At 61.4% G+C, this 56,244-nt stretch carries 56 protein-coding genes (1 of these 56 only partly in view); 36 read left to right on the top strand and 20 right to left on the bottom strand.

Annotated elements, in window-relative coordinates:
* The first annotated feature begins 81 nt into the window (after positions 1-81).
* The 3 genes from BLL36_RS05445 (at position 82) to BLL36_RS05455 (ending at position 1,692) form a co-directional block, all read left to right on the top strand.
* Positions 82-318 (top strand): glutaredoxin family protein, encoded by a 237-nt coding sequence (locus tag BLL36_RS05445; RefSeq protein WP_076950441.1) that lies wholly within the window; start codon positions 82-84, stop codon positions 316-318.
* Between the two features lie 74 nt (positions 319-392).
* Positions 393-728 carry a transcriptional regulator gene (locus BLL36_RS05450; RefSeq protein WP_076950442.1) on the top strand — a complete coding sequence of 112 codons (336 nt, stop codon included), beginning with the start codon at positions 393-395 and terminating at the stop codon, positions 726-728.
* Between the two features lie 73 nt (positions 729-801).
* The gene (locus BLL36_RS05455; RefSeq protein WP_076950443.1) at positions 802-1,692 is read left to right on the top strand and encodes a pseudouridine synthase; all 891 of its coding nucleotides are present in this window, start codon (positions 802-804) and stop codon (positions 1,690-1,692) included.
* A gap of 125 nt (positions 1,693-1,817) precedes the next feature.
* Here BLL36_RS05455 and BLL36_RS05460 read toward each other — a convergent pair whose 3' ends face one another.
* Both BLL36_RS05460 and mobA read right to left on the bottom strand, forming a co-directional pair.
* A complete protein-coding gene (locus BLL36_RS05460) occupies positions 1,818-2,039 on the bottom strand; it encodes a YgdI/YgdR family lipoprotein (protein ID WP_010211805.1) in 222 nt (73 codons plus the stop codon).
* Between the two features lie 79 nt (positions 2,040-2,118).
* Positions 2,119-2,721 carry a molybdenum cofactor guanylyltransferase MobA gene (gene mobA / locus BLL36_RS05465; RefSeq protein WP_076950444.1) on the bottom strand — a complete coding sequence of 201 codons (603 nt, stop codon included), beginning with the start codon at positions 2,719-2,721 and terminating at the stop codon, positions 2,119-2,121.
* A 76-nt stretch (positions 2,722-2,797) separates the two neighbouring features.
* Here mobA and moaB point away from each other — a divergent pair, with 76 nt between their 5' ends.
* Both moaB and BLL36_RS05475 read left to right on the top strand, forming a co-directional pair.
* Positions 2,798-3,337: a molybdenum cofactor biosynthesis protein B gene (moaB, locus tag BLL36_RS05470; protein ID WP_076950445.1), complete on the top strand. Its 540-nt coding sequence runs from the start codon at positions 2,798-2,800 to the stop codon at positions 3,335-3,337.
* Positions 3,321-4,547 carry a molybdopterin molybdotransferase MoeA gene (locus BLL36_RS05475; RefSeq protein WP_076950446.1) on the top strand — a complete coding sequence of 409 codons (1,227 nt, stop codon included), beginning with the start codon at positions 3,321-3,323 and terminating at the stop codon, positions 4,545-4,547. Before moaB ends, BLL36_RS05475 begins: the two co-directional genes overlap by 17 nt.
* A 290-nt stretch (positions 4,548-4,837) precedes the next feature.
* On the opposite strand, the gene BLL36_RS05480 is transcribed toward BLL36_RS05475, so the two are convergent.
* Entirely contained in the window at positions 4,838-5,167 is a 330-nt protein-coding gene (locus BLL36_RS05480; protein ID WP_076950447.1) for an EscU/YscU/HrcU family type III secretion system export apparatus switch protein, read from the bottom strand.
* Complete coding sequence (gene fliK / locus BLL36_RS05485) at positions 5,164-6,741, bottom strand: flagellar hook-length control protein FliK (RefSeq protein ID WP_076950517.1); 1,578 nt, start codon at positions 6,739-6,741, stop codon at positions 5,164-5,166. The genes BLL36_RS05480 and fliK overlap by 4 nt, the downstream gene beginning before the upstream one ends.
* A gap of 200 nt (positions 6,742-6,941) precedes the next feature.
* Between fliK and ccmA the strand changes: the two genes are divergently transcribed.
* From ccmA to phnN, 11 genes are all read left to right on the top strand, one after another.
* A complete protein-coding gene (gene ccmA, locus BLL36_RS05490) occupies positions 6,942-7,577 on the top strand; it encodes a cytochrome c biogenesis heme-transporting ATPase CcmA (protein WP_076950448.1) in 636 nt (211 codons plus the stop codon).
* On the top strand, positions 7,574-8,242 hold the full coding sequence (gene ccmB / locus BLL36_RS05495) for a heme exporter protein CcmB (protein WP_076950518.1): 669 nt from the start codon (positions 7,574-7,576) through the stop codon (positions 8,240-8,242). Before ccmA ends, ccmB begins: the two co-directional genes overlap by 4 nt.
* 84 nt (positions 8,243-8,326) lie before the next feature.
* Positions 8,327-9,082 carry a heme ABC transporter permease gene (locus tag BLL36_RS05500; RefSeq protein WP_076950449.1) on the top strand — a complete coding sequence of 252 codons (756 nt, stop codon included), beginning with the start codon at positions 8,327-8,329 and terminating at the stop codon, positions 9,080-9,082.
* A complete protein-coding gene (gene ccmD, locus BLL36_RS05505) occupies positions 9,079-9,255 on the top strand; it encodes a heme exporter protein CcmD (protein WP_049709263.1) in 177 nt (58 codons plus the stop codon). The genes BLL36_RS05500 and ccmD overlap by 4 nt, the downstream gene beginning before the upstream one ends.
* A complete protein-coding gene (ccmE, locus tag BLL36_RS05510) occupies positions 9,252-9,719 on the top strand; it encodes a cytochrome c maturation protein CcmE (RefSeq protein ID WP_076950450.1) in 468 nt (155 codons plus the stop codon). Before ccmD ends, ccmE begins: the two co-directional genes overlap by 4 nt.
* Positions 9,720-9,722: 3 nt before the next feature.
* Positions 9,723-11,711, top strand: a complete 1,989-nt coding sequence (locus BLL36_RS05515) for a heme lyase CcmF/NrfE family subunit (protein WP_076950451.1) — start codon at positions 9,723-9,725, stop codon at positions 11,709-11,711.
* On the top strand, positions 11,708-12,244 hold the full coding sequence (locus BLL36_RS05520; RefSeq protein WP_076950452.1) for a DsbE family thiol:disulfide interchange protein: 537 nt from the start codon (positions 11,708-11,710) through the stop codon (positions 12,242-12,244). Before BLL36_RS05515 ends, BLL36_RS05520 begins: the two co-directional genes overlap by 4 nt.
* Positions 12,241-12,714, top strand: coding sequence for a cytochrome c-type biogenesis protein (locus BLL36_RS05525; RefSeq protein WP_076950453.1), 474 nt, complete (start codon positions 12,241-12,243; stop codon positions 12,712-12,714). Before BLL36_RS05520 ends, BLL36_RS05525 begins: the two co-directional genes overlap by 4 nt.
* The gene (gene ccmI / locus BLL36_RS05530; protein WP_076950454.1) at positions 12,707-13,891 is read left to right on the top strand and encodes a c-type cytochrome biogenesis protein CcmI; all 1,185 of its coding nucleotides are present in this window, start codon (positions 12,707-12,709) and stop codon (positions 13,889-13,891) included. The genes BLL36_RS05525 and ccmI overlap by 8 nt, the downstream gene beginning before the upstream one ends.
* Positions 13,892-13,907: 16 nt before the next feature.
* Positions 13,908-14,303 (top strand): hypothetical protein, encoded by a 396-nt coding sequence (locus tag BLL36_RS05535; RefSeq protein WP_076950455.1) that lies wholly within the window; start codon positions 13,908-13,910, stop codon positions 14,301-14,303.
* A 341-nt stretch (positions 14,304-14,644) separates the two neighbouring features.
* Positions 14,645-15,238: a phosphonate metabolism protein/1,5-bisphosphokinase (PRPP-forming) PhnN gene (phnN, locus tag BLL36_RS05540; protein ID WP_076950456.1), complete on the top strand. Its 594-nt coding sequence runs from the start codon at positions 14,645-14,647 to the stop codon at positions 15,236-15,238.
* Positions 15,239-15,384: 146 nt separating this feature from the next.
* Here the strand turns inward: phnN and BLL36_RS05545 are convergent, their stop codons facing one another.
* Positions 15,385-16,281 (bottom strand): LysR family transcriptional regulator, encoded by an 897-nt coding sequence (locus BLL36_RS05545; protein ID WP_076950457.1) that lies wholly within the window; start codon positions 16,279-16,281, stop codon positions 15,385-15,387.
* 191 nt (positions 16,282-16,472) lie between these two features.
* Between BLL36_RS05545 and BLL36_RS05550 the strand changes: the two genes are divergently transcribed.
* The 3 genes from BLL36_RS05550 to BLL36_RS05560 all read left to right on the top strand — a co-directional run bounded on the left by BLL36_RS05550 (position 16,473) and on the right by BLL36_RS05560 (position 18,920).
* Positions 16,473-16,661, top strand: coding sequence for a type II toxin-antitoxin system HicA family toxin (locus BLL36_RS05550; RefSeq protein ID WP_076950458.1), 189 nt, complete (start codon positions 16,473-16,475; stop codon positions 16,659-16,661).
* An 11-nt stretch (positions 16,662-16,672) separates the two neighbouring features.
* A complete protein-coding gene (locus BLL36_RS05555; protein WP_076950459.1) occupies positions 16,673-17,077 on the top strand; it encodes a type II toxin-antitoxin system HicB family antitoxin in 405 nt (134 codons plus the stop codon).
* A 346-nt stretch (positions 17,078-17,423) separates the two neighbouring features.
* Positions 17,424-18,920 (top strand): M10 family metallopeptidase C-terminal domain-containing protein, encoded by a 1,497-nt coding sequence (locus BLL36_RS05560; RefSeq protein WP_076950460.1) that lies wholly within the window; start codon positions 17,424-17,426, stop codon positions 18,918-18,920.
* 9 nt (positions 18,921-18,929) lie between these two features.
* On the opposite strand, the gene BLL36_RS05565 is transcribed toward BLL36_RS05560, so the two are convergent.
* From BLL36_RS05565 to gcl, 9 genes are all read right to left on the bottom strand, one after another.
* Positions 18,930-20,126: an MFS transporter gene (locus tag BLL36_RS05565; RefSeq protein WP_076950461.1), complete on the bottom strand. Its 1,197-nt coding sequence runs from the start codon at positions 20,124-20,126 to the stop codon at positions 18,930-18,932.
* A gap of 264 nt (positions 20,127-20,390) precedes the next feature.
* Positions 20,391-21,395: a sulfate ABC transporter substrate-binding protein gene (locus tag BLL36_RS05570; RefSeq protein ID WP_076950462.1), complete on the bottom strand. Its 1,005-nt coding sequence runs from the start codon at positions 21,393-21,395 to the stop codon at positions 20,391-20,393.
* A 101-nt stretch (positions 21,396-21,496) separates the two neighbouring features.
* Positions 21,497-22,321: an ion transporter gene (locus tag BLL36_RS05575; protein ID WP_076950463.1), complete on the bottom strand. Its 825-nt coding sequence runs from the start codon at positions 22,319-22,321 to the stop codon at positions 21,497-21,499.
* Between the two features lie 31 nt (positions 22,322-22,352).
* The gene (locus BLL36_RS05580) at positions 22,353-23,228 is read right to left on the bottom strand and encodes an urea transporter (protein ID WP_076950464.1); all 876 of its coding nucleotides are present in this window, start codon (positions 23,226-23,228) and stop codon (positions 22,353-22,355) included.
* A gap of 129 nt (positions 23,229-23,357) precedes the next feature.
* Entirely contained in the window at positions 23,358-24,773 is a 1,416-nt protein-coding gene (gene pyk, locus BLL36_RS05585) for a pyruvate kinase (protein ID WP_076950465.1), read from the bottom strand.
* Complete coding sequence (locus tag BLL36_RS05590; protein WP_076950466.1) at positions 24,763-26,043, bottom strand: glycerate kinase type-2 family protein; 1,281 nt, start codon at positions 26,041-26,043, stop codon at positions 24,763-24,765. The genes pyk and BLL36_RS05590 overlap by 11 nt, the downstream gene beginning before the upstream one ends.
* 180 nt (positions 26,044-26,223) lie before the next feature.
* The gene (locus BLL36_RS05595; RefSeq protein WP_076950467.1) at positions 26,224-27,114 is read right to left on the bottom strand and encodes a 2-hydroxy-3-oxopropionate reductase; all 891 of its coding nucleotides are present in this window, start codon (positions 27,112-27,114) and stop codon (positions 26,224-26,226) included.
* A 171-nt stretch (positions 27,115-27,285) separates the two neighbouring features.
* A complete protein-coding gene (gene hyi / locus BLL36_RS05600; RefSeq protein ID WP_076950468.1) occupies positions 27,286-28,068 on the bottom strand; it encodes a hydroxypyruvate isomerase in 783 nt (260 codons plus the stop codon).
* Positions 28,069-28,078: 10 nt separating this feature from the next.
* A complete protein-coding gene (gcl, locus tag BLL36_RS05605) occupies positions 28,079-29,854 on the bottom strand; it encodes a glyoxylate carboligase (RefSeq protein ID WP_076950469.1) in 1,776 nt (591 codons plus the stop codon).
* 268 nt (positions 29,855-30,122) lie between these two features.
* On the opposite strand from gcl, the gene BLL36_RS05610 reads away from it, so the two are divergent.
* The gene (locus BLL36_RS05610) at positions 30,123-30,563 is read left to right on the top strand and encodes a GlcG/HbpS family heme-binding protein (protein WP_076950470.1); all 441 of its coding nucleotides are present in this window, start codon (positions 30,123-30,125) and stop codon (positions 30,561-30,563) included.
* A 134-nt stretch (positions 30,564-30,697) separates the two neighbouring features.
* Here BLL36_RS05610 and BLL36_RS05615 read toward each other — a convergent pair whose 3' ends face one another.
* On the bottom strand, positions 30,698-31,156 hold the full coding sequence (locus tag BLL36_RS05615) for an REP-associated tyrosine transposase (protein ID WP_076950471.1): 459 nt from the start codon (positions 31,154-31,156) through the stop codon (positions 30,698-30,700).
* Between the two features lie 205 nt (positions 31,157-31,361).
* On the bottom strand, positions 31,362-31,967 hold the full coding sequence (locus tag BLL36_RS05620; RefSeq protein ID WP_076950519.1) for a TetR/AcrR family transcriptional regulator: 606 nt from the start codon (positions 31,965-31,967) through the stop codon (positions 31,362-31,364).
* A 135-nt stretch (positions 31,968-32,102) separates the two neighbouring features.
* Here BLL36_RS05620 and BLL36_RS05625 point away from each other — a divergent pair, with 135 nt between their 5' ends.
* Positions 32,103-33,017 carry a DUF808 domain-containing protein gene (locus tag BLL36_RS05625; protein ID WP_076950472.1) on the top strand — a complete coding sequence of 305 codons (915 nt, stop codon included), beginning with the start codon at positions 32,103-32,105 and terminating at the stop codon, positions 33,015-33,017.
* A gap of 54 nt (positions 33,018-33,071) precedes the next feature.
* Here the strand turns inward: BLL36_RS05625 and BLL36_RS05630 are convergent, their stop codons facing one another.
* Both BLL36_RS05630 and BLL36_RS05635 read right to left on the bottom strand, forming a co-directional pair.
* A complete protein-coding gene (locus BLL36_RS05630; RefSeq protein ID WP_076950473.1) occupies positions 33,072-33,860 on the bottom strand; it encodes an MlaA family lipoprotein in 789 nt (262 codons plus the stop codon).
* The gene (locus BLL36_RS05635) at positions 33,853-35,151 is read right to left on the bottom strand and encodes a serine/threonine protein kinase (RefSeq protein WP_076950474.1); all 1,299 of its coding nucleotides are present in this window, start codon (positions 35,149-35,151) and stop codon (positions 33,853-33,855) included. The genes BLL36_RS05630 and BLL36_RS05635 overlap by 8 nt, the downstream gene beginning before the upstream one ends.
* A gap of 236 nt (positions 35,152-35,387) precedes the next feature.
* Between BLL36_RS05635 and BLL36_RS05640 the strand changes: the two genes are divergently transcribed.
* On the top strand, positions 35,388-35,756 hold the full coding sequence (locus BLL36_RS05640; protein ID WP_076950475.1) for a hypothetical protein: 369 nt from the start codon (positions 35,388-35,390) through the stop codon (positions 35,754-35,756).
* Between the two features lie 175 nt (positions 35,757-35,931).
* Here BLL36_RS05640 and BLL36_RS05645 read toward each other — a convergent pair whose 3' ends face one another.
* Positions 35,932-37,485, bottom strand: coding sequence for a glycoside hydrolase family 17 protein (locus tag BLL36_RS05645; protein ID WP_076950476.1), 1,554 nt, complete (start codon positions 37,483-37,485; stop codon positions 35,932-35,934).
* 332 nt (positions 37,486-37,817) lie between these two features.
* Between BLL36_RS05645 and BLL36_RS05655 the strand changes: the two genes are divergently transcribed.
* From BLL36_RS05655 to BLL36_RS05665, 3 genes are all read left to right on the top strand, one after another.
* Complete coding sequence (locus BLL36_RS05655; protein ID WP_076950477.1) at positions 37,818-38,669, top strand: glycine betaine ABC transporter substrate-binding protein; 852 nt, start codon at positions 37,818-37,820, stop codon at positions 38,667-38,669.
* Positions 38,670-38,925: 256 nt separating this feature from the next.
* Positions 38,926-39,237 carry a DUF485 domain-containing protein gene (locus BLL36_RS05660; RefSeq protein ID WP_003190001.1) on the top strand — a complete coding sequence of 104 codons (312 nt, stop codon included), beginning with the start codon at positions 38,926-38,928 and terminating at the stop codon, positions 39,235-39,237.
* Positions 39,234-40,892 carry a cation acetate symporter gene (locus tag BLL36_RS05665; protein WP_076950478.1) on the top strand — a complete coding sequence of 553 codons (1,659 nt, stop codon included), beginning with the start codon at positions 39,234-39,236 and terminating at the stop codon, positions 40,890-40,892. Before BLL36_RS05660 ends, BLL36_RS05665 begins: the two co-directional genes overlap by 4 nt.
* Before the next feature lie 267 nt (positions 40,893-41,159).
* Here the strand turns inward: BLL36_RS05665 and gltA are convergent, their stop codons facing one another.
* On the bottom strand, positions 41,160-42,449 hold the full coding sequence (gltA, locus tag BLL36_RS05670; protein WP_012723087.1) for a citrate synthase: 1,290 nt from the start codon (positions 42,447-42,449) through the stop codon (positions 41,160-41,162).
* A gap of 363 nt (positions 42,450-42,812) precedes the next feature.
* On the opposite strand from gltA, the gene sdhC reads away from it, so the two are divergent.
* The 11 genes from sdhC to BLL36_RS05725 form a co-directional block, all read left to right on the top strand.
* Positions 42,813-43,187 (top strand): succinate dehydrogenase, cytochrome b556 subunit, encoded by a 375-nt coding sequence (sdhC, locus tag BLL36_RS05675; protein WP_076950479.1) that lies wholly within the window; start codon positions 42,813-42,815, stop codon positions 43,185-43,187.
* Complete coding sequence (sdhD, locus tag BLL36_RS05680; RefSeq protein ID WP_065884231.1) at positions 43,181-43,549, top strand: succinate dehydrogenase, hydrophobic membrane anchor protein; 369 nt, start codon at positions 43,181-43,183, stop codon at positions 43,547-43,549. Before sdhC ends, sdhD begins: the two co-directional genes overlap by 7 nt.
* Positions 43,550-43,552: 3 nt before the next feature.
* On the top strand, positions 43,553-45,325 hold the full coding sequence (sdhA, locus tag BLL36_RS05685) for a succinate dehydrogenase flavoprotein subunit (RefSeq protein ID WP_076950480.1): 1,773 nt from the start codon (positions 43,553-43,555) through the stop codon (positions 45,323-45,325).
* An 11-nt stretch (positions 45,326-45,336) separates the two neighbouring features.
* Positions 45,337-46,041: a succinate dehydrogenase iron-sulfur subunit gene (locus tag BLL36_RS05690; protein ID WP_003172807.1), complete on the top strand. Its 705-nt coding sequence runs from the start codon at positions 45,337-45,339 to the stop codon at positions 46,039-46,041.
* Positions 46,042-46,303: 262 nt separating this feature from the next.
* Positions 46,304-49,135, top strand: a complete 2,832-nt coding sequence (locus tag BLL36_RS05695) for a 2-oxoglutarate dehydrogenase E1 component (RefSeq protein WP_076950481.1) — start codon at positions 46,304-46,306, stop codon at positions 49,133-49,135.
* A 44-nt stretch (positions 49,136-49,179) separates the two neighbouring features.
* On the top strand, positions 49,180-50,400 hold the full coding sequence (gene odhB, locus BLL36_RS05700; RefSeq protein ID WP_076950482.1) for a 2-oxoglutarate dehydrogenase complex dihydrolipoyllysine-residue succinyltransferase: 1,221 nt from the start codon (positions 49,180-49,182) through the stop codon (positions 50,398-50,400).
* Between the two features lie 99 nt (positions 50,401-50,499).
* The gene (gene lpdA, locus BLL36_RS05705; protein WP_076950483.1) at positions 50,500-51,936 is read left to right on the top strand and encodes a dihydrolipoyl dehydrogenase; all 1,437 of its coding nucleotides are present in this window, start codon (positions 50,500-50,502) and stop codon (positions 51,934-51,936) included.
* 204 nt (positions 51,937-52,140) lie between these two features.
* The gene (gene sucC, locus BLL36_RS05710) at positions 52,141-53,307 is read left to right on the top strand and encodes an ADP-forming succinate--CoA ligase subunit beta (RefSeq protein ID WP_003210567.1); all 1,167 of its coding nucleotides are present in this window, start codon (positions 52,141-52,143) and stop codon (positions 53,305-53,307) included.
* A complete protein-coding gene (sucD, locus tag BLL36_RS05715) occupies positions 53,307-54,188 on the top strand; it encodes a succinate--CoA ligase subunit alpha (protein ID WP_057722677.1) in 882 nt (293 codons plus the stop codon). The genes sucC and sucD overlap by 1 nt, the downstream gene beginning before the upstream one ends.
* Positions 54,189-54,618: 430 nt before the next feature.
* Positions 54,619-55,932: a branched-chain amino acid transport system II carrier protein gene (gene brnQ, locus BLL36_RS05720; RefSeq protein WP_076950484.1), complete on the top strand. Its 1,314-nt coding sequence runs from the start codon at positions 54,619-54,621 to the stop codon at positions 55,930-55,932.
* A 231-nt stretch (positions 55,933-56,163) separates the two neighbouring features.
* Positions 56,164-56,244, top strand: the beginning of a protein-coding gene (locus tag BLL36_RS05725; RefSeq protein WP_076950485.1) for a DUF599 domain-containing protein. Its footprint extends 657 nt past the window's final position; 81 of the gene's 738 nt are visible here — the first part of the coding sequence; its start codon is at positions 56,164-56,166; its stop codon lies beyond the right edge, outside the window.

Consider the following 56,244-nt stretch of genomic DNA (forward strand, 5'->3'; position numbering starts at 1 on the left):
GCTTGTTGTGGCAAGCCCGCTCGCCACAGGTATTGTGGGGGCTTAGAATGTCTGCCTACTTTCTGAGCAGGTCTATTCGCCATGCTTCCTGAATGCCAGCTGTTCGGCACCCTGGGTTGCCATCTTTGTGAGATCGCCGAAGCCGAAGTCATGCCGCTCGTCGAACACGGTTTGCTGGTGGAGCTGGTGGACATCACCGACCCCGACGACCTGACCGAGGTCTACGGCCTGCGGATTCCGGTGCTTCGCCGGGTAGATACCGGGGCTGAACTGGACTGGCCCTTCGACACCGAGCAGGTGGTCGCCTTCCTGCGCTGACATTTATGCGATGGCGGGTTTCCGAATATTACGTTACTGTATGTTTGTACAGCGATTGAATAGAGGGAACGCCCGTGGTGAATGTTGAACAACTGAAAAGCAGCGTCAATCGCATGTCCGCCGATGTCGTGCGCGACGCGGTGAACGAGCTGCGCCTCGATGGCCTGGTCACGGAAGGCAAGACGCCGTTTAACAAAGTGCATTTCAATACCTGCTTCGCCGAGATCGAGGCGCTGTTCCAGCGCGCCGGCTATCACAAGCAACTGGATGTGGTGGGTTACCAGGGGTTGCTGTACGCGTTATACGATCCGGGCCGCTGGGAAGCGGTGGACGTATTGCGCTGGCTCAAGGAATTCACCGAGGCTGCGAGTGCCTCGAAGATCCTGCGGCCCGAGTTGCTCAAGGCCTGAGATAGGCCCTAGGCTCAATCCCGCTCCATGCGGGATAATGCCTGCCCGTTTTTTCCCAGGTTCGAGCAGGTTCATGTCCACATCCAGTTTTTCCGCCTCCCGGCACCAAGCCAGCACCTTGTATTTGCCGCCCGGCGCCTGGGCGACAGTGCTCGATTGCCTGTGCGAACACTTCCCGGCGATTGGCCGCGGGCACTGGCTGGACCGTATTGCCCGAGGCCGGGTGCTGGACATCCACGGCAGCCCGATCGCCCTGGACCTGGCCTACAAGGAAGGCCTGTGCATCTACTACTTCCGGGAAGTGCCAAACGAGAAGGTAATCCCGGTGCAGGAGACCATCCTGTATGCCGACGAGCATCTGGTGGTCGCGGACAAACCGCACTTCCTGCCCGTGACGCCGGCCGGTGAGTACGTCGAACAGACTCTGCTGCGCCGCCTGATTCGTCGTCTGGACAATCCGTCGCTGGTGCCCTTGCATCGCATCGACCGGCATACGGCGGGGTTGGTGCTGTTCTCGGCCAACCCGGCCAGCCGTTCCGCGTATCAACAGCTGTTTCCCACGCGCAAGATCGATAAATTCTACGAAGCCATCGCCCCGGCCCTGCCGCACCTGACTTTCCCCCTGGTGCATAAAAGCCGCCTGGTCGATGGCGAACCGTTTTTTCGCATGCAGGAAGGCGACGGTATCGCCAACACCGAAACGGCCGTGGAGGTGCGAGAAAAGAACGGCAACCTGTGGCGCTACGGCCTGTTTCCGGTGACGGGCAAGAAGCACCAGTTGCGCGTGCACATGACCGCGCTTGGCGCGAGTATCTGCAACGACCCGTTCTACCCGGACGTGATCAAGGACGCCGTGGACGACTACACCAACCCGCTGAAACTGCTGGCCCAGGGCGTGCGTTTCATCGACCCGGTCACAGGTCACGAGCGTGTCTTTCGCAGCCGGATCAGCCTCGACTGGTAAGCGCCGGAAACGACAAGGCCCGCGCGAGGCGGGCCTTGGGTTAACCGGATAGCTGGGGCTTTCTGATACTGCGCGGCGTCCCGTTTAGGGCGGCTTCGCCACCCAGCGCGGGGCAAGCCCGCTCACTACAGGTCTTTAACGGTGCGAACCTGGTCTTTATTGATGCGGGTGCGCTTGCCGTCAAGTTGTTCGAATTCGTAGAAACCCGAATCTTCGTTGTATTTCGGGGTGTCGACGGCCTGGATTTCGCGACCGTCATTCAGGGTGATCACTGTCGGCGAGGCGCAACCGGCGAGGGTAGCGAGGCCCAGTGCAAGCATGAGAGCGGCGATGGTCCGTTGAGTCATGGGTGTGTCTCCGAGAGAATACTTTTTAAATGCTGACCTTGTGACGCGTGGAGCGCCGACAAAGTTCCTTGTGCGAGGTTCATTCTGACACGCCCGAGCGCGTCTTTAACAGCGCCGGCGTGTTCAGGTTGGCCAGGCGCGGGTCGTCCGCCGGGCACTCAAGGCCCACGCCGCCCAGTTGCAGGAAGAGCTTGCGCGGGCTGCGTTCACCGGCGCGCCAGGCGCTGTCCACCGCGTCGCGCAGGGCGGTCGGGATGATGCAGATCAGCGGTTCCCAGAACTCGCCATGGCGCACCATCACCGGCAGCAGCGGGTGCTGCTGCGCCATCTCACGCAGGTCGGCGAGCAGTCGGTCGTCGAGATTCGGCACGTCGCACGGCACAATCAGCAAGTGCCCACGACGCGCGACGGCGAGTCCCGCACGGATACCGGCGAGCGGGCCGGGAAAGTCCGGGCTGTCGTCACTCACCAGCCGGTCGGCATACGCCGCGTACTGTTGCGGGTTGCGGTTGCAGGAGATGATCAGGTCATCCGTGAGCGGCCGCACCAGGCGCTGTAAATGCGCGATCAAGGGTTGGCCGCGCCATTCCAGCAGGCCTTTATCCTGGCCGCCCATGCGTTGGCCGCGGCCACCGGACAGCAGCAGGACCGAACAGGGCAGGGGGGATGAATCGATAGGCATGGCGGTTCCGCAGCGGCAGCAAAAGGGGGGCCTGTGATATAACATCGGGCTGTTCCTTCGACAACCGGACCGTGCCATGAACGCCAAGGCAGATGCGCCCTTCGTACCCCTGAATATCGCCGTATTGACCGTCAGCGACACCCGTACCCTGGAAACCGATACGTCCGGCCAGGTCTTCGTCGACCGCCTGACCGCCGCCGGCCACAGGCTGGCCGAGCGCGTGCTGCTCAAGGACGACCTCTACAAGATCCGCGCCCAGGTCGCCCACTGGATCGCCGAAGACGTGGTGCAGGTGGTGCTGATCACTGGCGGCACCGGCTTCACCGGCCGTGACAGCACGCCTGAAGCCGTGAGTTGCCTGCTGGACAAACAGGTCGATGGTTTTGGCGAACTGTTCCGCCAGATTTCCGTGGCCGATATCGGCACCTCCACCGTGCAATCCCGCGCCCTGGCCGGCCTGGCCAACGGCACCCTGGTGTGCTGCCTGCCGGGTTCCACCAATGCGGTGCGCACCGGGTGGGACGGCATCCTCGCCGAGCAACTGGACAACCGCCACCGCCCGTGCAACTTCGTGCCGCACCTCAAACAGGCCGAGCCTTGTGAATCCCGTGGGTAAGCCGGGCAAGAGCGGCGCGCTGATGCCGGTCGAAGACGCACTGGAGCAACTGCTGGCCATGGCCGCAGCCGCGCCGATCCGTGACCGGGAAACCCTGGCGCTGGCGGACTGCGATGGTCGCGTCCTGGCGCAAGACCTGATCTCCACCCTCGACCTGCCACCCTGGCCGAACAGCGCCATGGACGGTTACGCCCTGCGCCTGTCGGACTGGACCGGCGAGCCGCTGGTGGTCAGCCAGCGCATCTTCGCAGGCGCTGTACCGCTGCCATTGGCCGCAGGCACCTGCGCGCGCATCTTCACCGGCGCGCCGGTACCCGAAGGGGCCGACTGTGTGCAAATGCAAGAAAACGCCGTGGTTCACGCTGACGAGCGCGTGGGCTTTACCGAGCCGTTGCGGGCGGGCCAGAACATACGTCCCCAGGGCCAGGAAACCACCGTCGGCGAATGTGTCTTGTCGGCCGGCACGCGCCTGGGCCCGATCGAACTGGGCCTCGCCGCCTCACTTGGCCGTGACCGCCTGGAGGTAGTCCGCCGCCCACGCGTGGCGGTGCTGTCCACTGGCGACGAGCTGATCGAGCCGGGCTTGCCGCTGGGCCCCGGCCAGATCTACAACAGCAACCGGCGGCTGCTGTGTACATGGCTCACGCGCATGGGCTGCGAAGTGATCGACGCCGGCATCCTGCCCGATGACCTGGAACACACCCGCACACGCCTGGCCGAGCTGGGCAGCGTTGACCTGATCCTGTCGACCGGTGGTGTGTCGGTGGGCGAGGCGGATTTTCTCGGTATCGCCCTGCGTGAGGAGGGCGAGCTGGCCTTGTGGAAACTCGCGATCAAGCCAGGCAAGCCGCTGACCTTCGGCCACTTCCGCGGCGTGCCGGTGATTGGCCTGCCGGGTAATCCGGCGTCGACCCTGGTGACGTTCGCCCTGCTGGCACGCCCTTACCTGCTGCGTCGCCAAGGCGTGCAAGACGTCGAGCCACTGCGCTTTGAAGTGCCGGTGGGATTCACCTGGCCCAAGCCAGGCAACCGCCGCGAGTACCTGCGCGGACGCATCGAGCAAGGCAAGGCGATCATCTACCGCAACCAGAGCTCCGGCGTGCTACGCAGCGCGGCGTGGGCCGAAGGGTTTGTGGAGGTGCTGGAAGGCACGACCTTGGAGGTCGGCGACCGGGTCAACTTCATTCCCCTGAGTGAAGTACTCAACTAACCCTGCAACTCCAAGGTGGGAGCTGGGTGCCTACACATCTTCGTAGTGAGCGGGCTTGTCGAATCGTCGCACCGCCCGCGCTGGGTGGCGAAGCCGCCCCAAACCAGGCGACCTGGGCCTCTCTGACACTCGGCGGTGGCTTTGTTGGGGCGGCTTCGCCACCCAGCGCGGGCGGTGCGACGATTCGACAAGCCCGCTCACTACAGACTTTCAGCCTTTAGAGTTTTAGGGACCTAGGGCTAACGCAGGCAAGCCAGCTCCCAGTAGGAGCGATGTGAGTCCGATAAAACTCAGTAATCATCCCCACGTTCGGTCACGTCGCGCTCCACCGGCGCGGCGTGTGGGTCATAGCCCACCGGGAACTTGCCCTTCAACGTCCAGGCAAACGCGATGATCTCGGCAATCGTGCGGTACAGCTCTTCCGGAATGCTATCCCCCAGTTCCATGCGCGCCAGCAGCTTCACCAGCTCGGCGTTTTCGTAGATGGGCACTTCGTTTTCCCGCGCCAGCTTCAGGATCGCTTCGGCCAGGGCGTCATCGCCCTTGGCCGTCAGGGTCGGGGCTTGTTGTCCATCGTATTTAAGCGCAATCGCCTGGCGCGGTGGGTTGGCGTTGTTCATGCGGTTTCATCCACCCAGCGTTGCTCCAACCCGGTTTTTGGCCCGCGTGGCGGGGTGCCGAGGTGGCAGTCGAGATCGCCGACGTTGAGGCCCGACGTCACCAGGCGTTCGCGCAGGCTGCCCAAGTGGCTTTCGATCAAGCTGGCGGTGAACGGCCGAGTGGCCCACAGCTGGCTGGACAGTTTGCCCTGGCTCAGTTGCGCCTGGACCTGCAACGGCCCCAGCGGCTCCATGTCGAAGGCCAGTTCGACACGCCAGAGCATCTGCTTGGCGTCTTTCTTTTCTTTGCGTTCGGGCTGGTCCTTGTCCGGCGCGGGTTCTTCGCGCTGGAACTTGACCTGCAATGGCACGATGTCTTGCAGGGTGCGCATGGGAATCTCCAACTGCCAAGTGGTTTGCAGGCGGCCGTCGGCGGTGGTGCCGGTCTGCTCCAGGCTCGACAACTGATGGCTCTGCAACCGCGAGATCGCCCCGGCAGCCAGGCGCAGCAGGTTTTCCAGGTCGCCTTCGCCTTCCAGCTTGCCCATCAGCCGCTCGGGCAGCGGGAAGCTGGCCGGCGCCTGCCGTGCGCTGACTTGGCCAAGGGTATTGAGCGGGCTGCGGACAAAATTGGGCAACATCTGCGCCAGCGTGTTGGCGGCGAGGATGGCATTCAGGTTGGTGCTGACGGGCAGGGCGGGCACCAGATCGGCGACCAGGCGCAACAAGGCGCCCTTCATGTCCAACGGCGGTACTTGCGGATTTTGCCCGGCGAGCAATTTGGCCTCGAGGAAGGCCCCGCTGTTCTGGATCACCTGGGCCAGCACCTTGGGGTTGCTCACCTGTGCCAGGTCCGGCAACGCAGCCAGCAAGCGGTCGGCGGCGGCGCGCAGGTCGGCGGAGGTGCTGTCGCCGCGCGGCAGGTTCTGCAGTGCAGTGAACACCGCATCCAGCGAGCCTTGGCGACTTTGCTGGGTGGAGAGTTGCTGCGTGATTGCCAATTGATCCTTGAGCCCGCTCAACGGCACGAAATTCAGGGTCTGCGCGTTCTGCACCACGGCACTGAGCAAACTGCCCACGCGCAAGGGTTGCGGGCTTTCCAGCGTCAGCGTCGCCCCGGCCAGGGCGTTATTGAGTACCGTCACCAGCGACCGGTAGATCGCCGGTTGCGCGCTGCCCTGGGGCAGCATCTGGGTGGTCAGCACCTTGGCTTGCAGCAGAGTGCCTTCCGGTATCTTGGCGGTATCGATGCGCGTGAGGGCCGCCACATTCGCGCTCAACGCCTGTTGCAGGCTGAGGGTCAGGTTGCCGGCGGGCGTCTGGCTCACCGCCACGTTACTGCCCAGCGGCAAGGGTTGGGCGCTGCTGGCCTGCACCAGGGTCTGGCGGCCGCCTTCCAGGGTCAGCTTGAGCAACAGTTGAAACGCTTCACCGCCTTGCTTGAGGGCGATGACTTCGGCATTTGCGGTTTTCCCGGGGTCAATCAAGCCGATCTGCGGCTCCAGCAATTTGAGCAAGGCGCCTGCCGCGGGCGCGGGCGATTGTCCGGCGGCCGGCGTGGGAGGGAGCGTAGGAAGGTTGATCTCGCCGGTCATCGTGCGCATCGTCTCTGGGGAAATTGCCCTCTTTAGCGTAGGGCATCGCATGTATAATGCCGCCGGTCTGCAAAGAGAGCGCTAAAAACCTCACAACTATTTGATCCAGCTCTCTAAAATCGGTCGCCAAAGCCGTTATTGTGCTTCTTTCTATAACGGCCGCTGCACCGCCGACTTGAACCGTAAAGGCCCGCGATCTCTTGACCAGCCCTCTTCTTGAAGCCGTAGCGCTCTCCTGTGAACGCGACTTGCGCCTGCTGTTCGAGCATCTCGAGCTGCGGCTGGCCGGCGGCGACATGGTGCAAGTCAGCGGCCCCAACGGCAGCGGCAAAACCAGCTTGCTGCGCCTGCTGGCCGGGTTGATGCAGCCGACGGCCGGTGAGGTTCGACTCAACGGCAAGCCCCTCGACCAACAGCGCACGGAACTTGCGCGCAACCTGATCTGGATCGGCCACGCCGCCGGTATCAAGGACGTGCTGAGCGCCGAAGAGAACCTCAGTTGGCTCGGCGCCCTGCATCATCGCGCGTCCCGTGATGCCATCTGGCAGGCCCTCGCCGCCGTCGGCCTCAAGGGTTTCGAGGACGTCCCCTGCCACACCCTGTCCGCCGGCCAACAGCGCCGCGTGGCCCTGGCGCGTTTGTACTTGCCGGGACCGCCGCTGTGGATTCTCGACGAACCTTTCACGGCCCTCGACAAACACGGCGTCGCCCAGTTGGAAGAACATTTGGCCCGACACTGCGAGCAGGGCGGCCTGGTGGTGCTTACCACCCACCACACCCTGGCCCGCGTGCCCGCCGGTTACCGTGACCTGGACCTGGGGCGGTGGTTGCCGTGAGTGTGTTCGGTCTGTTGGTTGCCCGTGAGGCCCGCCTGCTGTGTCGTCGCCCGGCCGAGTTGGCCAACCCGCTGGTATTCTTTGCCATCGTGATTGCGTTGTTCCCGTTGGCGGTGGGGCCGGAGACCAAACTGTTGCAAACCTTGTCTCCTGGACTGGTGTGGGTCGCGGCGCTGTTATCGGTATTGCTCTCGCTGGACGGGCTGTTTCGCAGCGATTTCGAAGACGGTTCCCTCGAACAGTGGGTCCTTTCGCCGCACCCCCTGCCACTTCTGGTACTGGCCAAGGTACTGGCACACTGGGCTTTTTCCGGGCTGGCGCTGGTGCTGCTCTCGCCGTTGCTGGCGATGATGCTAGGGTTGCCCACCGAGTGCCTGCCGGTGTTGCTCCTGTCGTTGCTGCTCGGCACGCCCACCCTGAGCCTGCTGGGCGCGGTGGGTGCGGCATTGACCGTGGGTTTGAAGCGCGGTGGCCTGCTGCTGGCCCTGCTGATCTTGCCTTTGTATATCCCGGTGTTGATCCTGGGCAGCGGCGCTTTGCAAGCCGCGCTCATGGGCATGCCGGCGACCGGTTACCTCCTGTGGCTTGGTAGCCTGACCGCCCTGGCGGTAACCCTGACACCCTTTGCTATAGCGGCCGGCCTGAAGATCAGCGTCGGCGAATAATGAGGTCTGACCAAGCGTTATGTCTGGTCAGTAAAGACCCTAGGCTTCTTGCAACGACAAGAAGCACCCGTGATGGAAACAGCAATGAACTGGACCTGGTTTCACAAGCTCGGCTCGCCCAAATGGTTCTACGGCATCAGTGGCAGGCTGCTGCCGTGGTTGAGTGTCGCCGCGATGTTGCTGATCGGCATCGGCCTGGTCTGGGGTCTGGCCTTTGCGCCGCCGGACTACCAGCAAGGCAACAGCTTTCGCATCATCTATATCCACGTGCCCGCCGCGATGCTGGCCCAGTCCTGCTACGTGATGCTGGCGGTGTGCGGTGTCGTCGGCCTGGTGTGGAAGATGAAGCTCGCGGACGTCGCCCTGCAGTGCGCCGCGCCCATCGGTGCGTGGATGACCGCCGTGGCGCTGGTCACCGGTGCGATCTGGGGCAAGCCCACCTGGGGTTCGTGGTGGGTGTGGGATGCGCGACTAACGTCCATGCTGATCCTGCTGTTCCTGTACTTCGGTCTGATTGCCCTGGGCAACGCAATCAGCAATCGTGACAGCGCCGCCAAGGCCTGCGCGGTGCTGGCGATTGTCGGTGTGATCAACATCCCGATCATCAAGTACTCGGTGGAGTGGTGGAACACCCTGCACCAGGGCGCCACCTTCACCCTCACCGAAAAACCGGCGATGCCCGTGGAGATGTGGGCGCCGCTGCTGCTGATGGTGCTGGGGTTCTATTGCTTCTTCGGCGCCGTGCTGCTGATGCGCATGCGCCTCGAAGTGCTCAAGCGTGAAGCCCGCGCCAGCTGGGTCAAGGCCGAAGTGCAAAACAGCCTGGGGGCGCGCGCATGAGTTTTGCGTCTTTCAGCGAATTTATCGCCATGGGCCATCACGGCCTGTATGTCTGGACGGCCTACGGCATCTGCCTGGCGGTGCTGGCCCTCAACGTCGCCGCGCCGATCCTGGCCCGCAAGCGTTACCTGCAACAAGAGGCGCGTCGTCTGCGCCGGGAGACCGAAAAGTGAATCCGCTGCGTAGAAAGCGTCTGTTGATCATCCTTGCCATCCTGGCCGGCGTCGGCATCGCCGTGGCCCTGGCCTTGAGCGCCTTGCAGCAGAACATCAACCTGTTCTACACCCCGACCCAGATCGCTAACGGCGAAGCGCCCGTCGATACGCGCATCCGCGCCGGCGGCATGGTGGAGAAGGGCTCCTTGAAGCGCTCCGGCGATTCCCTGGACGTGACCTTCGTGGTCACCGACTTCAGCAAATCCGTGACCATCACCTACCGTGGCATCCTCCCGGACCTGTTCCGCGAAGGCCAGGGCATCGTCGCCCTGGGCAAGCTCAACGCCGACGGTGTGGTGGTGGCCGATGAGGTCCTGGCCAAGCACGATGAAAAATACATGCCGCCGGAAGTGACCAAGGCTTTGAAAGACAGCGGCCAATCCGCTCCTGGCTTAAATTCAAAGCCTGCGAAGGAGGGCTAAGTGATGACGTCCGCACTGTTCATTCCGGAACTGGGCCAGTTGGCGATGATCCTCGCCCTGTGCTTCGCCATGGTCCAGGCCGTGGTGCCGTTGCTCGGCGCCTGGCGCGGCGACCGCCTGTGGATGAGCCTGGCGCAGCCGGCCGCCTGGGGCCAGTTCGCCTTTTTGCTGTTCGCGTTCGGTTGCCTGACCTACGCCTTCATGACCGACGATTTTTCCGTCGCCTATGTTGCCAATAACTCCAACAGCGCCTTGCCCTGGTACTACAAGTTCAGCGCCGTGTGGGGCGCCCACGAAGGCTCGTTGCTGCTGTGGGCGCTGATCCTCGGCGGCTGGACCTTCGCCGTGTCGGTGTTCTCGCGGCAACTGCCGCAAGTCATGTTGGCCCGTGTGCTGGCGGTGATGGGCATGATCAGCATCGGCTTCCTGCTGTTCCTGATCATGACCTCCAACCCGTTCAGCCGCATCCTGCCGCAGATCCCGGTGGACGGTCACGACCTCAACCCGCTGCTTCAGGACATCGGCCTGATCGTGCACCCGCCGATGCTTTATATGGGGTACGTGGGGTTCTCGGTGGCATTCGCCTTTGCCATCGCCGCCTTGCTCGGCGGGCGCCTGGATGCGGCCTGGGCGCGCTGGTCGCGGCCATGGACCATCGTCGCCTGGGCGTTCCTCGGCATCGGTATTACCTTGGGCTCGTGGTGGGCCTACTACGAACTCGGCTGGGGCGGCTGGTGGTTCTGGGACCCGGTGGAAAACGCCTCCTTCATGCCCTGGCTGGTCGGCACCGCCTTGATTCACTCGCTGGCCGTCACCGAAAAGCGCGGCGTGTTCAAGAGCTGGACCGTGCTGCTGGCCATCGCCGCGTTTTCCCTCAGCCTGCTCGGCACTTTCCTTGTACGTTCGGGCGTGTTGACGTCGGTGCATGCGTTTGCCTCTGATCCTGCGCGCGGCGTGTTCATCCTGATCTTCCTGCTGTTTGTGGTCGGCGGCTCGCTGACGTTGTTCGCGTTGCGCGCGCCAGTGGTCAAGAGCCAGGTCGGCTTCAACCTGTGGTCGCGGGAAACCCTGCTGCTGGGTAACAACCTGGTGCTGGTGGTGGCGGCGTCGATGATCCTGCTCGGTACCCTGTATCCGCTGGTGCTGGATGCCTTGAGCGGCGCCAAATTGTCCGTCGGCCCGCCGTACTTCAACGCGCTGTTTATTCCGTTGATGGGCCTGTTGATGGTGGTGATGGCCGTCGGCATGCTGGTGCGCTGGAAAGACACCCCGGTCAAATGGCTGGCGGGCATGCTGATGCCGGTGTTGTTGGGCAGCGTGGCCCTGGCGGTGATCGCAGGTGTCGCCTATGGCGACTTCAATTGGGCGGTGCTCGCTACCTTCCTGCTCGCGGCCTGGGTGTTGCTGGCCGGCGTGCGCGATATCGCCGACAAGACCCGCCACAAAGGCCTGCTCAAAGGTCTGCCGACTTTGACCCGCAGTTATTGGGGCATGCAGATCGCGCATCTCGGCATCGCCGTGTGCGCCCTGGGCGTGGTGCTCTCCAGCCAGAACAGCGCCGAGCGCGACCTGCGCCTGGCGCCTGGCGAGTCCATGGACCTGGGCGGTTACCAATTCATCTTCGACGGCGCCAGGCACTTCGAAGGGCCCAACTTCACATCCGACAAAGGCACGGTGCGCGTCGTGCGCAACGGTAAGGAAATCGCCGTGCTGCACCCGGAAAAACGCCTGTACACCGTACAGAGCTCGATGATGACTGAAGCGGGTATCGACGCAGGCTTCACCCGTGACCTCTACGTGGCCCTGGGTGAACCCCTGGGCGAGGGGGCGTGGGCGGTGCGGGTGCATGTGAAGCCGTTCGTGCGCTGGATCTGGTTTGGCGGTTTGCTTACCGGCTTTGGTGGTTTGCTGGCCGCGCTGGATCGGCGCTACCGGGTCAAGGTCAAGAGCCGGGTGCGTGAAGCCCTCGGCCTGCAAGGAGCGGCGGTATGAAGCGTTGGTTGATGGTCGTGCCGCTGGCGCTGTTTCTGGTGGTGGCGGTCTTTCTGTATCGCGGTCTTTACCTGGACCCGGCCGAGTTGCCTTCGGCAATGATCGGCAAGCCGTTCCCGGCGTTTTCCCTGCCGACGGTGCAGGGCGACAAGACCGTGACCGAGGCCGACCTGCGTGGCAAACCGGCGCTGGTCAATGTGTGGGGCACCTGGTGCATCTCCTGTCGCGTCGAGCACCCGGTGCTGAACAAGCTGGCCGAAAAGGGCGTGGTGATCTACGGCATCAACTACAAGGATGACAACGCGGCGGCCTTGAAGTGGCTGGCCGAGTTCCACAACCCGTATCAACTGGATATCCGCGATGAAGACGGCAACCTCGGCCTGAATCTCGGCGTCTATGGCGCGCCGGAAACCTTCTTTATCGATGCCAAGGGCGTGATCCGCGACAAGTATGTCGGTGTGATCGACGAGGCCGTATGGCGCGAACAACTGGCCGCCAAGTACCAGGCGCTGGTCGATGAGGCCACGCCATGAAGCGTCTGCTCGCCGCTGCGGTGCTGGCGCTGGGATTGACCGGCGTGGCCCAGGCCGCCATCGACACCTACGAATTCGCCAACGACGCCGAGCGTCAGCGCTTTCGCGACCTGACCAAGGAACTGCGCTGCCCCAAGTGCCAGAACCAGGACATCGCCGACTCCAATGCGCCCATCGCCACCGACCTGCGCCGGGAAATCTTCCGCATGCTGGGGGAGGGCAAGGACGACCAGCAGATCATCGATTTCATGGTCGACCGCTACGGTGATTTCGTGCGCTACAAACCGGCCCTCACCGGCAAGACCGCGTTGCTCTGGTTCGGCCCCGCCGGGTTGCTGCTGGCCGGCGTGGTGGTGATGGCGGTGATTGTGCGCCGCCGCCGCGCCGCGCCTGCCGATGGCGCCGACGCGCTGTCCCCTGAAGAGCGTAAACGCCTCGACCAATTGCTGGACACCAAGACTGATGATTGATTTCTGGCTCGCAGCCGGCTTGCTGCTTCTGATTGCCCTGAGTTTCCTGCTGATCCCCGTACTGCGTGGCCGCCGTGCCCAGCGCGAAGAAGACCGCACCGCGCTGAACGTGGCGCTCTACCAGGAGCGCGTCGCCGAGCTGCAAGTGCAGCAGGACGAAGGCGTGCTGAATGCCGCGCAACTCGACAGCGGCCGCGCCGAAGCGGCCCGTGAATTGCTGGCCGATACCGAAGGCGTGGAAAAACCCCGCGAATCGCGCCTGGGCAAACCGCTGCCCCTGCTCGCTGCCGTGCTGGTCCCCGTGCTTGGCCTCGGCCTGTACCTGCACTTCGGCGCCAGCGACAAGGTCGAGCTGACCCGCGAATTCTCCCAGCCGCCGGTGTCCATGCAAGACATGACCCAGCGCCTGGAGCGCGCCGCCGTGGCCCAGCCGGATTCGGCCGAAGGCCTGTACTTCCTCGGCCGCGCTTATATGGCCCAGGATCGTCCGGCTGATGCCGCCAAAGTTTTCGAACGGACCGTGGCCTTGGCCGGCCGCCAGCCGGAACTGCTCGGCCAGTGGGCCCAGGCGCAGTACTTTGCCGACAACAAACAGTGGTCGCCCAAGGTCCAGGCGTTGACCGACGAGGCGTTGAAGCTCGATCCCAAGGAAGTCACCAGCCTCGGGCTGCTGGGGATCGCAGCCTTTGAAGGCCAGCGTTACCAGGAGGCGATCGACTACTGGAGCCGCCTGCTGGCGCAACTGCCAGCGCAGGACAACTCCCGTGCGGCACTGCAGGGCGGCATTGATCGCGCTGCGCAAAAGCTCAAGGAGAGCGGTGGCACTGTCGCGCAAAAAGCCGTGATGAAAGTGCGTGTAGATTTATCCGCCGAGGTCAAAGCCAAAGCCCTGCCCACCGACAGCGTATTCATCTTCGCCCGCGCCGTGAACGGCCCGCCGGCGCCGCTGGCGGCCAAGCGCGTCACAGTCGCCGAGCTGCCGGTCACCGTCGAACTGGGCGATGCCGACGCGATGATGCCGCAGTTGAAACTGTCCAACTTCCCCGAAGTCCAACTGGTTGCACGCATATCCCGGGCCGGTCAGCCGACCACGGGCGAGTGGATCGGCCGCAGCCAACCTGTGGCCAGCAGCACCACCGCGCTGCAGCAACTGACCATCGACACTCCGGACAAGTAATTTCGAGGAAACGCCCATGACCGCATTTGCACGCATCACCCTGCTCAGCCTGGTACTGGGCCTGAGCGCCTGTGCGGTCCACCGCCCACCTCCGGGGCCCACCGGCCCGACCATCCCGCCCTCGGGCCCTTCGACCCAGCCCAGCACCAAACCCTCCGGCCCGGTGACCCCGCCGCCGAAGCCGCTGCCGAGTAAGTCCGCGACCTTCGCCCCACCACCGGGCGCGGCCAGCCACTGGGACGGCAAGATGCAGGTGTATGTGCTCGACGACCAGCCCGATACGTTCTACCGCCAGCGCACGTACTACCGCTGGAGCAACGGCTGGAGCCGTTCGATCAGCCCCAACGGGCCGTGGGAAGAAACCGACGTGCAGGGCGTGCCACCGGGGCTGAGCAAGCAGTACGCGCAATGACAAAAGGCGACCTTCGGGTCGCCTTTTTTCTGCCTGTGAACACAGCCCTCAGTCCAACGAAGATCTTTTGTGGGAGCCGGGCTTGCCCGCGATGGCGGCGTGTCAGGCGCCGAATCATTTGCCGGTACACCGCCATCGCAGGCAAGCCAGCTCCCACAGGAGATCACCTCGCTATCAAGGCACGGGACACTCCCGATCCAGCACTTCATTCACCTGTAATCGTGCCATCTCACCGGTCTGCACTGCGGCCATTACCGGTTTGATGGGCGCACCGAACGTAGTGCGCGGCGGGTGGTACTCCGGTAATGTGGCCGCGGTCGACAAGTGAAGAGGGTGTTTTGATGGCTGGCAGGTTGATCTATCTCATCGGGCCTTCCGGCTCGGGCAAGGACAGCCTGCTGGACGCCGCACGCGCACGCTTGGCCGAGCGCGGTTGCCGCATCGTGCGCCGCGTCATCACGCGCTCGGCTGAAGCGGTGGGCGAGGCGGCGCAGGGTGTCAGCCCGCAGCAGTTTGCCGCAATGCAGGCCGAGGGCGCGTTTGCCCTCAGTTGGCAGGCGAACGGCTTGTGTTATGGCATTCCCCGGCAGATCGACGACTGGTTGGCGGCGGGTAACGACGTGCTGGTCAATGGCTCCCGCGCGCACCTGGTGCAGGCGCGCGAACGTTACCCGACGGCGCTGGTGTTGCTGTTGACGGTCGACCAGGCGGTGCTGCGCCAACGCTTGATCGTGCGCGGGCGTGAAGCGCTGGTGGATATCGAGGCGCGGCTGGCGCGCAATGCGCAATTTACCGCCGAGTTGATCGCCGGCAATGGCGCGGGGTTACGGGTGCTGGATAACTCCGGGCCCCTGGAACAGACGGTCGAACGCCTGCTGTGTTGCCTCGACCACGGGCATTCTGCACACGCCATGGGTATCGACACGAACCTGTAGTGAGCGGGCTTGCCCCGCGCTGGGGGGCGAAGCCGCCCCAACCCAGGCGACTCGGTTCTAGCTGGAGTACCGCGGTGGCTTTATTGGGGCGGCTTCGCCCCCCAGCGCGGGACAAGCCCGCTCACTACAGTATGTAGCTTCGCCATTTAGTCTGGGTACAGGGTCCCGGCCAGCAACCGCTCCACATATTCCACAAACGCCCGCGCCTTGGCACTCGCCATCCTGCCCGTGGGGAATACCGCCCATAAATCGCGGGCCGGCAATGTCCAGTCGGTCAGCACCGACTTCACCTCGCCGCTGGCCAGTTCCGGCGCAAACATCCAGGTGGACGACAAGGTCAGTCCCAGATGGCTCAACACCGCAGCGCGCACGCCTTCGGCCGCCGTCACGCGTACGCGGCCATGGGCGAGCAGTGGGTACTGCGTGTCGCCTTGGGTGAAGTTCCAATGCGCGCCTTCGCCGCGTGTGTAGATCACGGCCTCGTGCTGCAACAGATCCGCCGGCGTGGCGGGCTCGCCAAAGCGCTCGAAATAGGCCGGGGTGCCGAGGATGACGCACGGCGATTCGCCGATCTTGCGTGCCGTCAGGCTCGAGTCGACCAGATTGCCCATGCGTAGCGCCACGTCGATGCCTTCCTCGACCAGGTTGAGGCTGCGGTCGTCGAGCACCACGTCCACATTCAATTCGGGAAATTGCGCCAGGAAGGGCCCCAGGTGAGGAACGATATGCATCCGGGCGAAGGTCACCGGGGCGCTGATCCTCAGGTTGCCGCTCAGCCCCGCGCCGGCACCACGGGCGGCATCGTCGGCGGCGTTGGTTTCATCAATCGCGCGTTTGGCCTTCTCGAAAAACGCCAGGCCTGCCTCGGTTGGCGTCAGGCCCCGTGTTGAGCGCAGCACCAAACGTACCGCCAGGCGCGTCTCAAGCTGCGCAATGCTTTTGGAAACGGCGGGCTGGCCGACGCCCAGGCGCTTGGCGGCAGCGGAGAACGAGCCGGTTTCGACGACGTGGACGAAGGTTTCCATGGCGGTGAGGCGGTCCATCGATGTTCCCTGTTTGGCTTGGCGGCGCTCAAGCCTAAGGCGATGAACGATGGGTGTCATGTGTTTCCAGTGCTGAGCAGCCGGGTTTCCAATACCCAGTAAAACAGCCGCCAGTCAGGGACGAGAAATTTGTGCTTGAATAAAGGTAACTCCAGGGTTACTTTAATTCAGGCCAAGCCAAGGAGGCTAGGGTGCAAAGCAGGTTATTGATCAAGGAACTGCAAGAGGCAGGCTGGGTGTTGGATCGGGTCGCGGGCAGCCATCATATTTTCACCCACCGCTACAGCCCGTACACCATCCCCGTGCCCCACCCTAAAAAGGACCTGCCGTTGGGCACCGTCAGAAGCATCAGGAAACGCGCCGGTTTGTTTCAGTTTTAAGGAGAACATTCATGCAATACCCAATCTGTATCGAATGGGGCGACGACTTCACCGCCACCGGTATCCAGATCCCCGATATCCCGGGCGCAGTCACCGCCGGGGACAGTTTTGAGGAGGCCTATAACGCCGCAGTGGAAATTGCCCACATCCTGTTGCAGGAGATCGCTGCCGAGGGTGGGCCGATTCCGATGCCTACATCAGTGGCCAATCATCACGCCCACGAAGACTACGCCGCGATGGGCTGGGGGATGTTGGAGTTGGACATCTCGCCCTATCTGGGCAAGACCGAGAAGGTCAATGTGACATTGCCCGGTTATGTCATCCAGCGTATCGACCGTTATGTGCGTGAGCACAAGGTCAAGAGCCGCTCTTCCTTTCTGGCGGATGCCGCGCTTGAGAAACTGGTGCGGTCCTGAAGATTGCCGTCATTACGACCGCTTTGGCGTCCAGCGCAAGGTTTAACGCAGATGTCCTGCGAGGTGGGAAAACGATGTAGTTGAACGATGGATGTTCTTTAGAATTTGTTTTTCTCTTGTGAAAACAACTGGATGCCACCCAAAGCCTTTTGTGTTCGAGTGTGTGAATTGCAAATGAATTGTTAGTTGTGTCGCCCCGTATTTCGAACTGTGCAAGTGTTGCGGTCAGTACCACATTTACATTGGTGTCAGCTTTTTCAGCGTGCGAGCTTATCTGCGGTCTTGATGACTCGAACGCCGAACTGAACTGATTCGGCTCTCTTTGTAAAACCGAAGGTATTGCCCAATGAATACTGTTGAACCGCGAAGTGTCAGTCGTCTTGATCACCTGCCGGATCCCGGCTCGTTTGGAGGCGGATATGGTCATAAGCCCTCTTACACAACGGACCAGGCGGCCAAGCAACTCACGCGACAAAACCTGCGCTTTCATGACCGCAACGGCGACTCGAAAATCGATGTGAATTACACCGTGGACACGAGTTTCACTCAGGCGCAGCAGCGGCGCGTGCGTCAGGCGGTGCAGTCCTGGCAGGACGTGGCCAACATCAATTTTCACGAACAGCCAGGTGGTTCGGACGGCACGCTCAACATTCGCAACAACCCCAGCGGTAATCGGGGTGTCGCCACATTTCCCAACCGTTTTACCACCAGCACCTCAGCCACCATTGGCACGCAAGGAGAAAGCCGGTCCCCGGCGCTGGGCAGTCACTTTGCGGTGACGGCGATACACGAAATCGGTCATGCCATCGGCCTGCACCACCCGGGAGACTACGGGCGAAACTTTGATTACAACAAGGAAGCGGTCTATGCCGAAGATACAAAGGCGCGCACGGTAATGAGTTATTGGTCGGAGACCAAACAGAAGGGTCACGATTTCAAGCGACAGAACCCGTCCGCGCCGATGATGGACGATATTGCGGCGGCGCAACGCCTGTACGGGGCCAATCATCAAACCCGTCACACCGACACCACCTACGGCTTCAATTCCAACACCGAACGGGAGGCGTTGAGCCTCAAGAGCGCCACGGACCAACCCGTCTTCTGTGTGTGGGACGGCGGCGGTGTCGACACCCTGGATTTCTCCGGTTTCGCCCAGGACCAGCACATCAACCTGAACGCCGAATCGTTTTCAGACGTCGGTGGGTTGAAGGGCAATGTCTCCATCGCCCAGGGCTGCGTGATTGAAAATGCCATCGGCGGCTCAGGTCGCGACACGCTGTCGGGCAATGAGGCTGCCAACCGGCTCAAGGGCGGCGGGCGGGGCGATACCCTGAAAGGCGGTGGCGGCGCGGATACCTTTGTCTACGACAAGGCCAGCGACTCCACGCCATCCGATCCGGACATGATCGAGGACTTCACCAGCGGTACCGATACGATCGATGTGTCGGGCGCAATGAAGGAGGCGGGTGTACCTGCACTGGTATTTACCGATCGGTTCACTGGCCGAGCCGGGGAGGTGGTGCTCAAGCAGGATGCCAGTACGGGCGGTTCGAGCCTGGCTATTGATCTCAAGGGCACGGGCAAGGCGGACCTGTTGGTCCAGAGCAAGAGGGCGATCAAACCTGCCGATGTGCGCTGGAACGGCCAGACGCCTGGGACCCGGCCCGTGCCTGCACCTACACCTACACCCCCCGCGCCCGCCCCGTTGGCGGATAAGACCCGGGAAGACACCGCCGGCTTGATCCAGCTGCTTGCTATCACCCTGTTAGGGTTTTTCTCGCAGTTGCTGGGCCTGCTGACGTCACCGTCCGGCCAAGCTCCCGCGCAAAAAAACCAGGTTTAAGCCCGTCGCTCAAGCGGTCGCCACCCTGGCCTGGCGCGACGCACCCAGGAACCGCAACAGCGCCACCAGCGGGAACGCGCTGCCCACCAGCACCACACCCAGCCAGCCGCCGTGTTCGTACACGCTGCTGGCGATTGCCGAGCCGAAGGCGCCGCCGATGAAGATGCTGGTCATGTACAGCGCGTTCAGGCGGCTGCGGCTTTTGGCGTCAAGGGCGTAGACGGCGCGCTGGCCGAGGACCATGTTCATCTGCACGCAGAAGTCCAGGACAACGCCGGTCACGGCCAGGCCGATCACGCTGTACAACGGGTGGACGAAGGCCGGCAGGAAGCTCAGCACCGCCAGGACCATGGCGAGCAGGGACGCGCGGTGGGTGTGGCCGGCATCGGCCAGGCGGCCGGCAATCGGCGCGGCGATGGCGCCAATGGCGCCCACCAGGGCGAAGAGGGCGATCTGGGTCTGGCTCAGGCCGTGGTTGCGCACCAGTTCCAGCGGGACGGCGGTCCAGAACAGGCTGAAGCTGGCGAACATGCAGCCCTGGTAGAACGCCCGTTGGCGCAGCACCGGTTGTTCACGCAGCAGCGTGCCCAGGGAACGCAGCAGTTGGCCGTAGCTGGCGCTGTGGTCGGGTTGACGCTTGGGGATGGTGATCAGCAGCACCACGCTGATAAACGCCATCAACGCCGCCGCCGCCATGAACATCGCACGCCAGCCGAAGTGATCCGCCACGACGCTGGACACGGGCCGGGCCAGCAGGATGCCCAGCAACAGGCCGCCCATGATGCTGCCGACCACACGGCCACGGGACTCGGCCGGCGCCAGGTGCGCGGCCAAGGGGATCAGGATCTGTACCGACACCGAACTGAACCCGATCAGCAACGACACCAGCAGGAACAGGTTGGGTTGTTCGGTCACCGCTGCGCCCAACAGGCTGGCAATGGCCAGCACTGTGGTGGCGATCATCAGCTTGCGGTTTTCCAGCAGGTCACCCAGGGGCACCAGGAAAAACAGGCCCAGGGCGTAGCCGATTTGCGTCAGCGATACGATCAGGCTGGCCATGGCGGGCGTGAGGCCGATATCCGGCGCGATCATTTCGATGATCGGTTGCGCGTAGTAGATGTTGGCGACGATAGCGCCGCAACAAAACGCAAACAGCATCACCATCCCGCGGGTCATGGTGCTTGCAGCGTGTGGGGTAGCGTTCATGGTGTTCTCATAAAAGGCGAGGGAGATGGCGAGCGAGAGTAAAGACAAGGCCCGATGCCGAGTAGGCCGCTCGCGGTGATAACACTCATGCCGGGAATGGATGACTGAAGCGTTAACGGGCATAACACCGCCGATGTAACTGCAAAGATACAAAACCAATGTGGGAGCTGGCTTGCCTGCGATGCTGTCACCTCGGTCTATCAGTCAGACCGAGGTGATGCTATCGCAGGCAAGCCAGCTCCCACACTGACCGCGTTTCTTCAGTTACTGACCGGAATAGATCTGGTCAAACACCCCACCATCATTGAAGTGGGTCTTCTGCACGGTGCGCCAGTCGCCAAAGGTCTTCTCCACCGAGAGGAAATCGACTTTCGGGAAGCGGTCGGTGTACTTGGCCAGCACCTTCGGATCGCGCGGACGCAGGTAGTTGTTGGCCGCGATTTCCTGACCTTGTGGCGACCACAGGTACTTCAAGTAATCCTCGGCAGCGATTCGGGTGCCCTTTTTGTCGACGACTTTGTCGACCACCGACACCGGCGGCTCGGCTTCGGCGGAGACGCTTGGGTAGATCACTTCGAACTGGTCACGGCCGAATTCACGCGCGATCATTTCCGCTTCGTTTTCAAAGGTTACCAGCACGTCGCCGATCTGGTTGGTCATGAACGTGGTGGTGGCGGCACGGCCGCCGGTATCCAGCACCGGCGCCTGTTTGAACAGCTTGCCGACGAACGCCTTGGCCTTGTCTTCGTCGCCGCCGTTCTTCAACACGTAGCCCCAGGCCGACAGGTAAGTGTAGCGGCCGTTGCCCGAGGTTTTCGGGTTGGGCACGATCACCTGTACGCCGTCTTTCAACAGATCCGGCCAATCCTTCAGGGCTTTGGGGTTGCCTTTGCGCACGATAAACACCGTGGCTGAGGTGAACGGCGCGCTGTTGTTCGGCAGACGGGTGACCCAGTTGTCGGGCACCAGTTTGCCGTTGTCCGCCAGGGCGTTGATGTCGGTGGCCATGTTCATGGTGATCACGTCCGCCGGCAGGCCGTCGATGACCGAGCGCGCTTGCTTGCTGGAACCGCCGAAGGACATCTGCAAGGTCAGCTTGTCGTCCGGGTGCTCGGCTTCCCAGTGTTTCTGGAAGGCGGCGTTGTAGTCCTTGTAGAAATCGCGCATCACGTCGTAAGAGACGTTGAGCAGTGTGACGGGGGCTGCCTGGACGGCGCCGGCCAGGGCAAGGCCGGCGGCCAGGAGGGAGGCGCTAACGAGTTTTTTCACTGCTCATTCCTTGTTGTTCGAGACGGTTGTCAATTGAGGGCAATAGGCCAGCGACTATAGCGGGCGAGGCCTGCACGCTTAAAGAATAAAACGTGCTTTGCTTATTCCACTTTCTTGAACAGCGCATTGCCACAGCGTGAGCAAAAGGCTGCGTTGGGTTCGTGGCTGTTCTTTTTGCACACCGGGCAATCGGTTTGCAGCTGTTCGCCACGCATGGCACTCGCCAGTTCAGCGGTGAAGATGCCGGTGGGCACGGCAATGATCGAGTAACCGGTGATCATCACCAACGACGAAATCACCTGGCCCAGCGGCGTCTTTGGCACGATATCGCCAAAGCCCACGGTGGTCAGGGTCACGATCGCCCAATAGATGCCCTTGGGGATGCTGGTAAAGCCGTGTTCCGGGCCTTCGATCACGTACATCAAGGTGCCGAACACGGTGACCAGCGTGCACACGCTCACCAGGAACACCACGATCTTCTGCTTGCTGCCACGCAGCGCCGCCATCAGGTAATTGGCTTGCTTGAGGTACGGGCTGAGCTTGAGCACCCGGAAGATGCGCAGCATGCGGATGATGCGGATGATCAACAGGTACTGGGCATCGCTGTAATACAGGGCAAGGATGCCGGGCACGATGGCCAGCAGATCCACCAGACCGTAGAAGCTGAAGGCATACCGCAGCGGTTTCGGCGAGCAGTACAGGCGCAACCCGTACTCGATCAGGAAGATCAGCGTGAAGCCCCACTCGATATAGGCCAGCACGTCGGCGTAGTTCTGGTGGATCTGGTCGATGCTGTCGAGCATCACGACCACCAGGCTGGCGAGGATGATCAGCAACAGGATGCCGTCAAAACGCCGCCCGGCGGCGGTGTCGCTTTGGAAAACCATGACGTAGAGCCGCTGGCGCCAGTCGTTGTTGCTGTCCATAAATCCCGCCTGAAACTGATATCGGGCAAGCCTAGGGGGATTCGAAGGGACTGTCCATGCGGGGTTTGCGCAACACGCGCGCGCCTGCACGCACCAACCAGCACGCGAGGATGAACGGCGCGGTCAACGTGGGCAGGTGCAGGGCCGCAAAGCCCGGTGTGAGGAGGATCGCCAGCAGGATGCCGAGCAGTGGCCACCAGGGCTGGCGACGTACCTGGCTCAGGGCCAACGCCGCCAATGCGGGGTTGTAACTGTGCAGGCCCAAGAGGGCACCGGCCGGTTCGTGCAGACACAGCGCCGCCAGCATGCCAGCGCTGGCGCCGATCAGCGCCCACACGGCGGCGCGCCGGTCGGCCAGCCACAGGCCCAGCGCAATCAGGCCACCCGCCAGGGGCTGGTCCAGCAGCATGATCTGGGCAAGCCCGGTAAACGGGGCGGTGAAGAGGGCCACGCTGTCGGGTTCGCTCAAGGCCAGGGTGCCCGGCGGCGCCGTGCCCAGCAGCAACCAGCCCAGGCCGACAAAAGGCGCGGTATAGGCCGGCAAATCATCGGGCTGGCTGGCGCGTTGCAACCATTGCCGCGTCAGGATCGCACTCAAGCCACCGCACGCCAGGATCAGCGGCGGCAACAAGGCCGACCAGGCAAAGTGCTGACTGATCAACAAGCCCAGCAGCACGCCGTTGTAGCTATAAAGGCCGGCCTGGCGTTCCACCTTGGGATACCCGCGGCGCTGGGCCGTGAGCAGGCCCGCCACACCGCCCAGCAACGCCGCGCCGAAGGCAGCCGGGGCGCCGACCAGGATGGCCAGCAGGCACAGCACGCCACACAGCGGCTGGCGCTGCAGGAAGATCTGGCTGAAGCCGTTGAGCAGGGCTTCGGCCCAGTCGGGGCAGCTCTGGTTGGGCATTGGGTTAAGTCAGTTAGACCGGGTTGCCCTTATCGCAGGCAAGCCAGCTCCCACCGTTGACCGAGTTGTCCTGTCGAACATCGATCCCTGTGGGAGCCGGGCTTGCCCGCGATGAGGCCCTGGCAGGCGCTAAATCAACGTCTCGATACGCAGCGAGTTGGTCGACCCCGGCTGCCCGAACGGCACCCCGGCGGTAATCACCAACGTATCCCCGCGCTGCGCCATGCCCTGTGCCTGCGCTATCTCCAGCGCCGTGGAGCACACCTCATCCACCTGGCGCAGCCGGTCGTTGACCACCGAATGCACGCCCCACGCCACGCTCAACCGCCGCGCCGTGGACAGGTTCGGTGTGAGGTTGAGGATCGCTGCCGCCGGCCGTTCCCGCGCCGCGCGCAGGCTGGAGCTGCCGGACTCGCTGTAGTTCACCAGCACCGCCACCGGCAAGATGCTGCTGATGCGGCGGATCGCGCAGCTGATGGCGTCCGACACCGTGGCATCCGCCCTGGGCCGGCTGACATCCAGTTGCGTCTGGTAGTCCGGGCCGCTTTCCACCTGGCGGATGATTTTGCTCATCATCTGCACGGCTTCCAGCGGGTATTCGCCGGACGCGGTTTCCGCCGACAGCATCAGCGCATCCGCGCCTTCGGCCACCGCATTGGCGACATCCGTGACTTCGGCACGGGTCGGCGCCGGCGAGAAGCGCATGGATTCCAGCATCTGCGTGGCCACCACCACCGGTTTACCCAACTGGCGGCAGGTGCGGATGATGTCTTTCTGAATCTGCGGCACGCTTTCGGCGGGCACTTCCACGCCCAGGTCGCCTCGGGCCACCATGATTGCGTCGCTCAATTCGGCGATTTCCCGCAGGCATTGCACGGCCGACGGCTTCTCGATCTTGGCCATCAGGAAGGCCTTGTCGCCGATCAACTCGCGGGCTTCGCGGATGTCTTCCGGGCGCTGCACGAACGACAGCGCTACCCAGTCCACCCCCAGCTCCAGACCGAAGCTCAAGTCGCGCCGATCCTTGGCGGTCAACGGGCTGAGTTCCAACAGCGCTTGTGGCACGTTCACACCTTTGCGGTCAGACAATTCGCCGCCGTTCAGCACCGTGGTGTCGATGGCATCCGCGTGTTTGGTGAGGACCCGCAGGCGCAGCTTGCCGTCGTCCAGCAACAGGTCCATGCCGGGTTCCAGGGCCTTGAGGATTTCCGGATGGGGCAGGTTGACCCGGCGTTGATCCCCCGGTGTTTCGTCCAGGTCCAGGCGCAGGGCCTGGCCGCGCACCAGTTGCACCTTGCCCTCGGCAAAACGGCCGACCCGCAGCTTCGGCCCTTGCAGGTCCATGAGGATGCCAAGCGGGTAATTCAACTGGCGTTCCACTTGGCGAATCCACTGGTAACGCTGGGCGTGATCGGCGTGGTCACCGTGGCTGAAATTGAGGCGAAAGAGGTTGACCCCGGCTTCCACCAGCTCGCGGATGTCATCGATACCGTCAGTGGCGGGGCCCAGGGTGGCGAGGATTTTGACTTTCTTGTCAGGCGTCATGGTTGGCAGTCTCAAGAATCAGGATGGCGCGAAAGTCGTTGACGTTGGTGCGCGTCGGCTCGGTGATGATCAAACCGTCGAGGGCGGCGAAATAGCCGTAGCCGTTGTTGTTATCCAACTCATCGCTGGCCGACAGGCCGAGGGCTTCGGCGCGGGCGTAACTGCTTGGGGTCATGATCGCGCCGGCGTTGTCTTCGGAGCCGTCGATGCCGTCGGTATCGCCGGCCAGGGCGTACACCCCGGGCAGGCCCTTGAGGCTGTCGGTGAGGCTCAGCAGGAACTCCGCGTTGCGCCCGCCACGGCCATGGCCGCGCACGGTGACGGTGGTTTCACCGCCGGAGAGGATCACGCACGGCGCCGCCAGCGGCTGGCCATGTTGCACGATCTGCCGGGCAATCCCGGCGTGCACCTTGGCCACGTCCCGCGCTTCGCCCTCCAGGTCACCGAGGATCAACGGGCTGAAACCGGCCTGGCGTATTTTTACCGCCACCGCTTCCAGGGACTGCTGCGGGCGGGCGACCAACTGGAAATGGCTGCGGGCGAGCACCGGGTCGCCGGGCTTGACGGTTTCCGACGCCGGGTCCTGCAACCAACTGCGCACGGAGGCGGGTACTTCGATGTGATAGCGCTTGAGAATCGCCAGGGCCTGTTGCGAGGTGCTGGGGTCGCCGACGGTGGGGCCGGAGGCAATCACCGTGGCCTGGTCGCCCGGCACATCGGAAATCGCGTAGGTGTAGACAGTCGCCGGCCATGCAGCCTTGGCCAGTCGGCCGCCCTTGATGGCCGAGAGGTGCTTGCGCACGCAGTTCATCTCGCCAATGGTCGCGCCGGACTTGAGCAGGGCCTTATTGACGGTTTGCTTGTCGGCCAGGGTGATGCCTTCGGCGGGCAGGGCCAACAAGGCGGAGCCGCCGCCGGACAGCAGGAAAATCACGCGGTCGTCTTCGCTGAGGTTGCTGATCAATCCCAGCACGCGCTGGGCCACGGCCAGGCCGGCGGCGTCCGGCACCGGGTGGGCGGCTTCGACCACTTCGATGCTTTTGCACCGCGCGCCGTGCCCGTAACGGGTGACGACCAGGCCTGTGACTTCGCCCTCCCAGCAATGCTCGACGACAACGGCCATGGCGGCGGCGGCCTTGCCGGCACCGATCACAATCACGCGGCCGCTGCGGTCGGCGGGCAGGTAGGGCTCCAGGACTTGCCGGGGATGGGCGGCATCGATGGCTGTGGCGAACAGCTCGCGAAGCAGGTGTTGCGGATCGACCGACATAAGCGGGCTCCCAGGGGCTTTTTTGTTATTAGAGGTGCAGCAAATTTGAGCGTTGGAATGCAATCAAAATGTGGGAGCTGGCTTGCCTGCGATAGCGGTGTGCCAGGCAACTGATCTTTCACTGACAGACCGCTATCGCAGGCAAGCCAGCTCCCACACGGGCCTGCGTTTCAACCGGAGCTATTTATCGCGAATCGAAAAGTTCGCCATATGCTCCAAGCCCTTGATCAACGCCGAATGGTCCCAATTCCCACCGCCCAACGCTGCGCACGTGCTGAACACCTGCTGCGTACCGGCGGTGTTCGGCAGGTTGATCCCCAGCTCCTTGGCGCCGGCCAGGGCCAGGTTGAGGTCCTTCTGGTGCAGGTTGATGCGAAAGCCCGGATCAAAGGTGCCCTTGATCATGCGCTCGCCATGCACTTCGAGGATCTTCGACGACGCAAAACCACCCATCAGCGCTTCACGCACCTTGGCCGGGTCGGCACCGTTTTTGGCGGCGAACAGCAGCGCTTCGGCCACCGCCTGGATGTTCAACGCAACGATGATCTGGTTGGCCACCTTGGCGGTCTGGCCGTCGCCATTGCCGCCCACCAAGGTGATGTTCTTGCCCATGGCCTGGAACAGCGGCAAGGCGCGCTCGAAGGTCTGCGCTTCGCCACCCACCATGATGCTCAGGGTGCCGGCCTTGGCACCGACTTCGCCGCCGGACACGGGCGCGTCCAGGTACTGCGCGCCGGTTTCGTTGATCTGTGCGGCAAATGCCTTGGTGGCGGTGGGCGAGATCGAACTCATGTCGATCACTACCTTGCCGGGCGACAAGCCGGCAGCCACGCCGTCGGCGCGCAACAGCACGTCTTCGACCTGTGGCGTGTCGGGCACCATCACGATGATGAACTCGGCTTCCTGCGCCACTTGCTGCGGGTTGGCCAGGGCCACCGCGCCCGCGTCGATCAGCGCTTGCGGGGCCTTGCCGTGGTGTTCGGACAGGAACAGTTGGTGACCTGCTTTCTGCAGGTTGGCGGCCATGGGTTGCCCCATGATGCCGGTGCCGATGAATCCGATTTTAGCCATGAAGAAATCCTCTTTTTATTCGATGTGCAGGCCTGCCTCGGTCTGCCAGACACCGGTGAACCCTGTGGGAGCTGGCTTGCCTGCGATGGCATCAACTGGGGATGCCTGAAACACTGAGGTGTCTGCATCGCAGGCAAGCCAGCTCCCACATTTGGTTTTGTGTTGTATCTGTTAGATAGCGTTATGAGTTTTTAGCCAGCCAAGCCCCGCTTCGGTCGTGGTCAACGGCTTGTACTCACAGCCCACCCAACCCGCGTACCCAATGCGATCCAGGTGCTCGAACAGAAACCGATAGTTGATCTCACCGGTGCCCGGCTCGTTGCGCCCAGGGTTGTCTGCCAGTTGGATGTGGTTGATTTCGCCCAGGTGCGCGGCCATGGTGCGGGCCAGGTCGCCTTCCATGATTTGCATGTGATAGATGTCGTATTGCAGGAACAGGTTGGCACTGCCCACCTGCTCGCGAATCGCCAGGGCTTGCGCCGTGTTGTTGAGGTAAAAACCCGGAATGTCGCGGGTGTTGATCGCTTCCATCACCAGCTTGATGCCCACCGCTTGCAGCTTGTCGGCGGCATATCTGAGGTTGGCGACAAAGGTTTTTTCCAGGGTTTGGTCATCAATTCCTTGTGGCCGGATGCCCGCCAGGCAGTTGATCTGGGTGTTGTCCAGCACCTGGGCGTAGGCGATGGCCAGCTTGACCCCGGCGCGGAACTCCTCGACCCGGTCCGGGTGGCACGCCAGGCCGCGTTCGCCCTTGGCCCAGTCACCGGCCGGCAGGTTGAACAGCACCTGGGTCAGGCCGTGGGCATCGAGTTGCGCCTTGATCTCGGCAGAGCTGAACTCATACGGGAACAAGTACTCGACGCCTTCGAAGCCAGCATCGGCGGCGTCTTTGAAGCGAGCCAGGAAGTCCTGTTCGGTAAACAGCATGGACAAGTTGGCGGCGAAACGCGGCATAGGGTTCTCCTTAATCGAGCAGGGAAATGGCAGTCGGCGCGTCATTGCCGACCAGTGCCAGGTCTTCGAATTCATTGACGGCGTTGATCTCGGTGCCCATGGAAATATTGGTCACACGCTCCAGAATAATCTCAACGATCACGGGAACCTTGAACTCCTTGATCATTTCCTCGGCGCGGCGCAGTGCCGGCGCAATCTGGCCGGGCTCGAATACGCGCAGCGCCTTGCAACCCAGGCCTTCGGCGACGGCCACGTGGTCGACACCGTAACCGTTGAGTTCCGGCGCATTGAGGTTGTCGAAGGACAGCTGCACGCAGTAGTCCATTTCAAACCCGCGCTGTGCCTGGCGGATCAGGCCCAGGTAAGAGTTGTTCACCACCACATGGATGTAGGGCAGCTTGAACTGTGCGCCCACCGCGAGCTCTTCGATCATGAACTGGAAATCATAGTCGCCGGACAGCGCCACTACCTTGCGGCTCGGGTCGGCCTTGACCACGCCGAGGGCCGCCGGGATGGTCCAGCCCAGCGGGCCGGCCTGGCCGCAGTTGATCCAGTGACGCGGCTTGTACACGTGCAGGAATTGCGCGCCGGCGATCTGCGACAGGCCGATGGTGCTGACGTAGCAGGTGTCCTTGCCGAACACCTGGTTCATCTCTTCGTACACCCGTTGCGGCTTGACCGGCACGTTGTCGAAGTGTGTCTTGCGGTGCAGGGTGGCCTTGCGCTGCTGGCAGTCGTTGAGCCAGGCACTGCGGTCCTTGAGCTTGCCTGCGGCTTTCCACTCGCGGGCCACTTCAATGAACATCGTCAGCGCGGCGCCGGCGTCGGAAACGATGCCAAGGTCCGGTGTGAATACGCGGCCGATCTGCGTCGGCTCAATGTCGACGTGGATGAACCTGCGGCCCTCGGTGTAGACCTCGACCGAACCGGTGTGGCGGTTGGCCCAACGGTTACCGATGCCCAGCACCACGTCCGACTTCAGCATCGTCGCGTTGCCATAACGGTGCGAGGTTTGCAGGCCGACCATGCCGACCATCTGCGGGTGGTCGTCGGGGATGGTGCCCCAGCCCATCAGGGTCGGGATCACCGGGATACCGGTCAATTCAGCGAATTCAACCAGCAGTTCGCTGGCATCGGCGTTGATCACGCCGCCGCCGCTGACCAGCAGTGGGCGCTCGGCCTGGTCCAGCATCGCCAGGGCTTTTTCCACCTGGATGCGCGTGGCCAAGGGCTTGGCCAGGGGCAGCGGCTGGTAGGCGTCGATGTCGAATTCGATCTCGGCCATCTGCACGTCGAACGGCAGGTCGATCAGCACCGGGCCCGGGCGGCCGGAGCGCATTTCAAAGAAGGCTTTCTGGAATGCATACGGTACTTGGCCAGGTTCGAGGACGGTGGTTGCCCACTTGGTCACCGGCTTGACGATGCTGGTGATGTCCACGGCCTGGAAGTCTTCCTTGTGCATGCGGGCGCGGGGTGCTTGCCCGGTGATGCACAGGATCGGAATGGAATCGGCCGAGGCGCTGTACAGGCCGGTGACCATGTCGGTGCCCGCCGGGCCCGAGGTACCGATGCACACGCCGATATTGCCGGCCTTGGTGCGGGTATAGCCCTCGGCCATGTGGGAGGCGCCTTCAACGTGGCGAGCAAGGACGTGATCAATGCCACCCACCTTCTGCAAGGCCGAGTACAGCGGGTTGATCGCGGCGCCCGGGATGCCGAAGGCGGTGTCCACGCCTTCACGGCGCATCACCAGGACGGCGGCTTCGATTGCTCTCATTTTGCTCATTGTTTTGGTGCCTCTTGCGTTTTGTAATTGTATACAAGTGGTGTTCTTGCCAGAGTGTATTCACGGTGGCCGGCGCAGGTCAATGCATTTTGTTTTTTGATTCTGACGTTCGTCATAAGGGGCTTTATGAGCGTTTTCTCAACATATGGAAGTTTTGTGCGAAAATATTGTATACAAAATATATGTATATTGTGTTCTATTTGTTTGATCCGGTTTCTGATAATTCAGGCCTCCACCGCTTCCCCAATAACAAAAGAAGGACGGCACCATGAGCGCTTTAACCTTGAAAATCGCCACCCAATTGACCAGCCATGCCCTCAGCGCAGGACGCACCCTGTGCACCGCACCGCTGACGATCGCGGTGCTCGACAGCGGCGGCCACCTGATCACCCTGCAACGCGAAGACGGCGCCAGCCTGCTGCGCCCGCAGATCGCAGTGGGCAAGGCCTGGGGCGCGATTGCCCTGGGCAAGGGTTCACGCCTGTTGGCGCTGGATGCGCAACAACGCCCGGCGTTTATCGCGGCGTTGAACAGCCTGGGGCAGGGCAGCGTGGTGCCGGCACCGGGCGGTGTGTTGATTCGGGATCAACAGGGCGTGGTGCTGGGCGCGATCGGCATCAGTGGGGATACCTCGGACATTGATGAGCAGTGCGCGATTACGGCAATCGAGGGGGTGGGGTTGATGGCGGATGCGGGGGTGTTGGCTTGAGTCTTTGGTGACTGTTAAAAAGCTATCGCAGGCAAGCCAGCTCCCACGTTGATTGGTGTCGACACAAAATATGTGACCACTAGCGATCCCTGTGGGAGCGGGCTTGCCCGCGATGCAGACGACTCGGTATCAAGTCAAAGCCAAATGGCATCCCAAAGGGGGTAGTCGCCAAACTTCTTCACCAGACCGGCTCGCAGTGGGTTGGCCACGATGTATCGGGCTATTGCTTCAAGGTTTTCCTCCCGGCGCACGGCATGGTCGTGAAAACCCGGCTGCCAAAGGCGGCCTTGACGCCCGGCAACCGCATTCACGATTCGGGTACTTTTGGACTTTACCTGACGCATCAAATCGGCAAGTGAGCCTTTATCCAGCGAGATCAACCAGTGGAAATGATCAGGCATCACCACCCAAGCCAGGGAAGTAGCCAGCCCTTGATGCTGGGCAATCCTGAACTGCTGGACGACCAGACGGCCCAGGTTGAAGTCGCTGAATACAGGTATGCGATCAAGGGTATTGCTGGTCAGCAGATAGACACGGTTGGGTTCGTTGTAACGACCGATACGCAGACGTTTTGACGCGGGGAGATCAGGCATTCCATGGCCTCTCTTCAGATGGTGTTCTGAGAGGCTAGTTTTGAGGGGCTAGGAATGATCGGCAGGCTTTTGGCTGGATGTGTCTGGCCGGGCGCTATCGCGGGCAAGCCCGCTCCCACAGGGGATTTAGGCAATTCATACATGTTGTGTACGGCGCAGGGCAGTGTGGGAGCTGGCTTGCCTACGATAGCTTCACCCCGTTCTCTCAGTCCGGCTCACACCCCTTCAACACCAACCGAATAATCGTCTGCGCCGCCGCTTCATAATCCGCCTCATCCAGCTTGGCCTTGCCGGTCACCGCCGAGATCTGCCAGTCGAAATCCGCGTACGTCTGCGTCGCCGCCCAGATGCTGAACATCAAGTGGTGGGGGTCGATCGGCGCGATCAGACCGCGATCCACCCAGTGCTGGATGCAATCGATGTTGTGCCTGGCCTGGGCGTTCAATTGCTCGACCTGCTCAGCGCTGAGGTGTGGGGCGCCGTGCATGATTTCGCTGGCAAATACCTTGGAGGCGAAGGGCAGGTCGCGGGAGATGCGGATTTTCGAGCGGATGTAGTTGCTCAGCACGTCCTTGGGCTCGCCGTCCCGGTTGAACGGCGTGGAGGCGGCCAGGATTGGCTCGATGATGCTTTCGAGCACCTCGCGGTAGAGGTTGTCCTTGGATTTGAAGTAATAGTAGACGTTGGGCTTGGGCAGCCCGGCCTTGGCGGCGATGTCGCTGGTTTTGGTCGCGGCGAAGCCCTTGTCGGCAAACTCCTCGCTGGCCGCCCGCAGGATTTTTTGTTTGTTGCGCTCGCGAATGGTGCTCATAAACCAGGGGTTTCCTTGCCAGTACAGGCGGTTGCGCATGGTAGCACCGGCCATCCGCGAGCCTCAACAATGTGCCCGCAAAGCGTTGCGCCGCGCTATGCTCGCCCCATCCCCCTCTATACGGAAGCCCGATTCATGGCAGGAAGCAGTTTGTTGGTGTTGATCGACGATATCGCCGCCGTACTCGATGACGTCGCCCTGATGACCAAAATGGCCGCGAAAAAAACCTCCGGCGTGCTGGGCGACGACCTGGCGCTCAATGCCCAGCAGGTCAGCGGCGTACGTGCCGAACGGGAAATTCCCGTGGTATGGGCGGTGGCCAAGGGCTCATTCGTCAATAAGCTGATCCTGGTGCCGACGGCCCTGCTGATCAGCGCCTTCGCCCCCTGGGCGGTGACGCCACTGTTGATGCTCGGCGGGGCGTACTTGTGTTTCGAAGGTTTCGAGAAGCTCGCGCACAAATTCCTGCACAGCAAGGCCGAGGATCAGGCTGAACATGCGCAGTTGGCCGAGGCGGTGGCCGACCCGGCCACCGATCTGGTGGCGTTCGAAAAAGACAAGATCAAGGGCGCAATCCGCACCGACTTCATCCTCTCGGCTGAAATCATCGCCATCACCCTCGGCATCGTGGCCGACGCGCCACTGACGCAGCAGGTGATCGTGCTCTCGGGCATCGCGATTGTGATGACCGTGGGTGTGTATGGGTTGGTCGCGGGTATCGTCAAGCTGGATGACCTCGGCCTGTGGCTCACTCAAAAGCCCGGCCAGGTAGCGCGCAGTGTCGGCGGCGCCATCCTGCGCGCGGCCCCTTACATGATGAAGAGTTTGTCGGTGATCGGTACGGCGGCGATGTTCCTGGTGGGCGGCGGGATTCTTACCCATGGCGTACCGGTGGTGCATCACTGGATCGAATCGGTCAGCCAAGGCGCGGGCGCGGCGGCGTGGCTGGTGCCGCCCGTGCTCAATGGCGTGGCGGGGGTGATTGCGGGGGCCCTGGTGCTGGCGGTGGTCAGCGTGGTCGGCAAGGCGTGGAAAGCACTCAGGGCTTGAATCCCAGGCATAAAAAAGGCCATTCACGCGAATGGCCTTTTTTGTGCGCGTTGTTTACTCGGAAATCTGCAACTTGCGCGATTCGGTATAGATGTAGCGCACCTTCTCATACTCGAATGGCGAATTCATCTGCCCATACCGGAAGCTGGTCTGGTAGCGCCGGTCGACCGCGCGCAACGCCCAGATTTCCGGGTGGTTGGAGCTGACTTCGGCGACGTTGAGGAAGTTGATCTGGTTTTCAGCGGTGTAGTCGACCAGCAAGCCGCCGGTGTCGCGTAGGTTCGACGGTCCGAAGATCGGCAGTACCAGGTACGCGCCGCCAGGTACGCCATAGAAGCCCAGGGTCTGGCCGAAGTCTTCGCTCTGGCGCGGCAGGCCCATGGAGGTGGCCGGGTCCCACAGGCCGGCGATGCCGATGGTGGTGTTGACCAGCAGGCGGCCGGTGGTTTCCAGGGAGCGGTGGCCCTTGAGTTGCAACAAGCTGTTCAACAGGTTGGGCACATCGCCCAGGTTGTTGAAGAAGTTGCTCACGCCGGTGCGCAGGAAGCTGGGCGTGACATAGCGGTAACCGTCGACCACCGGCAGGAACACCCATTGGTCGAAGCGGTAGTTGAAGTGGTACACGCGCCGGTTCCACGCTTCCAGCGGGTCGTACACGTTGAGCGCGGTGAGGGTCGAACGCTCGAATTCACGCTGGTCCAGGCCCGGATTGAACTTGAGCTTGGTCAGCGGTTCCTTGAAGCCGTCGGAGCCCACCACGGTGGGCTCGTGAGCCTTGCTGTTGTCGGCATTGGCCACGCCCGCGCACATCAAGGCGGCGAGCAGCAGAAGATATTTAGCCACGGAAGAACTCCAGCATGGCGTCGGCGTTGACGCGGTAATTGAGGTTGCCGCAGTGGCCGCCCAGCGGGTAGACGGTCAAGCGATCGCCGAAGGTTTTACGCAGGAAACCGAGGTCGCCCGGGCCCAGGATCACATCGTCGGCGTTGTGCATGACTGCGATTTTCGGGCTGTCGTGCAGGTAATCCTTGAGGGCGTACAGGCTGACCTGGTCGACCAGTTGCAGCAGGCTGCCGCCGTCGGAACGCGCGCGCCACATCGGGATTACTTGTTCGGTGAGGTAGCAGTCGAAATCGCATTGCAGCGCTCGCTTGAGGAACGGCGTGAGGCTGGTGCTTTCGGTGATCGGGTACTTCGGCGGAATGATCAGGCCACGGCGGTTGATCAGGTCCGAGGTAAAGGCGATGTCGGCTGCCGAGAAGCGGAACGAGGTGCCGATCAGCATGGCCATCTGTTCGTTGGTCAGGTGCTGCTTGGATTGCTGGAAGTCGTAGAGCAGGGCGTCGTTAAGGTCGATGTAGCCCTTCTGCTGGAAGTAGCGGGTCAGCTTGTTCAGCACCAGCTCATAAAAGGTGGTGGTGTTGTTGATGCCCTTGACCTCGGTCTGTACCAGCTTGTCGAGGTTGGTGATGGACGTGTAGAGGTTGACCGGCGGGTTCAGCAGCAGCACTTTCTTGAAGTTGAAACTGCGACGGGTTTCGTCGAGCTTGCTGACAAAGGCCGCATCCAGTGCGCCCAGGCTGTAGCCGGTCAGGTAGAAGTCGGTCACTGGCAACGAAGCGTTCTGCGCGCGTACGGCTTGCATCACGCGGTACATGTCTTCGGCGTCTTCCTGGCTGATGCCGGGGGTGGCGAAACGCGAAGCCGAGGCGATGAAGTCAAAGCTGGTGGGCGAGGACAGCTGCACCACGTGGTAGCCGGCCTGGTAATACAGTTTTTTCAGGTATTCATTGATGCTGCTGTCAAACCGCGCACCGGTGCCCGCGATCAGGAAGATCAACGGCGCGGCGCGATCCTGCTTGGCGATGCGGTAGGTGAGTTTCTTCACCGCCCAGAAATTGTCCGGCAGGCTGAATTCGCGCTCGGGGCGCATGTTCAGGGTGTAGTCGGATTGGTTGATCTCGTCATCGCTCGGCAGTTTCGGCCGAAGGTCAGGCGGAGTGGTGGCGATGGTCGCTTCAAACGGGTTGGTCAAAGGGTAGCCATAGCTGGCTTGGTCGATATCGACGGCCAGTGCTGACGCACTCAGAAAAAGGCTGCCCAGTAAGGCAGCACAGCGCAAGGAACGGAGCATGACTTAATCCCTAAGAGGAAACGTGCTTGATGAATTCGCAGGCTATGACCACCGCGTTGCCACCGAAGTGCCAGCCCTCGGCACGAAAAGTCGGAAAATAACGTAGGAATCGGGGTAATAACAGCCAGACGATACACGTTGACACGTCTGGATGAACACTAATTGTGTGTATGCACCTTGTTAACGGCCACCGGGGCATTAAGCTGAGCGCCATTTTTGCCTTTCGGAGTGCCCCGATGTCCCGTCGCTTGCCGTTGATTCTGCTGCTTATTGCCCTGCCGCTGTGGTTGGCCGCCAGTTATGGCGCGCGCTACGGCTTCATGGAAGACGGACAGTGGGTGGGGCTCTGCGCCGATGAGGCCAGTCGTTGGGAATGCCAGCTGCGTTCGACCCTGGGGTTGATCATTCACTTCAAGGTGCTGGGCTGGGCGGCGCTGGTCACGGCGGTGCTGGCGTTTTTTGTGCCGGGTCGCGCCGGGTGGGGGTTGGCGGTGCTGGGGCTGGTGTTCGGGTTGCCGGCGCTGGCGTTGTACAACACGACCTTTGCGGTGTTTGCGGTGGTGATTGCAGGGTTGCGGTTGGTCAGGAAGTCTCGCGGCGCCTGACACGGGCCCATCAAAGGTACACGGTACTTGTAGTGAGCGGGCTTGCCCCGCGCTGGGTGGCGAAGCCGCCCCAATAAGGACGCTGCAGTGTTTCAGATGGAACACGGTCGCCTGGTTTGGGGCGGCTTCGCCACCCAGCGCGGGGCAAGCCCGCTCACTACATGCGATAGCGGTCTCAGAGCTTGCGCACCCGCAAGCACCGCCACAAGGCTACAACCATGAGCAGGCTGACCACGGCCCAACCCCACGCCTGTTGATTCAACAGGCCCTCACGGTACAACTGCGGCGCAATGCCGGCACCGATAATAAAGGTCAGCAACGCAATCTCTCGACGCGGCCCGGTGACCGGACGCACCAGGTACACCAGGGCCGGCAGCACCAGCGCCGCACTCGGGAAGCTGCGATAGCGCGGGTCAAACACCAACGCCAGCATCATCACCGCTCCCGCGAAGCCGGCAATCGCCACCAGCCAGCCAGCACGCTGCTCCAGCCAGTTGAACGCCTGCTCACGCCAACCTTCGCGCGCGCTCAAGGCCAATGCTGCATGGGCCAGCACCAGCAGGTTCAACGCCACCAGCAGGCCGGCCCACAGCCATTCATCACCAAAGCGTGCGGTGACGCGGGTGAGTTCGGCCCATGTGCCGATGGAACACGCGGCCACCGCGCCCAACAGGGGCAATGCGATCGCGGCGCGCGTGCTGCGTACGCGACCGCCCAGCGCCAAGGTGACCAGCAGGATAATGCCGCCGACCCCCAGCCACACGGGCCAGTACGGTACATTGGTCACAGGCCCGGCAAGGATGCCCTTGTCCTGGCGATCGGCATCGAACAGCCCCCAATAACCGCCCACGGCGCCTTCACTTGCACGCTTCCAAGGCTGGTCGAAGGCTTCGATCAAGTTATAGCGCCAGCCATTGGCCTCGGCCATGGCCACGAAACCGCGCATGAACCGGGCTTCGTTGACCCGGCTCGGCACAGCCGTTTCGCGCTGGCGGCCTTCACTGGGCCAGCCGGTTTCCCCGATCAGGATGTCCTTGGGAGCAAACTTGTGGCCAAAGGTCTGGCGCACATCGCCCACGTGCTTGAGGGCCTGGTCGATGCCGGACGGATCATCTTCCCAGTACGGCAACAGGTGAATGGTCAGGAAATCCACCGCCGGGGCGATTTCCGGGTGTTGCAGCCAGAACTCCCACACGTCGGCGTAGGTCACCGGCTGCTTGATCCGGCTCTTGACGGTCTGGATCAGCTTCACCAACTGCGTGGCGGTGACTTCCTTGCGCAGCAGCGCTTCGTTACCGACGATCACTGAAGTCACGACGTCCGGGCTGGCGTTGGCCGCAGCGATCAGTTGCTCGATCTCCTTTTGGGTCGCCACCGGGTCACTGCTGACCCAGGCGCCGGCCATCACCTTCAGCCCATGCCGGCGCGCCATGTCCGGCAAGGCTTCCAGGCCGGTCATGGAATAGGTGCGAATGCACTCGAAGCGCGTGGCAAGCAGGGCGAGGTCAGCGTCCATGCGCTCCGGGCGCAGCGTGAACGGCTGGTCGAACGGCGATTGGTCTTTGTCGAAGGGCGTGTACGAGGCGCACTGCATCTTGTGCGTGGCGCTGGCGACATCGGGCAGCACCACGGGCCGGCCGAGGCCATACCAGTAGCCGACCAGGGCCAGCAGGCCGAGGATCAAGGCGAAGAAATAGGGCAGGGCAGGGAAGCGGGCAGTCGCGGGCATGGTCGGCTTATCTGGGGGAGCAAAGGCGCGCATCTTACCCGGATTTGCTCCGCGCCAGTGGGGCTGCATGATTTTGACATGCAAAGTTCGGGCGGGATTTTGACGTCAAGTCGCGCAAAACGTCCTACTGGCCAGGTGATGTCGTTTCCTGCTTGGATAAGGTCGCTGACAGAGCAGGTCGAAGACCCCGGCAGGTTGATGATCAAACTGTCAGCACTCCACTGATGCCGTAGCGGCCGGATCGATGCGCGTGAAGGGGGCGCGGTGCACCACATAACAACAGGTTGACGCCGCCCGGCATCCGCCGGGCGCAGCACTTTCGGGGAAGTACTATGAAGATGCGACGACTCTTGGGCGCAGCTGCCACTCTGGTAGTTGCGATGAGCTCCACACTGGCCAGCGCCGACAGCAAAACCCTGAGCATCGGCTATGTCGATGGCTGGTCGGACAGCGTTGCCACCACCCACGTGGCGGCTGAAGTGATCAAGCAGAAGCTCGGTTATGACGTGAAACTGCAAGCGGTCGCCACCGGGATCATGTGGCAGGGCGTCGCCACCGGCAAGCTCGATGCCATGCTCTCCGCCTGGCTGCCGGTCACCCACGGTGAATACTGGGCCAAGAACAAGGACAAGGTGGTCGACTACGGCCCCAACTTCAAGGATGCGAAAATCGGCCTGATCGTGCCGGAGTACGTCAAGGCCAAGTCCATCGAAGACCTCAAGACCGACACCACCTTCAAGAACAAGATCGTCGGTATCGACGCCGGTTCAGGCGTGATGCTCAAGACCGACGAAGCCATCAAGCAGTACGGTCTCGATTACAAACTGCAAGCCAGCTCGGGCGCTGCGATGATCGCCGAGTTGACCCGTGCCGAAGACAAGCAGGATTCCATCGCCGTCACCGGTTGGGTGCCGCACTGGATGTTCGCCAAGTGGAAACTGCGTTTCCTGGACGATCCAAAAGGGATTTATGGTGCTGCTGAAACCGTCAACAGCATCGGCAGCAAGGGCCTGGAGAAGAAAGCGCCGGAAGTCGCAGCCTTCCTGAAGAAATTCCAGTGGGCCTCCAAGGATGAAATCGGCGAAGTCATGCTCGCTATCCAGGAAGGCGCCAAGCCGGATGCCGCAGCCAAGGATTGGGTGGCCAAGCACCCGGAACGCGTCGCCGAGTGGATCGCTAAGTAACCAGCGCTGATACAACCCCTGTGGGAGGGGGCTTGCTCCCGAAAGCGTCGTGTCAGTCACACCTGTTTAACTGACACGACGCCTTCGGGAGCAAGCCCCCTCCCACATTAATTTCTGCACCCTTAATTGTTTCTGCACACCCGCCAACCCTCGCTACACTCGATCTACTACTAAGGTCGTCTGGAACCTGCCCCACAGCCGCATACAGTGGCCATGTTCCAAAATAATAAAAAGCTGTGCTGCGAGGATAAAAACAATGAACGACAGCATTTACCTCTCGATTCAAAACAGCCCGCGTTTCAAGGAGCTGGTGAGAAAAAGGGAAAGGTTCGCCTGGATTCTCTCGGCGATCATGCTAGGGCTTTACTCCGCTTTCATCCTATTGATCGCCTATGGGCCACAAGTACTGGGGGCCAAGATCAGCCCCGGTTCGTCGATTACCTGGGGCATTCCTCTGGGCGTCGGGCTGATTGTGTCCGCCTTCATCCTGACCGGCATCTATGTGCGCCGGGCCAATGGCGAGTTTGACGACCTGAACAATGCGATTCTCAAGGAGGCTGCGCAATGATCCGGCGTCTACTGGCAGTATTCGGCGCTTCGCTGTTTGCCCCGGCCGTCTGGGCCGCGGACGCATTGACCGGGGCCGTGCAAAAGCAACCCCTGAACGTCTCGGCCATCGTGATGTTCGTTGCGTTTGTGGGGGCCACCCTGTGCATCACCTACTGGGCTTCCAAGCGTAACAAGTCGGCGGCCGACTACTATGCGGCAGGCGGCAAGATCACCGGTTTCCAAAATGGCTTGGCGATTGCCGGTGACTATATGTCGGCGGCGTCCTTCCTGGGGATTTCCGCACTGGTCTACACCTCCGGCTACGACGGCCTGATCTACTCGATCGGCTTCCTGGTGGGCTGGCCGATCATTTTGTTCCTGATCGCCGAGCGCCTGCGTAACCTGGGTAAGTACACCTTTGCCGACGTGGCATCCTACCGTCTGGGGCAAACCCAGATCCGCAGCCTGTCGGCGTGCGGTTCGCTGGTGGTGGTGGCGTTCTACCTGATCGCGCAGATGGTGGGCGCGGGCAAGCTGATCCAACTGCTGTTTGGCCTGGACTACCATGTCGCGGTCATCCTGGTGGGCATCCTGATGTGCCTGTATGTGCTGTTCGGCGGCATGCTCGCGACCACCTGGGTGCAGATCATCAAGGCCGTGCTGTTGCTGTCCGGTGCCTCGTTCATGGCGCTGATGGTGATGAAGCACGTCAACTTCGACTTCAACATGCTGTTCGCCGAGGCGATCAAGGTTCACCCTAAAGGTGAAGCGATCATGAGCCCCGGCGGCCTGGTCAAAGACCCTATCTCGGCCTTCTCCCTAGGCCTGGCGTTGATGTTCGGTACCGCCGGCCTGCCGCACATCCTGATGCGCTTCTTCACGGTGAGCGATGCCAAGGAAGCGCGCAAGAGCGTGCTGTATGCCACAGGCTTCATCGGTTACTTCTACATCCTGACCTTCATCATCGGCTTCGGCGCGATCCTGCTGGTCAGCACCAACCCGGCGTTCAAGGATGCTGCAGGCGCCTTGCTGGGCGGCAACAACATGGCGGCGGTGCACCTGGCCAACGCGGTGGGTGGCAGCATCTTCCTGGGCTTCATCTCGGCCGTGGCATTTGCCACCATCCTGGCAGTGGTTGCCGGTTTGACCCTGGCGGGTGCTTCGGCGGTGTCCCATGACCTGTACGCCAGCGTGATCAAGAAAGGCAAGGCCAACGACAAGGATGAGATTCGCGTCTCGAAGATCACCACCATCGCCTTGGCGGTACTGGCGATCGGCCTGGGCATCCTGTTCGAAAGCCAGAACATCGCGTTCATGGTCGGCCTGGCGTTCTCGATTGCCGCCAGCTGTAACTTCCCGGTGCTGTTGCTCTCCATGTACTGGAAGAACCTCACCACCCGTGGCGCAATGATCGGCGGCTGGCTGGGCCTGGTCAGTGCCGTTGGCCTGATGGTGCTGGGTCCGACCATCTGGGTCTCGATCCTGCATCATGAAAAAGCGATCTTCCCATATGAGTACCCGGCGCTGTTCTCGATGATCATTGCGTTCGTCGGCATCTGGTTCTTCTCCATCACCGACAAGTCGGCGGCGGCAGAGAAAGAGCGTGCGCTGTTCTTCCCGCAGTTTGTGCGTTCGCAGACTGGCCTGGGGGCGAGTGGGGCGGTTGACCACTAAGGTTGTAGCTGGATAAGAAATGCCCCGGTCGAAAGGCCGGGGTATTTTTTTACCTGAATATCGTTGAGGGTTGGTCTGTAGTGAGCGGGCTTGCCCCGCGCTGGGCGGCGAAGCCGCCCCAAACCCATGCGCCTCGGTTCTAGTTGGAGAACTGAGTGCCTGAGATGGGGCGGCTTCGCCACCCAGCGCGGGGCAAGCCCGCTCACTACAGATTGCACAAATGAATAAGGCCTCCAGAGGAGGCCTTATTCAGTACAACTCAAGTGCTTACTTGCGATCTTCCAGCTTGGTAATGTCACGCGACTCGTAGCCGGTGTACAGCTGGCGCGGGCGGCCAATCTTGTACGGGCTGGAGAGCATTTCTTTCCAGTGGGAGATCCAGCCCACGGTCCGCGCCAGGGCGAAGATCACGGTGAACATGCTGGTTGGAATGCCGATCGCCTTGAGGATGATCCCCGAGTAGAAGTCGACGTTCGGGTACAGCGAGCGTTCGATGAAGTACGGGTCGGTCAGGGCGATCTCTTCCAGGCGCATGGCCAGTTCGAGCTGCGGATCGTTCTTGATACCCAGTTCCTTCAACACTTCGTCGCAGGTCTGCTTCATGACGGTGGCGCGCGGGTCGCGGTTCTTGTAGACCCGGTGGCCGAAGCCCATCAACTTGAACGGATCGTTCTTGTCCTTGGCCTTGGCGATGAACTTGTCGATGTTGGAGACATCGCCGATTTCATCGAGCATGGTCAATACGGCTTCGTTCGCACCGCCGTGGGCAGGGCCCCACAGCGCGGCGATGCCGGCGGCGATACAGGCGAACGGGTTGGCACCCGAAGAGCCCGCCAGACGCACGGTAGAGGTGGAGGCGTTCTGCTCGTGGTCGGCGTGGAGGATGAAGATCCGGTCCATGGCCTTGGCGAGCACCGGGCTGATCGGTTTGATCTCGCACGGCGTGTTGAACATCATGTGCAGGAAGTTTTCCGCGTACGTCAGGTCGTTGCGCGGATACATCATGGGTTGGCCCATGGAGTACTTGTAAACCATTGCGGCCAGGGTCGGCATCTTGGCAACCAGGCGGATCGCGGAAATTTCGCGATGCTGCGGGTTATTGATGTCCAGGGAGTCGTGATAGAAGGCCGACAGGGCGCCGACTACGCCGCACATGACGGCCATCGGGTGGGCGTCGCGGCGGAAGCCGTTGAAGAAGGTCTTCAACTGCTCGTGAACCATGGTGTGGTTCTTCACGGTGCTGACGAACTGGGCCTTCTGCTCGGCTGTTGGCAATTCGCCATTTAGCAGCAGGTAGCAGGTTTCCAGATAGTCCGACTGTTCGGCGAGTTGCTCGATCGGGTAGCCGCGGTGAAGCAGAATGCCATTGTCGCCATCGATATAGGTGATCTTCGACTCGCAAGAGGCGGTCGACATGAAGCCTGGGTCGAAAGTGAAACGGCCCGTGGCCGTCAGGCCCCGTACGTCGATAACATCGGGACCAACGGTGCCGGTTAAAATGGGCAGCTCGACGGGGGCTGCGCCCTCGATGATCAACTGCGCTTTTTTGTCAGCCATGTGGCCTCCTATTTATGCTTCAAATCATCAGACAGCCCCCCACGCAGGGCCCGCACCACTATAGTGAGATAAATTCAGATGTCAATTTGCCTAAAGTCTTGCCCCAGAAGGCTTTAACCCTACTATTTCGTCGAAATTGAACGCCGTTTACGCCTTTTATCCCCCCAGCGCAATCCGCTATTAGGGTGAGGAGCGCGCGTTGTCATTAGTAACCTAACTGTCTATACTCGGCCACCGACCGCCAAGGGCTTTTGGGCTTGCTTTCATTGGGGGTCGCACTCCCTGGGTGGTGCTTACCTGACCAGTGCACTCCCCGACAACTTTGCCCTGATTGTTAGGGGCTCTTAAGTGTGAAAAAAAGCCGTGAATAGCCAACGACCTGTAAACCTAGACCTAAGGACCATCAAACTCCCCATCACCGGCGTTACGTCGTTCCTGCACCGTGTTTCCGGCATCATCCTGTTCCTGGGCCTGGGCATCATGCTTTATGCATTGAGCAAATCCCTGGGTTCCGAGGAAGGTTTTGCCGAGGTGAAGGCATACTTGACCAGCCCGCTGGCCAAGTTCGTAGCATGGGGCCTCCTGTCCGCTCTGCTGTATCACCTGGTAGCCGGCGTGCGCCACTTGATCATGGACATGGGCATCGGTGAGACGCTGGAAGGCGGCCGCCTGGGCTCGAAAATCATCATCGCCATTTCCGTGGTGCTGATCGTTCTGGCAGGAGTTTGGATATGGTAACCAGCGTTACGAATCTGTCGCGTTCGGGCCTCTATGACTGGATGGCACAGCGTGTGTCTGCGGTCGTTCTCGCGGCTTATTTCATTTTCCTGATCGGATACCTCGTCGCAAACCCGGGCATCGGCTTTGAGCAATGGCACGGCCTGTTCGCCCACAATGCGATGCGAATCTTCAGCCTGCTGGCCCTTGTAGCCCTGGGCGCTCACGCCTGGGTCGGCATGTGGACCATCGCGACCGACTACCTGACGCCAATGGCGCTGGGCAAGTCCGCGACCGCAGTCCGTTTCCTCTTCCAGGCAGTATGCGGCATCGCGATGTTCGCTTACTTCGTCTGGGGTGTGCAGATTCTTTGGGGTATCTGATTCATGGCTAACATTCCAACTATTTCATTCGACGCCATCATTATTGGTGGCGGCGGGGCCGGCATGCGCGCTGCGCTGCAGCTGGCCCAGGGCGGTCACAAGACTGCCGTGATCACCAAGGTGTTCCCGACCCGTTCCCACACCGTATCGGCCCAGGGTGGCATCACCTGCGCCATCGCCTCCGCCGACCCGAACGATGACTGGCGCTGGCACATGTACGATACCGTCAAGGGTTCCGACTACATCGGTGACCAGGACGCTATCGAATACATGTGTCAGGAAGGCCCTGCCGCGGTGTTCGAGCTGGATCACATGGGGCTGCCGTTCTCCCGTACCGAGCAAGGCCGTATCTACCAGCGTCCATTCGGCGGTCAGTCGAAGGACTACGGTAAAGGCGGGCAGGCTGCCCGTACCTGCGCCGCATCCGACCGTACCGGCCACGCGCTGCTGCACACGCTTTACCAAGGCAACCTGAAAGCCGGCACTACGTTCCTGAACGAGTACTACGCTGTCGATCTGGTAAAGAACGGCAAGGGCGAGTTCGTCGGCGTGATTGCCATCTGCATCGAAACCGGTGAAACCACCTACATCCGCGCCAAGGCTACCGTGCTGGCGACGGGCGGTGCAGGCCGTATCTACGCGTCGACCACCAACGCCCTGATCAACACCGGCGACGGCGTTGGCATGGCGCTGCGTGCCGGCGTGCCGGTACAAGACATCGAAATGTGGCAGTTCCACCCGACCGGCATCGCCGGCGCCGGTGTACTGGTTACAGAGGGTTGCCGTGGTGAAGGTGGTTACCTGATCAACAAGCACGGCGAGCGTTTCATGGAGCGTTACGCTCCGAACGCGAAAGACCTTGCTGGTCGTGACGTTGTTGCTCGCTCGATGGTCAAGGAAATCATCGCCGGCAACGGTTGCGGCCCGAACGGCGACCACGTACTGCTCAAGCTCGATCACCTGGGCGAAGAAGTGCTGCACAGCCGTCTGCCCGGCATCTGCGAGCTGTCCAAGACCTTCGCACACGTTGACCCGGTGGTTGCTCCGGTTCCGGTTGTTCCGACTTGCCACTATATGATGGGCGGCGTGCCGACCAACATTCACGGCCAGGCGATCACGCAGAACGCCGAAGGCGTGGACGAGATCATCCACGGTCTGTTCGCCGTTGGCGAAGTGGCCTGCGTATCCGTACACGGCGCCAACCGCCTGGGCGGCAACTCGCTGCTCGACCTGGTGGTATTCGGCCGCGCTGCCGGCCTGCACCTGGAAAAAGCGCTGACCGACGGCATCGAATACGATGACGCCACCGACGCGAACATCGAAACCGCCCTGGCGCGTCTGAATGCTCTGAACGAGCGCACGGATGGCGAAGACGTGGCAACCCTGCGTCGCGAGCTGCAAAGCTGCATGCAGAACTACTTCGGTGTGTTCCGTACCGGCGAATACATGCAAAAGGGTATCGCCCAGCTGGCCGATCTGCGCACGCGCATCGCCAACGTCAAGATCAACGATAAGAGCCAGGCGTTCAACACCGCTCGTATCGAAGCCCTTGAGCTGCAAAACCTGCTGGAAGTGGCTGAAGCGACGGCGATCGCCGCCGAGGTTCGCAAGGAATCCCGTGGTGCCCACGCCCGCGAAGACTTTGAAGACCGCGACGACGAGAACTGGTTGTGCCACACCCTGTACTTCCCGGGTGACAAGCGCGTGACCAAGCGTGCCGTGAACTTCTCGCCGAAGACGGTGCCGACGTTTGAACCGAAGATTCGGACTTACTAAGGGTGACTGCCATGTTGAAAGTCAGTGTTTATCGCTACAACCCTGATCAGGACGCTGCGCCGTTCATGCAGGAGTTCCAGGTCGATACCGGTGGTAAAGACCTGATGGTGCTGGATGTATTGGCACTGATCAAAGAGCAGGACGAAGGTTTCTCCTATCGTCGCTCTTGCCGTGAAGGTGTGTGCGGTTCCGACGGCATGAACATCAACGGCAAAAACGGCCTGGCGTGCATCACGCCGCTGTCCGCCGTGGTCAAGGGTAACAAGCTGATCGTTCGTCCTCTGCCAGGTTTGCCGGTTATCCGTGACCTGGTCGTCGATATGAGCATCTTCTACAAGCAATACGAGAAGGTTAAGCCGTTCCTGCAGAACGACACGCCGGCTCCGGCCATCGAGCGTCTGCAATCCCCGGAAGAGCGCGAGAAGCTCGACGGTCTGTACGAGTGCATCCTGTGCGCTTGCTGCTCGACCTCCTGCCCGTCCTTCTGGTGGAACCCGGACAAGTTCCTGGGCCCGGCTGCCCTGCTGCAAGCGTACCGCTTCCTGGCAGACAGCCGTGACACCAAGACGTCCGAGCGTCTGGCTTCGCTGGATGACCCGTTCAGCGTATTCCGCTGCCGCGGGATCATGAACTGCGTCAACGTATGTCCCAAAGGCCTGAACCCGACTAAGGCCATTGGTCACATCCGTAACATGCTGCTGCAGAGCGGCGTGTAACCGGCGTTGTAGTAAAGGCAGGACCGTTGTGCCCGTAAATGCTGCGGCGCAGGCTTCAACCGGCGCCGTAGTTTTAACTTGAGCAGCGACTTACAAAGCCGCGGCTCTTATTTTGAAGAAATGAGACAAGCAGGGGCATTCGGGTTGGTACCCGAACTATCAGCGTGATCCTAAGTGGCTTGTTTTGGTCGCTGCACTTGGCCTTTTGCAAGCAAACTCGGTGTTTTCGCCGGTGGTGTCCCCAAATCGAGGGTGACCAAGCATGCAAGAAAGCGTGATGCAGCGCATGTGGAACAGCGGCTATCTTTCAGGTGGTAACGCTGCCTATGTGGAAGAGCTTTATGAGCTCTACCTGCACGACCCTAACGCTGTGCCAGAAGAATGGCGCACCAAATTTCAGACGTTGTCTTCAGACGGCAACGCTGCCACCGATGTATCGCACGCAACGATTCGCGATCAGTTTGTGCTGCTGGCAAAGAACCAGCGCCGCGCCCAACCGGTTTCCGCCGGTAGCGTGAGCAGTGAGCACGAGAAGAAGCAAGTTGAAGTATTGCGACTGATCCAGGCCTACCGGATGCGTGGCCACCAGGCGGCCCAGCTTGACCCGCTGGGGCTCTGGCAGCGTCCTGCACCGGCTGACCTGTCGATCAATCATTACGGCTTGACCAATGCCGATCTTGATACGACCTTCCGTGCCGGCGACCTGTTCATCGGCAAAGAGGAAGCGAGCCTACGCGAAATTCACGAAGCGTTGCAGCAGACATATTGCCGCACCATCGGCGCTGAGTTCACGCACATCACCGATTCCGAGCAGCGCCACTGGTTCCAGCATCGCCTGGAAGGTGTGCGTGGCCGTCCGGTGCTGTCCGCCGACGTCCGCGGCCACCTGCTTGAGCGCGTCACCGCGGCCGAGGGCCTGGAAAAATACCTGGGTACCAAATACCCGGGCACCAAGCGTTTCGGCCTGGAAGGCGGCGAAAGCCTGATCCCGATGCTCGACGAGATGATCCAGCGTTCCGGTTCGTACGGCACCAAGGAAGTCGTGATCGGCATGGCCCACCGGGGTCGCCTGAACGTGTTGGTCAACACCTTCGGCAAGAACCCGCGTGATCTGTTCGACGAGTTCGAAGGCAAGAAGAAGGTCGAACTGGGTTCCGGTGACGTTAAATACCACCAGGGTTTCTCGTCCAACGTGATGACCACCGGCGGTGAAGTTCACCTGGCCATGGCCTTCAACCCATCCCACCTGGAAATCGTTTCTCCAGTGGTCGAGGGTTCGGTCCGTGCTCGTCAGGATCGTCGCAATGACACCACCGGTGAAAAGGTCCTGCCGATTTCCATCCACGGTGACGCGGCATTCGCCGGTCAAGGCGTGGTCCTGGAAACCTTCCAGATGTCGCAGACCCGCGGCTTCAAGACCGGCGGTACCGTTCACATCGTGATCAACAACCAGGTTGGCTTCACCATCAGCAACCCGCTGGACGCGCGTTCCACCGAGTACGCCACCGACGTTGCCAAGATGATCCAGGCGCCGATCCTCCATGTGAATGGCGATGATCCGGAAGCCGTGCTGTTCGTGACCCAACTGGCTATCGACTACCGCATGCAGTTCAAGCGTGACGTGGTGATCGACCTGGTGTGTTACCGCCGTCGCGGTCACAACGAAGCGGACGAGCCAAGCGGCACCCAGCCGTTGATGTACCAGCAGATCGCCAAGCAGCGCACCACCCGTGAGCTGTATGCCGAAAGCCTGACCAAGGCCGGTATTGTTGATGAGGCGCGTGTTCAGGCCAAGATCGATGAATACCGCAACGCGCTGGACAATGGTCTGCATGTTGTAAAAAGCCTGGTTAAAGAGCCGAACAAAGAGCTGTTCGTCGACTGGCGTCCGTACCTGGGCCATGCCTGGACTGCGCGTCACGATACGACCTTCGATCTGAAGACCTTGCAGGAATTGTCCGCCAAGCTGCTGGAAATTCCGGACGGCTTCGTGGTTCAGCGCCAGGTCTCGAAGATCTACGAAGATCGTCAGAAGATGCAAGCCGGCGGCCTGCCGATCAACTGGGGTTACGCCGAAACCATGGCGTACGCAACCCTGGCGTTCGAAGGTCACCCGATCCGCATGACCGGCCAGGACATCGGCCGTGGTACGTTCTCGCACCGCCATGCCGTGCTGCACAACCAGAAAGACGCGGGCACCTACATCCCGTTGCAGAACCTGTACGCAGGCCAGCCGCGTTTCGACCTGTACGATTCGTTCCTGTCCGAAGAAGCCGTACTGGCGTTCGAATATGGCTACTCGACCACCACGCCTCAGGCGCTGGTGATCTGGGAAGCCCAGTTCGGCGACTTCGCCAACGGTGCCCAGGTGGTGATCGACCAGTTCATCACCAGCGGCGAGCACAAGTGGGGCCGCCTGTGCGGTTTGACCATGCTGCTGCCACACGGTTATGAAGGCCAGGGTCCCGAGCACTCCTCGGCCCGTCTGGAGCGTTACCTGCAGCTGTGTGCCGAGCACAACATCCAGGTGTGCGTGCCGACGACCCCGGCGCAGATCTACCACTTGCTGCGTCGCCAGGTGATCCGCCCGCTGCGCAAGCCGCTGGTCGTGCTGACACCGAAGTCGCTGCTGCGGCATAAACTGGCGGTCTCGACCCTGGAAGATCTGGCGGATGGTTCGTTCCAGACCGTTATTCCGGAAATCGACACGCTGGAAGCGGCCAAGGTGACTCGCCTGGTCCTGTGCAGCGGCAAGGTCTACTACGACTTGCTGGAAAAACGCCGTGCCGAAGGCCGCGAAGACATCGCCATCGTGCGTATCGAGCAGCTTTACCCGTTCCCGGAAGACGACCTGATGGAGGCCATCGCGCCTTACACAAACCTCACTCACGTGGTGTGGTGCCAGGAAGAACCGATGAACCAGGGCGCGTGGTACAGCAGCCAGCATCATTTGCGTCGCAGCATCGGCAACCATAACAAGGCCCTGGGCCTGGAGTACGCCGGTCGTGATGCTTCTGCTGCACCTGCCTGTGGTTATGCGTCGATGCACGCCGAACAGCAGGAAAAACTGCTGCAAGATGCCTTCACTGTTTAACGCCTTCGCGCTGACTGAAACCGAATTTTAAGGACCCACAGATAATGGCTATCGAAATCAAAGCCCCGTCATTCCCGGAATCGGTTGCCGATGGCACCGTTGCCACCTGGCACAAGAAACCAGGCGAGGCCGTCAAGCGTGACGACCTGATCGTCGACATCGAGACCGACAAGGTCGTGCTGGAAGTATTGGCCGAAGCTGACGGCGTGCTGGGCGCAATCGTTGCCGAAGAGGGCGCGACCGTTCTGTCGAACCAGGTGCTGGGCTCGATCGAAGAGGGCAGCGCTGCTGCTGCGCCTGCCGCCGCCGCACCGGCTGCCGCTTCGGCTCCAGCCGCCGCTCCGGCCGCGGGTGGCGAAGACCCGATCGCTGCACCGGCTGCTCGCCAGCTGGCTGACGAGAACGGCATCAACTTGGCGTCCATCAAAGGCACCGGCAAAGATGGCCGCGTGACCAAGGAAGACGTGGTTGCCGCTGTTGAAGCCAAGAAAAACGCCCCGGCCGCCGCGCCTGTCAAGGCCGCTGCACCGGCTGCCGCCGCGCCTGTGTTCGCTGCCGGCGACCGTACCGAGAAGCGTGTGCCGATGACCCGCGTACGGGCCACCGTGGCCAAGCGTCTGGTTGAAGCACAGTCGAACATGGCGATGCTGACCACCTTCAACGAAGTCGACATGACCGAAGTCATGGCCCTGCGTTCGAAGTACAAGGACCTGTTCGAGAAGTCCCACAACGGCGTGCGCCTGGGCTTCATGTCCTTCTTCGTGAAGGCGGCTACCGAAGCGCTGAAGCGCTACCCGGCGGTCAACGCTTCCATCGATGGCACCGACATCGTTTACCATGGCTACGCCGATATCGGCGTTGCCGTGTCCAGCGACCGTGGCCTGGTGGTTCCGGTACTGCGTAATGCCGAACTGATGAGCCTGGCTGAAATCGAAGGCGGCATCGCCGGCTTCGGCAAGAAAGCCCGTGACGGCAAACTGACCATCGATGAGATGACCGGTGGTACCTTCACCATCACCAACGGTGGTACCTTCGGTTCGATGATGTCGACCCCGATCGTCAACCCGCCACAAGCCGCAATCCTGGGCATGCACAACATCATCCAGCGTCCGATGGCCATCAACGGCCAGGTCGTGATCCGCCCGATGATGTACCTGGCGCTGTCTTACGATCACCGCCTGATCGACGGTAAAGAAGCCGTGACTTTCCTGGTGACCATCAAGAATCTGCTGGAAGACCCGGCTCGTCTGCTGCTGGACATCTGATAAAGCAGCTTCATGCTGCGAGCTGCAAGCTGTAAGGAAAATCAGCTTGGCTCGCAGCTTGACGCTTGAAGCTTGTCGCTGAATAGAGGATCTATTTTCATGACACAGAAATTTGACGTTGTAGTGATTGGTGCAGGCCCTGGCGGCTACGTTGCCGCTATCAAGGCCGCACAACTGGGCCTCTCGACTGCTTGCATCGAAAAATACACCGACAAGGAAGGCAAACTGGCGCTGGGCGGTACTTGCCTGAACGTTGGCTGCATTCCTTCCAAGGCGCTGCTGGACAGCTCCTGGAAATTCCACGAAGCCCAGGATGGTTTCGCGATTCACGGCATCAACCATGCCGGCGTGACCATGGACGTACCTGCGATGGTTGGCCGTAAGGCCAATATTGTCAAAGGCCTGACCTCCGGCGTTGCGACCTTGTTCAAGGCCAACGGCGTCACTTCCCTGCAAGGCCACGGCAAGCTGCTGGCCGGCAAGAAAGTTGAAATCACCAAGCCGGACGGTTCGGTAGAAGTCATCGAAGCCGAAAACGTGATCCTGGCCCCAGGCTCGCGCCCAATCGACATTCCGCCTGCTCCTGTTGACCAGAACGTGATCGTCGATTCGACCGGCGCCCTGGAATTCCAGGCAGTGCCTAAGCGTCTGGGCGTGATCGGCGCCGGCGTGATCGGCCTGGAGCTGGGTTCGGTATGGTCCCGCCTGGGTTCCGAAGTCACCGTGCTGGAAGCCCTGGACACCTTCCTGCTGGCTGCCGACACCGCAGTGTCCAAGGAAGCCTACAAGACCCTGACCAAACAAGGTCTGGACATCAAGCTGGGGGCCCGCGTTACCGGCTCCAAGGTCAACGGCGAAGAAGTGGTCGTGACCTACACCGACAAAGACGGCGAGCAGACCATCACGTTCGATAAGCTGATCGTGGCCGTGGGTCGCCGTCCGGTGACCACCGACCTGCTGGCCGCTGACAGTGGCGTGAACATCGACGAGCGTGGCTTCGTCCACGTTGATGATCAATGCGCTACCACCGTACCGGGCGTGTACGCCATCGGCGACGTGGTTCGCGGCATGATGCTGGCGCACAAGGCGTCCGAAGAAGGCATCATGGTTGTCGAGCGCATCAAGGGCCACAAAACCCAGATGAACTACGACCTGATCCCATCGGTCATCTATACCCACCCGGAAATTGCATGGGTCGGCAAGAACGAACAGCAGTTGAAAGCTGAAGGCGTTGAAGTTAACGTCGGCACCTTCCCGTTTGCCGCTTCTGGCCGTGCCATGGCAGCCAACGACACCGGTGGTTTTGTCAAAGTCATCGCTGATGCCAAGACTGACCGCGTATTGGGCGTCCACGTGATTGGCCCAAGCGCTGCGGAACTGGTACAGCAAGGCGCGATCGGTATGGAATTCGGCACAAGTGCCGAGGACCTGGGCATGATGGTCTTCTCCCATCCGACCCTGTCCGAAGCGTTGCACGAAGCAGCGTTGGCCGTGAATGGCGGCGCCATCCACATCGCCAACCGCAAGAAGCGCTAAGCGAGATAATAAGAAACCACGGCGGAGTTGCCCGTCGTGAGCCTTGCGCGCAAGACTCACCGCGGAATATCCGCTGGACGCAGCCTTGCGCAGCTTTACGGGCCATAAGCCCCGCAAGTTGCGCAAGCAGCAGTCACAGGTGGCGCGGCACTCATAATGAGCGCAGCGCCGAATGCGCAGTACCTAACGAAGACGGTAAAAAGCATGAATCTTCACGAGTATCAGGGTAAGCAGCTGTTCGCTGAATACGGCCTGCCAGTTTCCAAGGGCTACGCAGTAGACACCCCGGAAGCAGCAGCAGAAGCCTGCGACAAGATCGGCGGCACCGAGTGGGTCGTCAAAGCCCAGGTCCACGCCGGTGGTCGCGGTAAAGCGGGCGGCGTCAAGCTGGTTCGCAGCAAAGAAGACGCCAAGGCCTTCGCACAGCAGTGGCTGGGCAAGCGTCTGGTGACTTACCAGACTGATGCCAATGGCCAGCCAGTCACCAAGATCCTGGTTGAATCGTGCACTGATATCGCTAAAGAGCTGTACCTGGGCGCTGTCGTTGACCGTTCGAGCCGTCGCATCGTGTTCATGGCTTCCACCGAAGGTGGCGTGGACATTGAAAAGATCGCCGAAGAAACCCCAGAAAAAATTCTGAAGGCCACTATCGATCCATTGGTTGGCGCACAGCCATTCCAGGGGCGCGAGCTGGCTTTCCAGCTGGGCCTGGAAGGCAAGCAAGTTGCCCAGTTCGCCAAGATCTTCGTCGGTCTGGCCAAACTGTTCCAGGATCACGATCTGGCCCTGCTGGAAGTGAACCCGCTGGTGATCAAGGCTGATGGCGATCTGCACTGCCTGGACGCCAAGATCAACATCGACGCCAACGCCATGTACCGTCAGCCTAAGCTGAAGACTTTCCACGATCCGTCGCAAGACGATCCGCGCGAAGCGCACGCCGCCAAGTTCGAACTGAACTACGTGGCCCTGGAAGGCAACATCGGTTGCATGGTCAACGGTGCCGGCCTGGCCATGGGTACCATGGACATCGTCAACCTGCATGGCGGCAAGCCAGCCAACTTCCTCGACGTGGGCGGCGGTGCTACCAAGGAACGCGTTACCGAAGCGTTCAAGATCATCCTGTCCGACTCCAACGTCGCCGCAGTACTGGTCAACATCTTCGGCGGCATCGTTCGTTGCGACATGATTGCCGAAGGCATCATCGGTGCAGTGAAAGAAGTCGGCGTTAAAATCCCGGTTGTTGTTCGCCTTGAAGGCAACAACGCTGAACTGGGCGCTAAAGTACTGGCAGAAAGCGGTTTGAACATCATCGCGGCTACCAGCCTGACCGACGCTGCTCAACAAGTTGTCAAAGCTGCGGAGGGCAAATAATGAGCGTCCTGATCAATAAAGACACCAAAGTTATCTGCCAGGGTATTACCGGTTCGCAAGGTAGTTTCCACACCCAGCAAGCCATCGAATACGGCACCAAGATGGTTGGCGGCGTAACCCCTGGTAAAGGCGGCACCGAACACCTGGGCCTGCCCGTGTTCAATACCGTGAAAGATGCTGTAGAAAAAACTGGCGCCACCGCCAGCGTGATCTACGTTCCAGCACCTTTCTGCAAAGACTCCATCCTGGAAGCGGCATTCGGCGGCATCAAGCTGATCGTCTGCATCACCGAAGGCATTCCTACCCTGGACATGCTGGACGCTAAAGTGAAGTGCGACGAGCTGGGCGTAGTCCTGATCGGCCCTAACTGCCCAGGCGTGATCACCCCAGGCGAATGCAAGATCGGCATCATGCCGGGTCACATTCACTTGCCAGGCAAAGTCGGTATCGTTTCCCGTTCCGGCACCCTGACCTACGAAGCTGTGAAGCAGACCACTGACGCCGGTTTCGGTCAGTCGACTTGCGTCGGCATCGGCGGTGACCCGATCCCGGGCTCCAACTTCATCGACATCCTGAAGCTGTTCCAGGAAGACCCGAAGACCGAAGCGATCGTGATGATCGGTGAGATCGGCGGTTCGGCTGAAGAAGAAGCGGCTGCCTACATCAAGGCACACGTGACCAAGCCGGTTGTTTCCTACATCGCTGGTGTGACTGCCCCTGCGGGCAAGCGCATGGGCCATGCGGGCGCAATCATCTCCGGTGGCAAGGGTACTGCAGACGAGAAGTTTGCTGCCCTGGAAGACGCAGGTGTTAAAACCGTGCGTTCGCTGGCAGACATCGGCAAGGCTTTGTCCGAGCTGACTGGCTGGGCTGTCAAGTAAGCTTCGCGCTTAGCTGACGCTTCATCCACACAAAGGCCACCTTCGGGTGGCCTTTGTGCGTTCTGGGATACTTACATTTTTTGAATTGAACTCGATCCCCTGTGGGAGCTGGCTTGCCTGCGAATGCATCGACACGGTTTTCCTGATACACCGAGGTGTCTGCATCGCAGGCAAGCCAGCTCCCACAGAGGTCAGTAATGCCAAATTAAGTATGAAAACGCGACATGAAAGTGTCGCTTATCGGACAGTTCGCCCCGCAACAGTGCGCTTGTCAGCCTAATTCGGTAACCTAGCCGCCTCTTTATGCGTCCGCCTCCCAAAAGGAAGCCGCGCGCTGGACCCGTTGGCTCCCATAAGGGCCGGCAGTATTTCCCTCATCCATAGGGAATCCCCCTCTAAATTCCGATTCAGTAGTGTGGTATTTCCTTAAATGAAAGTGTTGAAAAGCCAGGATATCCTGGCGCTTGGCTTCATGACGTTTGCCCTGTTCGTGGGCGCTGGCAACATCATCTTTCCGCCTATCGTTGGTTTGCAGTCCGGGCCTCACGTCTGGATGGCGGCGCTGGGCTTCCTGATCACTGCCGTGGGTTTGCCGGTGGTTACTGTGATTGCCCTGGCCAAGGTCGGTGGCGGCATGGACGCGTTGAGCAGCCCGATCGGCAAGATCGCCGGTGGCCTGCTGGCAGCGGCGGCGTACCTGGCGGTAGGCCCGCTGTTCGCCACCCCGCGTACCGCAACCGTATCCTTCGAAGTGGGCCTGGCGCCGCTGACCGGCGAAAGCCCGCTGGCGCTGTTTCTCTACAGCTCGGTGTACTTCCTGGTAGTGTTTTTTGTTTCCCTGTACCCCGGTCGACTGCTGGACACGGTAGGTCGCTTCCTTGCGCCGCTGAAGATCATCGCCCTGGCCATCCTCGGCATCGCCGCATTCGCCTTGCCGGTTGGTGACGTGGGTGTCGCCACCCCGAAATACGTGGCGGCGCCGTTCTCCGAGGGCTTCATCAATGGCTACCTGACCATGGATACCCTGGGCGCCCTGGTGTTCGGCATCGTGATCGTCAACGCCATTCGTTCCCGTGGTGTCGAGTCGCCGAAGCTGATCACCCGCTACGCCATCATTGCCGGCCTGATCGCCGGCGTGGGCCTGGCCCTGGTGTACATCAGCCTGTTCCGCCTGGGCTCGGGCAGTCATGAGGTCGCCGCCGGTGCCGCCAATGGCGCCGCGGTATTGCACGCCTATGTGCAACATACCTTCGGCTCCCTGGGCAGCGGCTTCCTGGCCGTGCTGATCTCCTTGGCCTGCCTGGTCACTGCCGTGGGCCTGACGTGTGCCTGCGCCGAGTATTTCAGCCGAGTCTTGCCGCTGTCCTACAAGACCCTGGTGGTGATCCTGGCGTTGTTCTCGCTGTTCGTGTCGAACCTGGGCCTGACCAAATTGATTGCCTTCTCGATCCCTGTACTGACCGCGATCTACCCGCCCTGCATCGTGCTGGTGGCGCTGAGCTTCTGCAAAGACTTCTGGCATGAGCAGGGCCGCATTGTGGGGCCGGTGATGCTGGTGTCGTTTATCTTTGGTTGCATCGATGCGCTCAAGGGCGCGGGTTTGGCCGGCTGGATGCCATCGCAGTTGGCGAATTTGCCGTTGAGCGAGCAAGGGCTGGCGTGGTTGGTGCCGTCGGTGATGACACTGGGCGTGGCGGCGGTGGTTGATCGCATGCTCGGCAAGCGTAGCGAAGCGATCGCGTAACATCGCTTCAGGGCGACACGGAAATGCCTCGTATCAATCGATACGGGGCATTTTTTATGTGTGTATGGCTTACAAGCTCTAAAGTTGGAACACGGTCAATGTGGGAGCTGGCTTGCCTGCGATAGCGGTGGATCAGTCAGCTCATCAGGTGCTGACCCACCGTCTTCGCAGGCAAGCCAGCTCCCACCTTTTGTACCGCGTTTGCACCTATTCACCTGCATGAGGACCCGCATGTCGTTCATCGAAGCCAATCAGATCCACCTGCTCGCCGCACTCTGGTTTGTCCTGTGCTGGGGCGGCTACACCCGCTAC

This window comes from Pseudomonas cedrina subsp. cedrina (assembly GCF_001983175.1).
Classification (GTDB): domain Bacteria; phylum Pseudomonadota; class Gammaproteobacteria; order Pseudomonadales; family Pseudomonadaceae; genus Aquipseudomonas; species Aquipseudomonas cedrina.

Coding starts and splice junctions, on each gene's coding strand:
- BLL36_RS05445 (WP_076950441.1), top strand. CDS start 82: ATGCTTCCTGAATGCCAGCTGTTCGGCACCCTGGGTTGCCATCTTTGT.
- BLL36_RS05455 (WP_076950443.1), top strand. CDS start 802: ATGTCCACATCCAGTTTTTCCGCCTCCCGGCACCAAGCCAGCACCTTG.
- BLL36_RS05460 (WP_010211805.1), bottom strand. CDS start 2,039: ATGACTCAACGGACCATCGCCGCTCTCATGCTTGCACTGGGCCTCGCT.
- mobA (WP_076950444.1), bottom strand. CDS start 2,721: ATGCCTATCGATTCATCCCCCCTGCCCTGTTCGGTCCTGCTGCTGTCC.
- moaB (WP_076950445.1), top strand. CDS start 2,798: ATGAACGCCAAGGCAGATGCGCCCTTCGTACCCCTGAATATCGCCGTA.
- BLL36_RS05480 (WP_076950447.1), bottom strand. CDS start 5,167: ATGAACAACGCCAACCCACCGCGCCAGGCGATTGCGCTTAAATACGAT.
- fliK (WP_076950517.1), bottom strand. CDS start 6,741: ATGACCGGCGAGATCAACCTTCCTACGCTCCCTCCCACGCCGGCCGCC.
- BLL36_RS05500 (WP_076950449.1), top strand. CDS start 8,327: ATGAACTGGACCTGGTTTCACAAGCTCGGCTCGCCCAAATGGTTCTAC.
- ccmD (WP_049709263.1), top strand. CDS start 9,079: ATGAGTTTTGCGTCTTTCAGCGAATTTATCGCCATGGGCCATCACGGC.
- BLL36_RS05515 (WP_076950451.1), top strand. CDS start 9,723: ATGACGTCCGCACTGTTCATTCCGGAACTGGGCCAGTTGGCGATGATC.
- BLL36_RS05520 (WP_076950452.1), top strand. CDS start 11,708: ATGAAGCGTTGGTTGATGGTCGTGCCGCTGGCGCTGTTTCTGGTGGTG.
- BLL36_RS05525 (WP_076950453.1), top strand. CDS start 12,241: ATGAAGCGTCTGCTCGCCGCTGCGGTGCTGGCGCTGGGATTGACCGGC.
- ccmI (WP_076950454.1), top strand. CDS start 12,707: ATGATTGATTTCTGGCTCGCAGCCGGCTTGCTGCTTCTGATTGCCCTG.
- BLL36_RS05535 (WP_076950455.1), top strand. CDS start 13,908: ATGACCGCATTTGCACGCATCACCCTGCTCAGCCTGGTACTGGGCCTG.
- phnN (WP_076950456.1), top strand. CDS start 14,645: ATGGCTGGCAGGTTGATCTATCTCATCGGGCCTTCCGGCTCGGGCAAG.
- BLL36_RS05545 (WP_076950457.1), bottom strand. CDS start 16,281: ATGGACCGCCTCACCGCCATGGAAACCTTCGTCCACGTCGTCGAAACC.
- BLL36_RS05555 (WP_076950459.1), top strand. CDS start 16,673: ATGCAATACCCAATCTGTATCGAATGGGGCGACGACTTCACCGCCACC.
- BLL36_RS05560 (WP_076950460.1), top strand. CDS start 17,424: ATGAATACTGTTGAACCGCGAAGTGTCAGTCGTCTTGATCACCTGCCG.
- BLL36_RS05565 (WP_076950461.1), bottom strand. CDS start 20,126: ATGAACGCTACCCCACACGCTGCAAGCACCATGACCCGCGGGATGGTG.
- BLL36_RS05575 (WP_076950463.1), bottom strand. CDS start 22,321: ATGGACAGCAACAACGACTGGCGCCAGCGGCTCTACGTCATGGTTTTC.
- BLL36_RS05580 (WP_076950464.1), bottom strand. CDS start 23,228: ATGCCCAACCAGAGCTGCCCCGACTGGGCCGAAGCCCTGCTCAACGGC.
- pyk (WP_076950465.1), bottom strand. CDS start 24,773: ATGACGCCTGACAAGAAAGTCAAAATCCTCGCCACCCTGGGCCCCGCC.
- BLL36_RS05590 (WP_076950466.1), bottom strand. CDS start 26,043: ATGTCGGTCGATCCGCAACACCTGCTTCGCGAGCTGTTCGCCACAGCC.
- BLL36_RS05595 (WP_076950467.1), bottom strand. CDS start 27,114: ATGGCTAAAATCGGATTCATCGGCACCGGCATCATGGGGCAACCCATG.
- hyi (WP_076950468.1), bottom strand. CDS start 28,068: ATGCCGCGTTTCGCCGCCAACTTGTCCATGCTGTTTACCGAACAGGAC.
- gcl (WP_076950469.1), bottom strand. CDS start 29,854: ATGAGCAAAATGAGAGCAATCGAAGCCGCCGTCCTGGTGATGCGCCGT.
- BLL36_RS05610 (WP_076950470.1), top strand. CDS start 30,123: ATGAGCGCTTTAACCTTGAAAATCGCCACCCAATTGACCAGCCATGCC.
- BLL36_RS05615 (WP_076950471.1), bottom strand. CDS start 31,156: ATGCCTGATCTCCCCGCGTCAAAACGTCTGCGTATCGGTCGTTACAAC.
- BLL36_RS05620 (WP_076950519.1), bottom strand. CDS start 31,967: ATGAGCACCATTCGCGAGCGCAACAAACAAAAAATCCTGCGGGCGGCC.
- BLL36_RS05625 (WP_076950472.1), top strand. CDS start 32,103: ATGGCAGGAAGCAGTTTGTTGGTGTTGATCGACGATATCGCCGCCGTA.
- BLL36_RS05635 (WP_076950474.1), bottom strand. CDS start 35,151: ATGCTCCGTTCCTTGCGCTGTGCTGCCTTACTGGGCAGCCTTTTTCTG.
- BLL36_RS05640 (WP_076950475.1), top strand. CDS start 35,388: ATGTCCCGTCGCTTGCCGTTGATTCTGCTGCTTATTGCCCTGCCGCTG.
- BLL36_RS05645 (WP_076950476.1), bottom strand. CDS start 37,485: ATGCCCGCGACTGCCCGCTTCCCTGCCCTGCCCTATTTCTTCGCCTTG.
- BLL36_RS05655 (WP_076950477.1), top strand. CDS start 37,818: ATGAAGATGCGACGACTCTTGGGCGCAGCTGCCACTCTGGTAGTTGCG.
- BLL36_RS05660 (WP_003190001.1), top strand. CDS start 38,926: ATGAACGACAGCATTTACCTCTCGATTCAAAACAGCCCGCGTTTCAAG.
- BLL36_RS05665 (WP_076950478.1), top strand. CDS start 39,234: ATGATCCGGCGTCTACTGGCAGTATTCGGCGCTTCGCTGTTTGCCCCG.
- gltA (WP_012723087.1), bottom strand. CDS start 42,449: ATGGCTGACAAAAAAGCGCAGTTGATCATCGAGGGCGCAGCCCCCGTC.
- sdhD (WP_065884231.1), top strand. CDS start 43,181: ATGGTAACCAGCGTTACGAATCTGTCGCGTTCGGGCCTCTATGACTGG.
- sdhA (WP_076950480.1), top strand. CDS start 43,553: ATGGCTAACATTCCAACTATTTCATTCGACGCCATCATTATTGGTGGC.
- BLL36_RS05690 (WP_003172807.1), top strand. CDS start 45,337: ATGTTGAAAGTCAGTGTTTATCGCTACAACCCTGATCAGGACGCTGCG.
- BLL36_RS05695 (WP_076950481.1), top strand. CDS start 46,304: ATGCAAGAAAGCGTGATGCAGCGCATGTGGAACAGCGGCTATCTTTCA.
- odhB (WP_076950482.1), top strand. CDS start 49,180: ATGGCTATCGAAATCAAAGCCCCGTCATTCCCGGAATCGGTTGCCGAT.
- lpdA (WP_076950483.1), top strand. CDS start 50,500: ATGACACAGAAATTTGACGTTGTAGTGATTGGTGCAGGCCCTGGCGGC.
- sucC (WP_003210567.1), top strand. CDS start 52,141: ATGAATCTTCACGAGTATCAGGGTAAGCAGCTGTTCGCTGAATACGGC.
- sucD (WP_057722677.1), top strand. CDS start 53,307: ATGAGCGTCCTGATCAATAAAGACACCAAAGTTATCTGCCAGGGTATT.
- brnQ (WP_076950484.1), top strand. CDS start 54,619: ATGAAAGTGTTGAAAAGCCAGGATATCCTGGCGCTTGGCTTCATGACG.